The sequence below is a fragment of the Comamonas sp. genome (assembly GCF_009360615.1).
In the GTDB taxonomy this organism is placed as follows: domain Bacteria; phylum Pseudomonadota; class Gammaproteobacteria; order Burkholderiales; family Burkholderiaceae_C; genus Comamonas.
The window spans coordinates 1-41,793 of the sequence record NZ_SPEY01000080.1; the positions used below are offsets into that span (position 1 = coordinate 1).

Annotated in this window: 30 protein-coding genes, 2 tRNA genes and 1 pseudogene; 12 read left to right on the forward strand and 21 right to left on the reverse strand. The window is 64.6% G+C overall.

Annotation, left to right across the window (positions count from 1 at the left end; genetic code table 11):
- Positions 1-2,188: bifunctional salicylyl-CoA 5-hydroxylase/oxidoreductase (locus E2583_RS19290; protein ID WP_291597834.1), on the reverse strand; the 2,188-nt coding region annotated here is incomplete at its 3' end.
- 155 nt (positions 2,189-2,343) lie between these two features.
- On the opposite strand from E2583_RS19290, the gene E2583_RS19295 reads away from it, so the two are divergent.
- Both E2583_RS19295 and E2583_RS19300 read left to right on the forward strand, forming a co-directional pair.
- A complete protein-coding gene (locus E2583_RS19295; RefSeq protein ID WP_291597835.1) occupies positions 2,344-2,844 on the forward strand; it encodes a MarR family winged helix-turn-helix transcriptional regulator in 501 nt (166 codons plus the stop codon).
- A gap of 38 nt (positions 2,845-2,882) precedes the next feature.
- A complete protein-coding gene (locus E2583_RS19300; protein WP_291597837.1) occupies positions 2,883-3,362 on the forward strand; it encodes a hypothetical protein in 480 nt (159 codons plus the stop codon).
- A gap of 53 nt (positions 3,363-3,415) precedes the next feature.
- Here the strand turns inward: E2583_RS19300 and E2583_RS19305 are convergent, their stop codons facing one another.
- Entirely contained in the window at positions 3,416-3,889 is a 474-nt protein-coding gene (locus tag E2583_RS19305) for a universal stress protein (RefSeq protein WP_291597838.1), read from the reverse strand.
- 121 nt (positions 3,890-4,010) lie between these two features.
- Here E2583_RS19305 and tgt point away from each other — a divergent pair, with 121 nt between their 5' ends.
- A complete protein-coding gene (gene tgt / locus E2583_RS19310) occupies positions 4,011-5,183 on the forward strand; it encodes a tRNA guanosine(34) transglycosylase Tgt (protein ID WP_291597839.1) in 1,173 nt (390 codons plus the stop codon).
- Between the two features lie 266 nt (positions 5,184-5,449).
- Positions 5,450-6,871, forward strand: coding sequence for a diguanylate cyclase (locus E2583_RS19315; protein ID WP_291597840.1), 1,422 nt, complete (start codon positions 5,450-5,452; stop codon positions 6,869-6,871).
- Positions 6,872-6,919: 48 nt separating this feature from the next.
- Here E2583_RS19315 and E2583_RS19320 read toward each other — a convergent pair whose 3' ends face one another.
- The 3 genes from E2583_RS19320 to E2583_RS19330 all read right to left on the reverse strand — a co-directional run bounded on the left by E2583_RS19320 (position 6,920) and on the right by E2583_RS19330 (position 9,433).
- The gene (locus E2583_RS19320; RefSeq protein WP_291597841.1) at positions 6,920-8,020 is read right to left on the reverse strand and encodes a serine endopeptidase; all 1,101 of its coding nucleotides are present in this window, start codon (positions 8,018-8,020) and stop codon (positions 6,920-6,922) included.
- A 69-nt stretch (positions 8,021-8,089) separates the two neighbouring features.
- Complete coding sequence (locus tag E2583_RS19325) at positions 8,090-8,947, reverse strand: DUF2145 domain-containing protein (protein ID WP_291597842.1); 858 nt, start codon at positions 8,945-8,947, stop codon at positions 8,090-8,092.
- A gap of 21 nt (positions 8,948-8,968) precedes the next feature.
- Positions 8,969-9,433: a hypothetical protein gene (locus E2583_RS19330; RefSeq protein ID WP_019043359.1), complete on the reverse strand. Its 465-nt coding sequence runs from the start codon at positions 9,431-9,433 to the stop codon at positions 8,969-8,971.
- A 229-nt stretch (positions 9,434-9,662) separates the two neighbouring features.
- On the opposite strand from E2583_RS19330, the gene E2583_RS19335 reads away from it, so the two are divergent.
- Positions 9,663-10,436, forward strand: a complete 774-nt coding sequence (locus E2583_RS19335; RefSeq protein ID WP_291597844.1) for a DUF3047 domain-containing protein — start codon at positions 9,663-9,665, stop codon at positions 10,434-10,436.
- A 10-nt stretch (positions 10,437-10,446) separates the two neighbouring features.
- Here the strand turns inward: E2583_RS19335 and E2583_RS19340 are convergent, their stop codons facing one another.
- Together E2583_RS19340 and E2583_RS19345 are read right to left on the reverse strand one after the other, a co-directional pair.
- Positions 10,447-12,399 (reverse strand): MFS transporter, encoded by a 1,953-nt coding sequence (locus E2583_RS19340; protein ID WP_291597845.1) that lies wholly within the window; start codon positions 12,397-12,399, stop codon positions 10,447-10,449.
- Between the two features lie 105 nt (positions 12,400-12,504).
- Positions 12,505-13,305, reverse strand: a complete 801-nt coding sequence (locus E2583_RS19345) for a hypothetical protein (RefSeq protein ID WP_291597846.1) — start codon at positions 13,303-13,305, stop codon at positions 12,505-12,507.
- Between the two features lie 110 nt (positions 13,306-13,415).
- On the opposite strand from E2583_RS19345, the gene E2583_RS19350 reads away from it, so the two are divergent.
- The 5 genes from E2583_RS19350 to E2583_RS19370 all read left to right on the forward strand — a co-directional run bounded on the left by E2583_RS19350 (position 13,416) and on the right by E2583_RS19370 (position 18,814).
- Positions 13,416-14,147, forward strand: coding sequence for a helix-turn-helix transcriptional regulator (locus tag E2583_RS19350; protein WP_291597847.1), 732 nt, complete (start codon positions 13,416-13,418; stop codon positions 14,145-14,147).
- A gap of 200 nt (positions 14,148-14,347) precedes the next feature.
- Positions 14,348-14,752, forward strand: coding sequence for a YXWGXW repeat-containing protein (locus tag E2583_RS19355; protein WP_291597848.1), 405 nt, complete (start codon positions 14,348-14,350; stop codon positions 14,750-14,752).
- A 210-nt stretch (positions 14,753-14,962) separates the two neighbouring features.
- Positions 14,963-15,970 carry a tripartite tricarboxylate transporter substrate binding protein gene (locus E2583_RS19360; protein ID WP_291597850.1) on the forward strand — a complete coding sequence of 336 codons (1,008 nt, stop codon included), beginning with the start codon at positions 14,963-14,965 and terminating at the stop codon, positions 15,968-15,970.
- A 210-nt stretch (positions 15,971-16,180) separates the two neighbouring features.
- Positions 16,181-17,644, forward strand: a complete 1,464-nt coding sequence (locus E2583_RS19365; RefSeq protein WP_291597851.1) for an NAD(P)/FAD-dependent oxidoreductase — start codon at positions 16,181-16,183, stop codon at positions 17,642-17,644.
- Positions 17,645-17,659: 15 nt separating this feature from the next.
- Positions 17,660-18,814 (forward strand): peroxidase-related enzyme, encoded by a 1,155-nt coding sequence (locus tag E2583_RS19370; protein ID WP_291597852.1) that lies wholly within the window; start codon positions 17,660-17,662, stop codon positions 18,812-18,814.
- A 258-nt stretch (positions 18,815-19,072) separates the two neighbouring features.
- Here the strand turns inward: E2583_RS19370 and E2583_RS19375 are convergent, their stop codons facing one another.
- From E2583_RS19375 to E2583_RS19390, 4 genes are all read right to left on the reverse strand, one after another.
- Positions 19,073-20,323, reverse strand: a complete 1,251-nt coding sequence (locus E2583_RS19375) for an FIST N-terminal domain-containing protein (protein ID WP_291597853.1) — start codon at positions 20,321-20,323, stop codon at positions 19,073-19,075.
- Between the two features lie 72 nt (positions 20,324-20,395).
- Entirely contained in the window at positions 20,396-21,283 is an 888-nt protein-coding gene (locus tag E2583_RS19380) for a PhaM family polyhydroxyalkanoate granule multifunctional regulatory protein (RefSeq protein WP_291597854.1), read from the reverse strand.
- Positions 21,284-21,410: 127 nt separating this feature from the next.
- Complete coding sequence (locus E2583_RS19385) at positions 21,411-21,926, reverse strand: copper chaperone PCu(A)C (protein ID WP_291597855.1); 516 nt, start codon at positions 21,924-21,926, stop codon at positions 21,411-21,413.
- 140 nt (positions 21,927-22,066) lie between these two features.
- Positions 22,067-22,423: a hypothetical protein gene (locus tag E2583_RS19390; protein ID WP_291597857.1), complete on the reverse strand. Its 357-nt coding sequence runs from the start codon at positions 22,421-22,423 to the stop codon at positions 22,067-22,069.
- Positions 22,424-22,657: 234 nt separating this feature from the next.
- Between E2583_RS19390 and E2583_RS19395 the strand changes: the two genes are divergently transcribed.
- Both E2583_RS19395 and E2583_RS19400 read left to right on the forward strand, forming a co-directional pair.
- Positions 22,658-23,317: a glutathione S-transferase gene (locus E2583_RS19395; protein WP_291597858.1), complete on the forward strand. Its 660-nt coding sequence runs from the start codon at positions 22,658-22,660 to the stop codon at positions 23,315-23,317.
- A 57-nt stretch (positions 23,318-23,374) separates the two neighbouring features.
- Positions 23,375-23,788: a VOC family protein gene (locus E2583_RS19400; protein ID WP_291597859.1), complete on the forward strand. Its 414-nt coding sequence runs from the start codon at positions 23,375-23,377 to the stop codon at positions 23,786-23,788.
- Positions 23,789-23,961: 173 nt separating this feature from the next.
- Here E2583_RS19400 and recD read toward each other — a convergent pair whose 3' ends face one another.
- From recD to E2583_RS19450, 10 genes and pseudogenes are all read right to left on the reverse strand, one after another.
- Positions 23,962-26,076 carry an exodeoxyribonuclease V subunit alpha gene (gene recD / locus E2583_RS19405; RefSeq protein WP_291597860.1) on the reverse strand — a complete coding sequence of 705 codons (2,115 nt, stop codon included), beginning with the start codon at positions 26,074-26,076 and terminating at the stop codon, positions 23,962-23,964.
- A complete protein-coding gene (recB, locus tag E2583_RS19410; RefSeq protein ID WP_291597861.1) occupies positions 26,073-29,876 on the reverse strand; it encodes an exodeoxyribonuclease V subunit beta in 3,804 nt (1,267 codons plus the stop codon). The genes recD and recB overlap by 4 nt, the downstream gene beginning before the upstream one ends.
- Positions 29,873-33,454: an exodeoxyribonuclease V subunit gamma gene (gene recC / locus E2583_RS19415; protein ID WP_291597862.1), complete on the reverse strand. Its 3,582-nt coding sequence runs from the start codon at positions 33,452-33,454 to the stop codon at positions 29,873-29,875. The genes recB and recC overlap by 4 nt, the downstream gene beginning before the upstream one ends.
- 269 nt (positions 33,455-33,723) lie before the next feature.
- Positions 33,724-33,799: transfer RNA gene (locus E2583_RS19420), tRNA-Phe, on the reverse strand.
- A 163-nt stretch (positions 33,800-33,962) separates the two neighbouring features.
- Positions 33,963-34,038: transfer RNA gene (locus E2583_RS19425), tRNA-Phe, on the reverse strand.
- A gap of 89 nt (positions 34,039-34,127) precedes the next feature.
- Positions 34,128-34,793, reverse strand: coding sequence for a response regulator (locus tag E2583_RS19430; protein ID WP_291597863.1), 666 nt, complete (start codon positions 34,791-34,793; stop codon positions 34,128-34,130).
- Positions 34,794-34,832: 39 nt separating this feature from the next.
- On the reverse strand, positions 34,833-37,154 hold the full coding sequence (locus tag E2583_RS19435; protein ID WP_291597864.1) for an ATP-binding protein: 2,322 nt from the start codon (positions 37,152-37,154) through the stop codon (positions 34,833-34,835).
- Positions 37,154-37,723 carry a DUF4390 domain-containing protein gene (locus E2583_RS19440; RefSeq protein WP_291597866.1) on the reverse strand — a complete coding sequence of 190 codons (570 nt, stop codon included), beginning with the start codon at positions 37,721-37,723 and terminating at the stop codon, positions 37,154-37,156. Before E2583_RS19440 ends, E2583_RS19435 begins: the two co-directional genes overlap by 1 nt.
- Positions 37,724-37,766: 43 nt before the next feature.
- Positions 37,767-39,149, reverse strand: coding sequence for a 16S rRNA (cytosine(967)-C(5))-methyltransferase RsmB (gene rsmB, locus E2583_RS19445; RefSeq protein ID WP_291597865.1), 1,383 nt, complete (start codon positions 39,147-39,149; stop codon positions 37,767-37,769).
- Between the two features lie 206 nt (positions 39,150-39,355).
- Positions 39,356-41,793, reverse strand: a pseudogene (locus E2583_RS19450) (DNA-directed RNA polymerase subunit beta'); the annotation flags it as partial.

The window sequence follows — 41,793 nt, forward strand, 5'->3', positions numbered from 1 at the left end:
TGGCCAGATGCGGTCTGGCAATCGCGCACAGATCGGCACGTCCTGCGGCAATGATGCTGTTGGCATGGTCGGCCTCGCTGATCGCGCCCACGGCCATGGTCGCAATGCCGGCCTCCTGGCGAATGCGGTCGGCAAACGGGGTCTGAAACATGCGCCCGAACACCGGCTTTTCTGCCTTGCTGACCTGACCGGAGGAGCAGTCGATCAGGTCCGCACCCGCGGCCTTGAACGCCTTGGCGATCTCCACGGCGTCTTCGGGGGTGATGCCGCCAGGCACCCAGTCATGGGCCGAGATGCGCACGGACATGGGGCGGTCCTGCGGCCAGACGGCGCGCATGGCCTTGAAGACTTGCAGCGGGTAGCGCAGGCGGTTTTCCAGGCTGCCGCCATATTCGTCGCTGCGGTGATTGGTCAGCGGCGAGATAAAGCCGGAGAGCAGATAGCCGTGGGCGCAGTGCAGCTCCAGCCAGTCCACGCCGATGTCGGCCGCCATCTGCGCGGCATGGACGAACTGCTGCAGCACCTCGTCCATGTCGGCGCGTGTCATCGCCTTGGAAGTCTGGCTCACGCCCTGCAGATACTGCTGCTCCGACGCAGCCATGATGGGCCAGTTGCCTTGCTCCAGCGGCAGATCCGTTCCTTCCCAGGCCAGCCGCGTCGAGGCCTTCGCGCCCGCATGGCCGATCTGCATGGCGAACTTGGCGTCGGTATGGGCATGAATCCAGTCGGCAATGCGCTTCCATGCCTGCTTCTGCTGCTCCGAATAAGTCCCGGGGCAGCCGGGCGTGATGCGCCCCTCGGGGCTGATGCAGGCCATCTCGGCAAACACCAGCCCCGCCCCGCCCATGGCACGCGCGCCCAGATGCACGAGGTGATAGTCTCCTGGCACACCGTCCACGGCCGAGTACTGGGCCATGGGCGACACCACGATGCGGTTCTTGAGCGTGAGTCCGCGCAGCCTGTAGGGCAGGAACATGGGGGGGGGAGCCTTGCCATCCGTGGCCACGCCATTTTTCTCGGCCAGCCAGCGCTCATAGCCGTCCAGCCAGGCGGCATCGCGCAGGCGCAGATTTTCATGGCTGATACGCTGGCTGCGCGTCAGCATGGAGTACATGAACTGCTCGGGCTCCAGCTGGTCGCAGTAGCGCTGACCGCAGACCTCGAACCACTCCATTGCATTCCAGGCCGCGTTCTGCAGGCGCAGCGTCTCCACGCGACGTGCCTCCTGGTAGGCGGTCAGCACCTCGGGAATATGCGCGGCGTCATCGCCGGACTTCTTGAACTGGCGCGCCAGCTCGATGGCATCTTCAATCGCCAGCTTGGTCCCCGAACCGATCGCGAAATGCGCCGTATGCACGGCATCGCCCATCAGCACCACATGGCTGCCCTTGGCATTGCGCAACCACCATTGATCACAGACCACGCGCTGAAAATTGATCCAGGCCGAACCCCGCAGATGACGGGCATTGGTCATCAGTCTCTCGCCCTGCAGATTGTCCGCAAACAGTTTTTCACAGAAGGCAATGGACTGCTCCTGGTCGGCGCCATCGAGGCCGCTGGCCTTCCAGCATTCCTCCGTGGTCTCGACGATGAAAGTCGAAGTCTGGTCGTCGAACTTGTAGATATGCGCCTGGAACCAGCCATGCTCGGTGCGCACGAAATCAAAGGTGAAGGCCTCGTAGACCTTGTTCGTGCCCAGCCAGATGTAGCGATTGGGACGGGTGACGATATCGGGCTTGAAAGTGTTCTCGTACTTGCTGCGGATGCGGGAGTTCACGCCGTCGCTGGCAATGATGAGGTCGGCATCCGGATACTCCTCGTCGCTCTGCACATCGGTCTCGAACACCAGACTGACTCCCAGTTGCTCGCAGCGCGCCTGCAGGATGTTGAGCAGATGCTTGCGGCCAATCCCCACGAAGCCATGTCCGCCGGAACGAATTCTGCGCCCCTTGAACAGCAGCTCGATATCGTCCCAATGATTGAAGGCCTGCTCGATCTGCGCGGCCGTCACCGGATCCCAGACCCGCATGTTGTCCATGGTGGCGTCGGAGAACACCACGCCCCAACCGAAGGTGTCATAGGGCAGGTTGCGCTCCACCACCGTCACCTCGTGCGCAGGGTTCATCTGCTTCATCAGCAGCGCGAAATACAGGCCGGCGGGCCCCCCACCTATGCAGACGATCTTCATGACAGCAATCCCTTCCTGGCGCGTTGAGAGATGACGCACTGAAAATTACTTTATATATAAATTATTAATGCATGAACTTTTCACTAGAATAAGGCCAAACCCTGAAGCCAATCCCAGGCGCTTGAAACACTATGTAGACCATGGACAATCACCCTATGGACGCTTCCATCGATACGCCGGACACCCCTGGCCGCGAGGCTGGGCTGTCCGACTCCGACCACCAGGCCGTGCGCCTGTGGCTTCGTCTGCTCACCTGCAGCACACAGATCGAGCAAGTCATACGCAGCCAGCTGCGCACGGAGTTCAGCACCACCCTGCCGCGCTTTGACTATCTGGCCCAGCTCAGCCGCTTTCCCCAAGGGCTGCGCATGAAGACCTTGTCGGAATATCTGATGGTGACCGGGGGCAATGTGACGGGACTGACCGATCAGCTGGTCGCCGAAGGCTGGGTGGAGCGTGTGGCCGACGAAGAAGATCGGCGCGCCATGATCGTGCGGCTGACGCGCACCGGCAGAAAGCAGTTCAAGGCCATGGCCGCCGCCCATGAGCAATGGCTTGAACAATTGCTGGCGCCGCTGGACAGCGAAAGCGCCAGCCATCTGTACGAACAGCTGGGCAGGCTCAGGCAGGTGCTGAGCCTGTCAGAAGCAGCCTGAGCCTGAAAAACCACCGTTCAGTGACAATTTCATGGAAAATGCCCTGCACGCAGTCCTGCGTGACACAGGCTTTGGGGGCATGGTTCATGGATTTACTGCATCTGCGATATCGGCTCAGGTCCGGGTATTACTACCTCTACGACATGCGTGATGCGCTCAATGCCATCACGGGAGAGCGCCCTTATCGCCTCAAGACCGAACTGGTCGCCATCGCGTTCGATCGCATCACCGGCCGCGTGCACCAGCATGGTCACCCCACCCGCATCCACTCCTGGGCCATGGGCGCGCAACGCCGGCTGCGCATCGCGGGAGACTGGGAAGGCGCGGACCGCCTCATCGTCGTCTCCGGGCCGTTGCCCGAAGAGGAAATCAACAAATGCCTGAGCGTGCAGGGTTACTGCCGCTGGATGCTGATGCGTCTGGCCAGCATGCCGCATGGCAAGCTTTCCGCCCATCGCGCAGGCAGCCGCAGCAGCTGGCAAAGACGCGAATCCGGCCAGCAGCGCCGCGCGGCCTGATATTCCGCAAGACGCCCCCGCTGCGTAAGGCTCAGGCGCGAACGCCCGTCCGGTCAGGACTCTGCATCCTCAGCGGAGCCGTCATCCGCCTCCAAGACTTCCGGCATTTTCACAATCGTCACCGGCAGACGGCTGTGCCGTGCCACCTCGCGTGACACCGAGCCGATCAGAATGCTGCCCAGTCCGCTCTGGCCCGTCGCGCCGATGATGATCTGATCGCATTCGTTGCTCTCGGCAATATCGATCAGGGTGTTCGCCTCTTCGCCCAGGCTGATCTCCACCTCGTAGGAGGCCCCGGCTTCCTTGAGCAGATCCTGCGCCGGAGCCACCAGGTCCATGCCGGCTTCGATGCTGGCGTTGGCGATCAGATCGGAATCTGTGGTTGCAAGCTCCAGCAGCGATGCCTCCTTCTGCACATGGGCTATTACAAAGTGAGCATCCAGTCCGCTCTGCAAAAGCTTGATGCCGTGGCGTACGGCCTCAAGCGCGACATCCGAACCATCCACCGCAAGCATGATCTTGAGCATGACAACCTCCTGTTCTTACTACACACCAGTGTAGGGGCATGCAGCAAAGACGGGTTGCGAATCTGGGCCAAGCCTCGGCTATTGCAGCAGTGCTTGCAAGCATCTGGGAAAATAGTGGGCTATGCTGCAGTTTGACCTTCTCAAGACCGACCCGAACAGCCACGCGCGCCGTGGCACCTTGACGCTTAACCACGGCAAGGTCCAGACCCCCATCTTCATGCCCGTGGGCACCTATGGCACCGTCAAGGGTGTGATGCCGCGCAGCCTCGAAGAGATGGGCGCGCAGATCATCCTGGGCAATACCTTCCACCTGTGGATGCGCCCCGGCCTGGACATCATGAAGTCCTTCGGCGGCCTGCATGACTTCGAGAAGTGGGACAAGCCCATACTGACCGACTCGGGCGGCTTCCAGGTCTGGTCGCTGGGCGCCATGCGCAAGATTACCGAAGAAGGCGTGCATTTCCAGAGTCCCGTGAACGGCGACAAGCTGTTCATGTCGCCCGAGGTCAGCATGCAGATCCAGACGATCCTGAATTCGGACATCGTCATGCAGCTCGACGAGTGCACTCCCTACGAGACCCACGGCAAGAAGACCACCGAGGCCGAGGCGCGCAAGTCCATGGAGATGAGCCGTCGCTGGGCCAAGCGCTCCAAGGAGGAATTCCAGCGCCTGGAGAACCCCAATGCGCTGTTCGGCATCGTGCAGGGCGGCATGTACACCAATCTGCGCGAGGAATCGCTGCAGGGTCTGCTGGAGATCGACTTTCCCGGCTATGCCGTGGGCGGCGTCTCCGTGGGAGAGCCCAAGGACGAGATGCTGGAGATCATGGCCCACACGCCGCATCTGCTGCCAGCCGACAAGCCGCGCTACCTGATGGGCGTGGGAACACCCGAAGACCTGGTGCAAGGTGTGGCCGACGGCGTGGACATGTTCGACTGCGTGATGCCGACGCGCAATGCCCGCAACGGCACCATCTTCACGCGCTACGGCGATCTGAAGATCCGCAACGCTCGCCACAAGGTGGATCACCAGCCCATAGACACCACCTGCACCTGCCACGCCTGTGCGGGCAAGAGCGGCGTGAGCTGGGACGAGGGCGGGCGCGACGGTTTCAGCCGCGCCTATCTGCACCATCTGGACCGCTGCGGCGAAATGCTGGGCCCCATGCTGACTACCATCCACAATCTGCACTATTACCTGAACCTGATGCAGGAAATCCGCAACGCACTGGACACGGGCAGCTTTGCCCAGTTTCGTGCCCAGTTCAAGGCCGATCGCGCCCGCGGGGTCTGAGCCACCGACACCACCTGCTGCAGCAGGGCACCCAGAAGCCAGAGCCCGTCTCTGGCTTTTTTGCGCCCAGATTTCACCATTGAAACCTTCAATTGAAAAAATTCGTCAATTGCACGCTGCAATGCTTCGCCAGGGACCGATTTTCTGTCTGTTTTTGTTAAAACATCAGCATATTTAACGGCAACCACCGGCATCTTTGGCGATTGGCATCGAAATCAGCCAAGGGTCACTGAAAAAACAGCCCGAAACGCTCGCGGCCTCTCTCCATGTCCGAAGCATCTCCGCCCAAGCAAACGCCTTTGCTGCAGACCGCCGCGCCCCACGCATGGGTGGCCGCGCTCGCCCTGGGAGGCATGGTGTTCCTGTCGGCCTTGCTGGGGATCCTGGGGCGCCCCCTGGGGTTCCTCTCGGCGATCTGGCCGGCCAATGCGCTGTTGCTGGGCCTGCTTCTGCACAAACCTGGCTGGCTGCGTCCGAGCTCGGTCCTGGCGGTCTCGGCTGGTTATATCGCGGCGGATCTGCTGACTGGCAGCCGGCTGGATGTCGCAGTCCTGCTGAGCATGGCCAATATGGCGGGTGTGGTTACGGCCTGGGCATTGATGCACCGGCAAAGCCGCGCAGCCTTGTTCATGCAGCGCCAGTCTTCCGCCTTGCTGCTCTTCGTGGGCAGTGGCATGGGCGCACTGGCCGCCGCAATACTGGGCGGTCCGGTGGTGACGGCCGTGTTCGGAACACCGCACTGGCAGGCTTTCTCCATGTGGTTGAGCAGCGAGTGGCTGAACTACATGACATTCTTGCCCATTGTTCTGGCCTGGCCGACGCGCAAACAGCCTGTGCCGAACTGGACCGAGCCCTCCCCCTTGCGCCGTGTACTGCCCTTGCTGTCCGTCATTGCGCTGGAAGCGATCAGCCACTGGATCAAAGGTCCCGGCTCGCTGGCATTCTCGCTGCCGGCTCTCATATGGTGCGCACTGAGCTATCGCATCTTCAGTCTGACGATGATCACGGCGACACTTTGCCTGAGCCGCATCCTTTTCGCTACGCTGGGGACGCTGGAATTCACCCCCGATCACTTTCTGGAGTCTCTGTCATTTCGCATCGGGCTCTGCATGCTGGTGCTGGGCCCGCTTGCGGTGGCGGGATCGCATATGGCGCGCAACGAGCTGATGCAAAAGCTCAGCCATGCCGTCAATCACGACTTCCTGACCGACGTGCTGGCACGCGGGGCCTTCATGAAACAGGGGCAGAGAATACTGGAGCGCTGCCGGCAGGACGAGCAGCCCTTTGCCATTCTCATGCTGGATCTGGACCACTTCAAACAGATCAATGACAGCTTCGGCCATGCCGGAGGCGATCAGTTGCTGCGCAGCTTCTGCCAGACGCTGACCCAGGTGCTGCGGGCTCAGGACATCGTGGGCCGCATGGGAGGCGAGGAATTCGCCGTGGCTCTGCCCAGGGTGGATGCCTCCGCAGCGCAGGAGATTGCCAGGCGCATCAATCGCGCCATCCGGGAGCTGCGCGTGCCCATGGATGACCAATTGATGAGCGCTACGGTCAGCATAGGCCTGATCCATGTCGCTCGGCTCCAGACACACCACAACCTCGACCTGCTGCTGCAGGAGGCCGACCAGGTTCTGTATGACGCAAAGGCTGCCGGGCGCGATCGCGTCAGATCCCGGCTGTGCTGAGTGCGATTCGCAGCGCGGCACCCCGCCGACGTCTCGCGCGGCCCGGGTTCATCTCAAGGCGTTCGCGCCGGATGCCGGCTGAGCCCCTGGCGCCGCATCCTGGCGCGGCAGAACCTTGCCCGCCGCAGCACCACAGCTGTGGCAAAAGCGCGAGAATGCGCTCTTGCGGGTGTCGCAGCTGCCGCAATGATCGAAGAGGCCGATACCGCAATGGGGGCAGAAGTCGATCTCGGTGTTCTTGAGGTCTACCGGTCGCTCGCAGCCCGGGCACACGTTCTTGGACAGCCGCTCCAGCGCCACGTCATAGCTCAGCTCTTCACGGCGCTGCTCTTCGGGCAGAGACTCCTGCAGCTTCTGCTTTTCCAGATAGCGGTTTAGCGCAAGAATGGCATAGCGACCCAGCAGCACCGTCACCACGATGCCCACGATATAGCGCACATAGCCACCATAGTCAGGCAGATAGGGCACCAGCTCGACAAAGAAGGCAAACAGCGCGAAAAAGATGAAACCCCAGACAAAAGGCCACCAGGTGCTCTTGCGTTTCCTCGCGAACAGCCAGCCCGCTACGCCCAGCAGAGGCAAGGTGATGGCCAGACGGAACAGAAACACGCGCAATTCGCTGGCGCGCATGGCGGCTTCATACTGGGGATAGGCCTGCTCGCGCAGGCTGTGCATCTCGGCCTCGGCGTTGGAGACCGCCTGATTGGCCTCGAGATGCGTCTGAGCCTCTTTCTCGCGCTCCTGGCGGGCCTGGTCTTCGCCCTGCTTCAGCGCGTCCAGCGCCTTGCTGCGCGCCACCAGCTCCGCATCCTGCTCGGGGCGCTCCGTCGCACGGCGGGTCGCAACCCAGTTGTCGAAGGTGTCGCGCGCCGACTGATAGCGCGCACGTTCGGCATCGAACTTGAGCTGCGCCCGTTCCAGCGCCTTCTGGGTCACGCCGGCAATCTTCCGGGCCTGGTCGATCTCGGCCTGCACACGCTGTGCATCGGCCTCGGGAATGAAGGACTCGACCTCCAGCGAGCGATCGGGCTGCGGCAGATTCCCCACCACCAGCCCGCCCAGTCCGATCAGGAAAAAGGCAAATGCCAGCGCCACCAGCCAGAGGCCGCGGCGAAACCATTTCTCGGGCAAACGCAGAGACTTGCTCATTTCAACTACTCCAGAAACATAGCACCTTGCGCCTTCTCGGCAAGGCTTTGAAGCCGACCCAGCTTGAACTCACTGTACGGTGCGCACGGCCGATGCCAGTTGCGTGCGCTGCAGCCACTGGGTCACGGAGTCCACGGTCACCGTCTCGATGCGGCTGGCAAAGCGCTTTTCGTTGGGGTGATCGTCAAACGCGATGTTGGCCGCCGTCATGCGCCCCCCCAGCCGCGAGAACGCGCGAATGATGAGCGCACTGGGCTCGTAGCCTCTGGCCTGCAGCCAGGCCTGGGCCTGCGCGCGGTTCTGAATCGCCGCCGGATCCAGGGCTGCGGCCAGCGTCTCGGTCGCCCATTGGTTCGATTGCTGGTACTTGCTGCCCCAGACGTAGCTGACCATGCTGTAGGGCTCGTTCTGCAGGCGCAGCACCGTGGGAGCACTCAGGAACTTGAGCAGGGCCTGCTGCACCGCCGGTGTCGGGATCTGAATGGCGGCTTCGTAACGCCACATATCGTCGAGAAAGAACTCGCCCAGCCCCTGGCGGTAGACATGGCCGGATGCGGTGCCGCACTCATTGAGCTTGTGGGCCACGCGCCAGGGACCGGCAGGCGTTCTGTAGGCCCAGCCGTAGTGCGAGTATTTGAGATCGTATTTGCTCAAGTCCTGCCCTTGCCGCGCCAGCAGCACGACCTGGGTGCCATTCTTCTGGAACTCGGCATCCAGTGCCTTGGCGGTACGCGCAGCCAGATTCAGCCCCTTGGCCATGACATCGGCAGTCAGCGGACGCTCCTCACAGCTGCGGCCTGCCTGGGCCGATCCTGCACAGGCAATCAGCGCAGCGCCCAGCGCCAACACCACAGGGCCGGGAATGGGCATGCCGCCCCGTTGAGCGGGTGCCATGGCGTGTACAACGTTTGTCGGTTCCTTGATCATGCGAGCCTCCAGCTTCTTGAGTTACAGGCGCTCGTTGTGCATCAACGCCTTGCCGATTTCATTGGGGATGAAGGCCAGCACCTTGCCTGCCGTGGACAGAATCACGCCGGCCGCCGTGGCGCTGGTCTGCACCACCGTGCCCACGCCGACCGACAGCGCGCCTGCGGCCTGGCCGGAGACCTTGACCACGGCCGAGGTGCCGTCGGCCACATTCTTGAGCACATAGGTCACACCGGTGGCACTGCTCTCCACGGCCTCAACGATCACGGATGCACCAGCGGCCGACAGGAACAGGGGAATTGCCACGACTTCCTCCGAAGCGCCACCCGATACCGCTGCGACCACCGATGCCACAGGCAGGGCCGACAGCACCAGAGAGGCTTCGCTCTGGGCGTGGACCGCACTGCCGCCCAGCAAGGCAAAGGCCGCGCCCAGAGCGCAAAGGCTGTTGCGAAGAGGACGGATAAAGGTCAAGACGTTGATCACAAATGGCTCCCGATGGCTGTTGAAATGAACCGCGATTTCCGTGCGGCGACGAGCGAATCATCCACGCACCCGAAACTTCGGCCCTGTGTTTTGTCAAAATCAGCAGTTGGCGGATCTTTCAGTATCTCAACCCGATACTTTCAGTCCGCCGCAGCTCCCGAACCGGTGGCAGTGTATGCATGCTGTCCGATTTCCGCGCCCACAACTTTTAAAAATCATCAGGCAATCCATGCGGCTTCACACCCAGACCTTTGCCCTGCGCCAACCTTCACCTTCGCGGCACTGGCTTGCGGCAGCGCTCGCCATCGTCATGTCCGCCCTGGCTGCCCCTGGACTGGCGCAGGGCAGCGGCATTCCTGCCTTTTCTCAGATGCCGCCGGGCCCGCTGGGCGGACCTTGGCACTTTGCCACCCTGCCCAACAAGAACCCGACGGCCTTCAATGTGGTGGATCAGGAGGGCGTTCATGTGCTGCGCGTGAGCACACATGACGCTTACGGCAATATGGTGTACAGCCTGCACCAGGCTGCCGCGCCCGATCTGCAGCTTCAGTGGCGCTGGCGAGTGGACCAGCTGATCGACAAGGCCGATATCAAAACCAGGGCTGGCGACGATGCGGCGCTCAAGCTCTGCGTCTCCTTCGATTTTGACAAATCGCAGCTGAGCTTTGGCGAACGGGCCAAGCTGCGCCTGGGCAGAATCAGCACCGGCGAGGACATCCCGGCCGAGACGCTGTGCTATGTCTGGGACAACAAGCAGCCCGTGGGCACGGTCATGCACAACGCGTTCACACATCGCATGCGTTACATCGTGCTGCAAAGCGGTGACGCACACAAAGGCCAGTGGGTGACGGAGCAGCGCCATCTCTCCGCCGACTACCAGCAGGCCTTTGGCGATGAGTCCCAGGCCATGCCCACCATCATCGGCGTCACCGTCTCGGCGGACTCGGACAACACCCATGGCGAAGGACTGGCCTACCTGGGTGATATCCGGCTCGCGCCCTGATCATTCAGTCTCAACGCCGGAGCAATTCCGCCACGTTCTGCTGCAGCAGGGCCGGCGTGACCGCGGCTGCCGCCACGGGCTCGCCCACCTCCAGTCCCACACGGTTGAACAGGCCGCGGCGCAGCGGCTTGACCATGGCCACATTCCTGCCGCCGCGCATCTCGATGCGGCTGAAGTAGGAACCCCAGAGATGGGTCAGCGCCATGGGGATGACGGGGACCTGCAGACCGTCATCCCGCGCATGGTCGAGAATCTTCATGATGCCGCCCTTGAAGGGCTGCAGCTGACCGTCAGAGGTGATGCCGCCCTCGGGGAAGATGGCCAGCAGATCGCCCTCGCGCAGCACCTCTGCCGCGCGCGCGAATGCGGCTTCATAGGTCGCAGGGTCCTCCTTGTGGGGCGCGATCGGAATCGCCTTGGCCAGCTTGAACAGCCAGCCCAGCACCGGTGCCTGGAAGATGCGGTGATCCATCACGAAGTGAATGGGGCGCGGGCTGGCCGCCATGAGCAGGATGGCATCGACAAAGCTCACATGGTTGCAGACCAGCACGGCCGCACCTTCGCGCGGAATATGCTCGTCGCCCCGCACCTTGAAGCGGTAGACAAAGTGGGTGATGACCCAGGCCACAAACCGCAGAAGATATTCGGGCACCAGCAGGAACACATAGAGCGCCACGATGGCGTTGGCAATGCCGGTGATCAGAAACACCTGGGGAATGCTGCAACCTGCGGCCAGCAGGGCACCGGCCAGCACGGCAGAGGCAATCATGAACAGCGCGTTCAGGATGTTGTTGGCCGCGATGATGCGCGCGCGGTGCGTGGGCTGGCTGCGCATCTGGATCAGCGCATACATGGGCACGCTGTAGATGCCCGCCGACAGCGCCAGCAGGCCCAGGTCCAGCATCACGCGCCAGTGTCTGCTCTGTCCGAAAAAGGCGCTCACGCCCATCAGCTCGGAGGGCGGCAGCGCGCGGGTTGCGAAGAACAGATCCACCGCAAACACGCTCATGCCGATCGCGCCCAGCGGCACCAGGCCGATCTCCACCTGGCGGCGGCTGAACACTTCGCACAGCAGCGAGCCAATGCCGATGCCCACCGAGAAGATCACCAGCAGCAGCGATGCCACATGCTCGTCGCCATGCAGCACCTCCTTGGCAAAGCTGGGAAACTGCGAGAGAAACACCGCGCCGAAGAACCACATCCAGCTGATGCCGAGCAACGAGCGAAACACCACGGGCTGCTGGCGCGCCAGCTGCAGGTTGCGCCAGGTTTCAGTGAACGGGTTCCAGTTGATGACCAGGCCCGGGTCGGTGGCCGGCGCGTGAGGAATGAACTGCGCGCAGATGCGGCCCACGACCGCGACGGCCACGCAGGCCATGGCGACCTGCATATGGCCGACCTGCGGCACGGCGATCAGCAGGCCGCCAGCGACCTGACCCAGCAGGATGGCGACAAAAGTGCCCATTTCCACCATGCCATTGCCGCCCGTGAGTTCACGGTCGTTGAGCACCTGGGGCAGATAGGCGAACTTGACGGGACCGAACAGCGTGGAGTGCAGTCCCATGAGGAACACGCACAGCAACAGCACCGGCACATTGGCCTGGATAAAGCCCCAGGCCGCGATCAGCATGATGACGATTTCGAGGTTCTTGACCAGGCGGAACATGCGGGTCTTGTCCCACTTGTCGGTCAGCTGGCCCGAAGTGGCCGAGAACAGCAGATAAGGCAGGGTGAACAGCGCACCGATCACCAGGCCCGCCATGGAGGGCGGCAGCCAGGACACGCTGAGCTGATAGGTGACCATCACCGTGAAGGCGAACTTGAAGAGATTGTCATTGCCCGCACCGGCAAACTGCGTCCAGAAAAACGGCGCGAAGCGGCGCTGGCCCAGCAGGGCGAACTGGTTGGGGTGGGACGGCTGCGGTGCAGCGGCGGCCGTCTGCACGGTCGGCGTGGAATTCATGGATCTCTCCCTGTGGCGCTGCCGGCATTGTGCCAACTTGCCCGGATCTATTGCTCGGTTTTAAGCCACTGGCGCCTGATGAACATGCGCCTGCCGCTATGAATATTACGACTCGCGCCATGGTTTCAGGGCACGCAGCACGGGCCAGGCGGCGGCGGCGGCCACCCAGTGCTTGAGGCTGTGGCCGGACACTGCGTGCGCGGTCACATCGAACACATCGCCGTCCGACAGCTCCAGCAGCTTGGCCACGAGGTACAGGCCGATCACCCAGCCCAGCTCCACGGGCAGCGCGTGACGTCGCGGCGCCACAAAGGCCAGCCAGAGGAGAATGAGCATGCCCCCACCCTGCACCAGCACCCAGGGCAGCACGTTGCCGGTCTGCGCCCAGACTGCCACGCTGACGGGCGCCGCCACCAGCAGCATCCCGGCCGTGACGAGGGCGCTGACGTCGTCAATGCGCGTCTGCACCGCCAGCCCCAGCAGGCCGGCAAAAGCCAGGCTCATGCCCAGCCGATCCCAGACCAGGCTCGAATCCTGCGGCGACCAGTGATAGCAGGCCGAGCCCGCTCCCGCGCACAGCAGGCCCGCAAAGAACAAGGCACACAGGGCACGCGCCGTGCCGTTGAGCTTTTGATAGTCGGCACGCCACAGCGCAAAACCGCCCGCCAATCCGGCCAGCACAAACCCCAGATTGCTCAGCACGTCGGCCGCGTGGGGCAGGCCCAGCCAGCCACGCTGGTCGGCAAAGGCGTGATAGTGCTCGGGCTGGGCCATGCCGGGCATCAGCAGCGCCAGCGTGAACAGCAAGCCCATGCCCCCGAACAAGGCAAAGCGCTGCTCCAGCGTACCCGAGGTCTCGGGGCTCGTCATTTCCACGGTCGTGATCGATGAGGGATGTAATTGCATGGCGCGTCCTTGAGTGATTGCCGCGCAGTATGGAAATCTGCCAATGCCGTGGCATCAATCTTCTAAACTCGCGCCATATCGCTGCACTGCCAGTACTACCAACCGATACCATGAGCACGACTGCCGATCTCGTCACCGCCATCAAGAAAGAACTCAAGGCCGCACAGATGACCTATGCCGCCCTGGCCCAGGCCATCGGCATGGCCGAATCCAGCGTCAAGCGCATGCTGGCCAAGGGCGACATGCCGCTGTCGCGCATCGACGAGATCTGCCGCGCCCTGCATCTGGACTTTGCCGATCTGGCGCGCAATGTGGCCGACAGCCGGCCGCTGCTGCAGCAGATCACGCGCGAGCAGGAGATTGCGGTGGTTGCCGACCGCAAGCTGCTGCTCACGGCCATCTGCGTGCTCAGCCAGTGGACGCTGGAGCAGATCGTCGCCACCTACCGCATCAGCGAGCCCGAGGGCATCGGCTATCTGGCACAGCTGGACCGCATCGGCATCATCGAACTGCGTCCCGGCAACCGCTACAAGCTGCGCCTGGCCAAGACCTTCCGCTGGCAGACCAACGGCCCGGTGATGGACTTCTTTCGCGAGAACGCCGTGCTGGACTACTTCGGCGGCACTTTTGCCGGCGAGGACGAGACCATGCTGCTGGTGCATGGCTCCATCGCCCCCAGCCTGGCACCCAGCTTCGTGGAGCGCATCCAGCGCATCGGTCAGGACTTCTCGCAGCAGCATCTTCAGGATCAGCGCCTGGGCCCCGACAAGATCGAGGGCTACACCCTGGTGCTGGGCATGCGCAAATGGGAACTGCCTGCCTTTGCGGCCTTGCGCCGATAGGCTATCGCTCCCAAATATGTAGCCAAATGCGCTTTCCGAATCTGCGTCAGACGCCTGTTTCATACAATCTTCACCCAGCAGACACACAAGATTGCAAGACTTCGCACAGCGGCAACCCACGGTTGACGCTGGCCTTCCAGCATGGAGCCCAAGGGATGCCTGAACCTACAGACAGCCCGCTACCCATGAAGGAGGCGTATATGCTGACAATCCGCAACACCATCCACACCGTCGCTGCCGCAGGCGCACTCGCCCTGATGGGCTTTGCCGGTAGCGCACAGGCCCAAAGCGCTTACTGGGCGGGTGCCAGCCAGGGGGCCTATGTGAGCGTGCAGTTCAATGCACCGCCCCCGGTCCGCTATGAAGCCGTCCCCGCACCACGCCGTGGTTATGTCTGGGCTCCCGGTTACTGGGAGCCACGCGGCCACCGCCACGTCTGGCGTGCCGGCCACTGGGTGCAGAACCGCCCCGGCTATGTGTATCGCCAGCCCGTCTGGGTAAAGCACGGCAACCGCTGGGACTACCGCGCCAGCCGCTGGGACAGGGATGGTGACGGCGTGCCCGACCGCCATGACCGCAACCCCCACAACCCCTATCGCCGCTAAAAGCCTGTCGACGCTTTAAGCCTGGATCGCTCCCTCCGCTGGCCCAGCGAGTCGTCATGTTCCAGCGGATTTCAGCCCATGTCTTGCAAGAGATCTGGGCTTTTTTTGCATTAACCCCACAAGCTTAATGCTGCATAAGCATATAGAAGCAAATCATTAAATTACGGACACAATTCAGAGCATTCAAGGTTCCCCTGGACAAGTCCCATCATGCGTTTGCTGCCCCGTTTCATTTCCGGTCTTGTTGCCACCGCGGCCGCCGCCGCGTTTCCCCTGGCCAGCCAGGCAGCCGATCCCGGCGCCGCCAGCTACCCGCACCAGCCCATCACCATGATCATGGGCTTCAACGCGGGCTCGGGCGTGGACGTGATCGGCCGCGTGGCGCAGGAACCGCTGGGCAAGATCCTGGGCCAGCCCGTCATCATTGACTACAAGAGCGGTGCCGCCGGCAATATCGGTAGCGAGTACGTGGCCCGTGCCAAGCCCGATGGCTACACCATCTACTTCGGCACTGCCGCCACCCATGGCAGCAATGCTGCGCTGTACAAGAAGCTGCCCTTCGATGTGGAAGCCGACTTTGTGCCTGTTGCACCGCTGGTGGACGTGGCCAATGTGCTGACCATCAACCCCAACGTGATCAACGTCAAGAACCTCAAGGAGTTCGTGGACGAAGTCAAGGCCCATCCCGGCAAGTACAACTACGCCTCCACGGGCAATGGCGCCGGCACCCATATGGCGTTTGCCGAGTTCAATGCGCGCCTGGGCCTGGACATGGTCCATGTGCCCTACAAGGGGGGCCCCGAAGCCATCACCTCGGTGCTGCGCGGCGAGACCTGCTGCATCATGAACCAGGTGCAGACCGTGCTGACCCATTACAAGGCCGCCAAGGTGCGTCTGCTGGGCGTGACCACGGCCAAGCCTGTCGAGGCCGTCAAGGAAGTGCCCACCATTGCCGCCAGCGGCCTGCCGGGAACCAAGGGTTTCAACAGCTCCATCTGGTTCGGCATCTTCGCGCCCAAGGGCACGGACCCGGTGATCATCAAGAAGCTCAACCTGGCCGTCAACGAGGTGCTCAAGCAGCCCGAGGTGCGCGAGCGCTTTGTCTCCCAGGGCAACACCATCCGCGAAGAGACTCCCGAGCAGTTCAAGAAAACCGTGCATGACGATCGCCTCAAATGGGCCAAGGTGGTCAAGGATGCCAAGATCAGTATTGACTAACACCCCCTGAGCGGCCCTGCCGCTTGCCTCTCTCTGGGCGCTGCGCGCCAAGGGAGAGGAACGACACCCACGGTGCAGGGCGGCGGGGCCGCCCAGGTCCTTCCCCGGTGTCTCTCACCTGGTCCTGCTTCGCGTTCAAGCGGTGTTAAGTTATCGGTGTTTGTTTGATGCGTCTGCGGCTCAGGCCTCAGACGCTTTTGGGTTTTAGCTATGTCAATTTCACCTTCTACGACAGCCGCCACATCGGGGCTGGCAGCGCTGGAAGAACGCCTGCGTGACGACTTCGTCACTCTGGGCTGGCCTGCCAAGGCCTGGATTCCCCCCTCCACGCGCAAGGGGCTACCGGTGCATGACGTGCTCGTCATCGGTGCCGGCCAGGCCGGTCTCGCGCTGAGCATGGCGCTGCAGCAGGTCGGCATCAAGCCCGTGCTGCTGGACAGGTCCGCGCCCGACTTCGAAGGCCCATGGGCCACCACGGCGCGCATGGAAACCCTGCGCTCGCCCAAGGAGCTGACCGGCCCCGCCATGGGCGTTGCCGCCCTGTCCTTTCGCGCCTGGTTCATCGCCCAGTTCGGTCTGGATGCCTGGACGGCGCTGGACAAGATCCCGCGCCTGCAGTGGATGGACTATCTGCGCTGGTACCGCCGCGTGACCAACGCCGATGTGCGCAACGGCCATGAGGTCGTAGCCGTGCGCCCGCAGGCCGATGGCGTGGTGGAAGTCGATGTCAGGGCCAATGGCGTGACGGCCACCTGGCAAACCCGCCGCCTGGTGCTGGCCACGGGCCGCGACGGTCTGGGCGGTGCCACGGTGCCCGCCTTCATGCGGGGCGTGGACAGGAAGTTCTGGGCCCACTCCTCCGACGCCATGGACTACGCCACGCTGGCGGGCAAGCATGTGGGCGTGGTCGGTGCCGGGGCTTCGGCCATGGACAGCGCCGCGACGGCGCTCGAAAACGGTGCGGCCAGCGTGGACATGCTGATCCGCCGCCGGCAGTTGCCGCTGATCAACAAGTCCAAGGGTTCGGGCGTGCCCGGCCTGACCCACGGCCAGTATCTGCTGCCCGATGCCTGGAAATGGCGAATCCGCCACTACATCAACGCCCAGCAGGTGCCGCCGCCGCACGGCAGCACGCTGCGCGTCTCGCGCCATGACAACGCCTTTTTCAACCTGGGCTGTGCCGTCCAGGGGGTGGAGAAGGTGGGGGACAAGCTGCAGGTGCAGACTTCGGTCGGCGTATTCCTGCTGGACTTTCTCATTGTCTCCACGGGCTTTGCCATCGACTGGAGCCTGCGTCCGGAGTTTGCCGATATCGCGCCGCATGTGAAGCTGTGGAGCAGCCGCTTCACGCCCGAGGCCGGCGACGAAGATGCCGAGCTGTCGGCATCGCCCGATCTGGGGCCGCTGTTCGAGTTCCAGGGTGATCGCCCCGGTCTCGACCGGATTCACTGCTTCTGCTACCCCGCTGCGCTCTCGCACGGCACGGTGTCGGGCGATATTCCCGCCATCAGCGAAGGAGCGCGCAAACTCGCACAAGGTCTGGCCTCGCTGTTCTACCTGAATGATATCGAGCAGCACTTCGCCAATCTCAAGGCCTATGCCGAGCCCGAACTGGACGGCACGGAATGGACCGCCGCCGACAGCGCTGCGCGCATCCGGCAGTTGCAACCCTAATTCAAGAGACTTCGCATGACTGACACCATCGACCGACTGGCCGGCCTTGCTCAGGGCAGCCCCACCTTCACCACCCGGCACGAGCGCGAAAAAGTCGCGCTGGCCACCCAGGCCTGCGAAGACCTGCTGCTGGGCAATCAACTGGACAGCGACCTGACCCAGGCCGAACGCCTGGTGCTGGCTGCCGAACAGGCCCGCGTCAGCGGCGTGAGTGCTCTGGAAGCCGAATACCGCAGCCGCACCCAGGCTCTGGGCGACGCCATCCCCCCAGAGCTGCGCGCCATCCTCGATCAGCCTGGCGCCCAGACCGGGCAGGCGCGCCTGGATGCCATGCTGCACTTCGTGCGCACGCTGGCTCTGAACCCGGCCCAGAGCGATCGGGCTGCGCTGCTGGCCATACCGGCCGCCGGCCTGTCGCTCAACGACACCGTGCTGCTGGCCCAGCTGATCGGCTTTGTCGCCTATCAGGCCCGTCTGCTGGCGGGGGTGAAGGCCATGGGCGAGCTGGGCGGCGTGAGCGAAGCGCCTGCCGCCCAGCCTGCCGATGCTGCCCCCTTTGTCCACCCTGCCAATCTGCCGCCGCCCGGAGAGCCACTGCGCCGCAACGGCTTTACCAGCGAAACCCTGGACTGGAAGGCCTGGCTGCAGGTGCTGGACCCCGACACCGCCACGCCCGAGCAGCAGCAGGTTCTGGAAGTCAGCCACCCCAAGGCCAAGACCATGGATTTCTATCTGCTGCTGGCACGCCAGCCCCAGGTACTGATGGAGCGCTCCCAGGCGTTCAACGCCATCATGTACGCACCCGGCGGCCTGTCCCGCGCAGAGCGCGAAGTGGCGGCCACGGCCGTCTCGCGCTCCAATGGCTGCGTGTACTGCGCCTCGGTGCACGCCCAGCGCTTCGAGCAGCTGGCCAAGCGCAACGATGTGATGGCCCAGCTGTTCGACGAACCCGAGACTGCCGGCACCAATGCCCGCGAGCGCGCCATCATCCAGGCTTCGCTGGCGCTGACGCGCACGCCGGGCAGCTTTGGCAAGCAGCACCTTCAGCCGCTGCGCGATGCCGGTCTGTCCGATCTGGAAATGCTGGACATGGTCCACTCGGCGGCCCTGTTTGGCTGGGCGAACCGCCTGATGCTGAATCTGGGTGTGGAGATTTACGCCGCCGCCTGAGGCGCTGTGCCCAGGCAAGCCCGCGCCGCCCTCCGCGCCGGGCGTCCTCTCCCGTTTCGCGGGAGGGGGGCGATGGCATCGCCTGAGCGCCCCCGCCGCGAGACGGCTCTTGCCCGGCGTCTCTGATTTCAGGCCGCACCAGTACCTGGGGCGGCTTACCTTTTCTGATAGCAGCTTGCGCAGATCTCTCAACCACTTGAGGTCGAATCCACCTTGAAGCCTATTGAAATCAGGCGCTAGCTGCTATCCACCTCAAGGCTATCTCCCGGTAAAAACCGTCAGCACGCCAGCCAGCTGATGCACATGCGCATCCATCAGCTGGGCCTCGGCCACCAGACCGATCAGGGGCACCGGCCCCAGCGCATGGCGCAGCAGTTTCAGCTCGGCATCGACGCCGCCGAACAGCTCGCTGCCCCGCCCCTTGCTGCTCACATAGATGGCACCGCGTACATGCTGCGGCACGGCCGACTCGGCCATGGTTTCGGGGCCGGCATCGGCAAAGTCGGGCTGCAGCGTATCTTTCAGGGCCGCGCCCATCTGCATCAGTTCATGGCGGGCCGCACTGCTCTGGCGCTGGCAGAAGATCACCGTGTGCTCGGCCTCCACGGGCGACGACAGCGCAATGCCCTGGCGCACCGGGTCCAGCCCCACGATATGCAGCACCTGGGCCTCGTCGGTCAGCGCGCCGCGCTCCAGACCCCGGCCCAGCGGCGCAATCGCCGCCTGGGTCTTGCGCAGTTGGGACAGCGCAGCCTGCCAGCCGCCGCCGGCGCTGGGGCTGGCTTCCACATCCAGCATCTGCAGCAGTCGAGGCAAGGCGGGCTCGCCTTCGAGCTCCAGCACCACCGGGCCCCTGGCCTCGGTAATCTCCAATCCCGCACCCAAGGGCGCACACCCCTGAGCCAGCCTGGAGATGCAGGCCACGTCGGCATCGAAGGCCACCCCCGAAAAGCCGGCATGAAAGATGCCGACGCTGGCCTGGGCACGCAAGCGGGGCAGGTCTTCGGCGCGGCAGGCAAACTGCATGCCCTGCTCGTTGCTGAGCGCCCCAAACAGGTTTCCCGAGCTGATGCGCTCGGACAGCTCCAGCAACAGCTCTGCCAGGTCGGGCTGGTCGATGCTGGAGTGCACCAGGGCCGAATGGGCTTCGAATCCGGCCTCGGCACCGCATTGCGCCAGCGGCGCCACGCCGGAGTAGACGCGGTAATGGGCCGCTGGCAGGTCCAGCAACATGACCGCCAGCGAGGAGCTTTCGGAATACTCATGGTCCATGGCCAAAACGGCATGGCCGGAACTGCCCACCCAGTCGGTCACCTGGGGCAACTCGCGCGCCAGCAGCGCCAGCAGTGGCTGCGCATGGGGCACCAGACCCTGGGCGATATAGATCAGCCCCAGACGGTGCGGCTGCAAGGACTGACGCAGCAATTGTTCGCGCAGCTGCAGCACGACTTGCTCTGCCGCAGCGCGCCAGTCTTCATGGGCGGCATGAGCGACGGGAAACAGTGACATGAGTCCTCCTGTTCTTGCTGGGGAGAGGGTGCCTTGCACACACGATTTTCCACCTTGGCAGCGGTGGCTGGCTCAGGGCTTGCGCGAATTGGGAGAAGCTTTACCTGCCGTCTTCCTGGCCGGTGGCTGTTTGGCCGCCGTTTTTTTGGCGGCTGCTGTCTTGCTGGCTGGCGCTTTGGACTGGCTGCTCTTGGCCGCAGCCTTGCGTGCAGGCTTGGGTTCGGCGGTCGCAGCACTCTTTGCCGCACCTGTCGCCGCAGTTTTCGCCGCAGCTGCAGTGCCAAAGCCGCCAGCCTGCGCCATCACCTTTTCCAGGGTGGATTTGGCAAAGCCGCTGGCCATCTCGGTTGCGCGCTGGGCTGCGGCCAGGGTCTCGGGAGGAACGGGCTCGGCCATGGCCTTGGCGGCAATCTGCTGGAACTGCTGGGTCAGCGCACCCCACCATTGCATGGCCTGGCTCAAGCCGGGCTGAGAAGGCGGCTCGGCCTGGGCCTGGGCCTTGGCATCCGCCTCGGTAGTTGCGGGCTCTGCCTCGGGCTCCGGCACTGGCGCCGCTGATGGATCTGCGGCTGCCGTCCTGGCCGAGGCGCTGCCCATGGGCCAGCCGGCATTGCCGGTCGCAGCGGGCTCGGCCGGCGCTGCACCGGGGAAAGGAAAGGACTTGGCCAGCTCGCTCATGCTGACATTCATGTCCTTGAGCGTGGACAGCGTCATGCGCTGCACTTCCAGTGCCTGGATGGTGGCAGCCAGGGCGCGGCTGTTTTGCTCCAGCCAGAACTGCACGGCCTTGAGCTCGGCAATGCGCTTGTCCACCTCCTCCACGCTCACCGTGGGGGCCACCCATTGGGGCACGCGGCCCATGGGATTGGCCGCAGCGCCAGCGCTCTGCGCCAGCCCCTGCAAAAAGTCAAAGCCGGGAATGAACTTGCCGAAACCAAATGCCGATGCGTCACCGCTCATAGTGCTCTCCGCTGCAGGGATGGATACCAGAATCCGCATCCGGACAGGGCCGGACGCGGAACTAGCTTACTGCACTTGCGATGCTTGCTGCAAACAAGGGAGCAGGCTGCAGGCCTGGCTCATGGCCTCAATGCTGATGCCCGCCATGGCCCATGTGCTGATTCCCCGCTCCAGCAGCCGCTGGGGCCGTCGCGCGCACCGGCAGCTGCAGGCTCAGGCGCGAGAGGGCGCCCTTGGCATCCTTGAACACCAGGGTCACAGGCACCTGGCTGTCCTTGACCAGCGGAGCCTTGAGCTGCTGCAGCATCAGGTGATAGCCGCCGGGCTTGAGTTCCACCGCCACGCCCTGGGGCAGATCCAGGGCCTCGATGGCGCGCATGCGCATCACATCGCCCTCCATCTTCATCTCGTGCACCTCGGCCACGGCAGCGGCCGTGGTTTCCACGCCCACGAGCTTGAGCGGCTCCTGGGCCGTCAGGCGCATAAAGGCCCCCGAGGCCTGCTGACCCGCCACGCTGGCGCGAGCCCAGGCGTTCTCTACCTTGACATGGGCGGCATCGGCATGGGCCCAGGCCGCCCCCGAAACCAGCAGCGAGGCGACCAGCGAACCCAGGGCCATCACGGTAAAACGACGCGTATTCATGAAACCATCTCCATTCAAATTCAGTCTGGACTTACGCAAACAAGGATGCATCAAGCATGCTCTGCTTGAAACCAGGCCCTTGCCTGGGCCTGACTTGCGCAAGTCGTGTCAATCTCAAATCGCACTGAAGCGCTTGACCATCAAGCGCCTTCAGCTATGTTTTTCAAGGTGTCAAAAGGCGGCGCACGTACGGGCGGCAGGGTAGAGACAAAAGCTCTGTGTGCGACCTCGGCCCAGGGCCGGGCATCGAGAACGGCGCGATGACTGCCCGAGCCTGGCTGCTGCGCGGGCGGCGGCGCCAGCAGCGGCAGGCACAGTGCGCAATCCAGTCCATGCGGGGTGGCAGCATCGTCGCTGGCGGGGCTGGGCACCCAGTGGGTGCTGCCGCTGGCCGTGCACACCGCCTCCCAGCCGGCAGGCGGCGTGGCGCGCGCCCAGGGCGTGAGCATGCTGACCAGCAAAACGCAAAACCACGCACCCAGCGCCCAGCGCGCCATAAGGGCTGCCGGTTGCTGCCGAGGAGGGTGTGCGCGCCAATGCATGGGGCGATTGTAGGAGCGGGACCGCTATCCGGTTGGCGACGCAGGGCTTGCACCACTTGCCTCTACGATAGCGTGGTCACGGAGACCTATCCCGATGGGACTTCCGCAAACAGGGATGCAGCATCGAACTGCCTGCACCGGTTCTGCGGAAGTCGTGACCCATTCACAGCAACCGTTCAGGAGACAAGCATGCTGACTTTGTGCGGATTTTCAGCCAGCAATTACTACAACAAGGTCAAGCTGGCCTTGATGGAAAAGCAGATTCCCTTCGCCGAGGAACTGGCCTGGCTGGGCAGCACCAATCCCGAGGAATCACCGCTGGGCAAGGTCCCATATCTGCGCACTCAGCATGGCGCCATCAGCGAGTCCGACGCCATCATCGAATATGTGGAAGCGCTGTCCAGCAAGGTGCCGCTGCTGCCGACAGACCCTTTTGCGGCGGCCAAGGTGCGCGAACTCTGCGTCTATCTGAACCTGCACCTGGAGCTGGTGGCGCGCAACCTCTATCCCCAGGCCTTCTTCGGCGGCAAGATCAGCGACTCCACGCGCGACAAGACCCTGGAGCAGCTGAAAAAGAACATTGCGGCCTTTGCCAAGCTGGCCCGCTTCGACACCCCGTTCATCGCGGGCGACAGCTTCACGCTGGCCGACTGCAGCGCCATCGTGCATCTGCCCCTGGTCAGCAGCGCCAGCAAGATCCTGGGCGGCAGCGATCTGCTGGCCGAGCTGCCGGTGCGCGACTATCTGGCGCGCATGAGCGAGCGTCCCACGGTGCAGAAGGTCAACACCGATCGCAAGAGCAATACCGAAGAGCTGATGGCACGCATGCAGGCCAAGGCTGCGCGCTGATGCGGCAGGGCCTGGTCTAGCCTGTCCGGGCCCGCTGATGCTACGCTTGAGACCATCATGCAAAGCGCTTTTCATCTCGCCTATCACGTGACCGATCTCGACCAGGCCCGCCGTTTCTACGGCGGCGTGCTGGGCTGCCGCGAGGGTCGCAGCACCGACACCTGGGTCGATTTCGACTTCTTCGGCCACCAGATCTCCCTGCACCTGGGTACGCCCTTTGCCGTGAGCAACACCGGCAAGGTCGGCAACCATATGGTGCCCATGCCCCACCTGGGCGTGATCCTGCTCAAGCCCGACTGGCTGGCCCTGGCCGAACGCCTCAAGGCCGCCGGCACGGCCTTCATCCTGGAGCCACAGGTGCGCTTCGAGGGTGAGCCCGGCGAGCAGTGGACGATGTTCTTCACCGACCCCTGCGGCAACCCGATCGAGGTCAAGGGGTTCGCCAGCTGGGAAGCTGTGTACCAACACTGATCCCCCGGGCAGCGTCCCGCCCTGCCCCGCAGGGACGCGGCCCTTGCTGGCCGTCTCGCGGCTGGACTGTGCCAGCATCACAGGCGCATCACTGCGAGCCCGGCCCAGTGGGAGACCTGAGTAGCTTGAGCGAAATCAGTCTCCAGGGCCTGCCTGGATTGCGATATCAGCTATCAAAACAGCGTCCCTCCCCTCAACGACGGAGCCCCTTCCAGGAATCCCAGCAGACCGCTGCTGCGCTGGGTGGGGCTGCCCATCGCCGACACCAGCAAGCCGGGCACTTCGGCCCACAGCGAAAACGCCTTGCGCGCCCGCGTGATGCCGGTGTAGACCAGCTCGCGGCTGAGCACGCTGCCGCCCTGTGCGGCCAGCACCAGCGCCGTGTGCTCGAACTCCGAGCCCTGGCTCTTGTGAACCGTCATGGCAAATGCGGTCTCCACGTGGGCCAGGCGCGCGGTGCTGACATGGTGCAGATGCTCGCCCTGCAGGAAATACACGCGCAGGCGCGCCGGGTCGGCGAAGCCGGGCAGCGCCATCCCGATGTCGCCATTGAACACGCCCAGCTGGGCATCGTTGCGGGTGACCATCACCGGACGGCCCCCATACCACTCGCCCTCCTTGCGTATGGCGCCCATGGCCTGCAAGGCCTGCTCCACCGCGCGGTTCAGGCCCGCCACGCCCCAGTTGCCATCGCGCACGGCGCACAGCAGGCGATAGCGGTCGAAGGCGGCCAGCACCGCCCTCACCCAGTGCTCGTGCTCGTCCTCGGTGGCAAAGCCGCCCCCCTTGCCCCATGCATGTCTTTGAAGCACCTCGGCATAGGCGACATAGCCGGCCATGCCGCCGCGGCCTTGTACGGCGCTGCGTACCACGGCATCGACGTCGCCGCCTTCCCGCGCCCAGAGTTCGGCATGCGGGCCGGCCTGGGTCTGGCTGCGCAGCAGCGCCATGGCAGCAGGTGCATCGCCAGCATTCACCGCCTGTGCCAGCTGACCGATGGGGCCGCCAAAGCGGCGGCTCTCGCGCAGCATGACGGTGTGCTGGGCCAGCGGCAAGGCCCTGGCCGGTGCCAGATACTGCGCGGGCATCGGCTGGCCCGTCACGCGCTCGGCATAGGCTGCAGTGTCCGGTGCGTAATGGCCCCGCTGCGCATCGCGGCACAGATCGCCCAGCACGGCACCGGCCTCCACCGAGGCGAGCTGATCCTTGTCGCCCAACAGAATCAGGCGCGCCGTGGGCGGCAGGGCCTGCAGCAGCGCGGCCATCATTTCGAGGTGGATCATGGAGGCCTCATCGACAATGAGCACATCCACATCCAGCGGGTTGCCTGCGTGGTGGGCAAAGCGCCGCGTATCGGGCCTGGCGCCCAGCAACGAATGCAGGGTGCGTGCCGCGCCCATGCGCTTGACCAGCGCCTCCAGGTCCAGCTCGCCGCCCACGGCCTCCTTCAGCTCCAGCAACGAGCTGTCGATGGACTGCTTGAGCCGTGCCGCCGCCTTGCCGGTCGGCGCAGCCAGCGCGACGCGCAGCTGGGCGGCATCCGGTGCCGTGACAAACAGCAGCGCCAGCAGCCGGGCCGCCGTGTAGGTCTTGCCGGTACCTGGCCCGCCGGTGATGACGGACAGCCGCCCGCGCAGCGCCAGTGCGCAAGCCAGCTTTTGCCAGTCCACCGCATTCGCGGCAGCAGCGGGCGCATTGAAAAGCCGTCCCAGCCATTCGCGCACCCTGGGCTCGTCGAGCACCGCCGCATCGGTCGCCGTGCGCTGGGCGATGTGCGCGGCCACGCTGCGCTCGTAGTCCCAGTAGCGGCGCAGATACAGCAAGGGCGCAGCGCCATCCAGCAGCACCAGCGGCTGGCCCCGGTCTGCGGCTGCCGCGCCCGGCTGCACGACGCGCACCACGGGGCTGCGGCGCAGCGCCCGGAGCCAGTCGGCCAGCCGGCCGGGCAATTGCTCCCAAAGCGACCGCTGCAGCCGCTCGGCCTCCTTGGGCCAGGCGAGAATCTGGTTGGGATCGCCTGCCAGCGCCCGCAAGGGCAGACAGCTGTGACCGCGCCCCTCCATCTGCGCCAGCACGGCCGTGGCCACCAGCAGTGCAGGCCCGGCCTCGGCGTCCTGTTCAGCCACAAAGGCCGCCAGGGCGCTGTCCAGGCGGCGCAGCAGGCCCGCATCGGCCAGACGCTCCAGCGCGGCAAGCCAGTCCGTGACGCTCGGCGCCATCGTGTCGCCATTTCCAGGGTCTGCAAACAGGTCCAGCGTCTGCAGATCGGCTTTGCGGCGGCCCTTCATGGCTGCACCTCCTTCGAGACGTTCTCGCTGCCGCCAAGCAGCGCCTGCAGCGCTTGCAGCAGCGCCAGCGGCGGCTTCAGCACATGCATGCCGGCAGCCTCTCCATCGAGGCCGCGCAGGAAGAAATAGAGCGCGCCACCCAGTTGTTCCCGGGGGTCGTAGGCCGCGCCCAGCCGGCTTTGCAGCAAACGGTGCAAAGCCAGCAGATACAGCGCTGCCTGCACGTCATAGCGGTGCTGGAGCATGGCCTGCTCCAGCGACTGGGGTGCGTAGGCCGCGCCGTCCAGGCCCAGGTGGTTCGTCTTGTAGTCCAGCACCCAGTAACGGCCGTCATGGTGAAACACCAGGTCGGCAAAGCCCATCAGCATGCCGTGCAGCTCGCGCTCGGGAAGCACCGGGCGCGGCTGGCCTGGCAAGATGTGCCGGCGGCACAGTGCGTCGATGTGCGGAGCCGACAAACGCCGCGCCGGCAGCCAGAACTCCATCTCGGGCAGCAGCGCATCGCCGTCTCCCAGCTGTGACAGCGAGACACCGAGCGGTGCCAGGGGCTGGTGCACCACGGCGCGCAGCCACTGCAGCACATCGGCCGCCTGCTCCTTGCGGCCCGCGCGCTCGCAGCGGCGCAGCAGGCGGGCCGCCAGCGGCTCGCTGTTGTCGGGATCATCCCGGGACTGCAGCGCAAAGCCCTCTGCGGCCAGCCATTCCAGCTGGTCGTGCAGGAAATTGCCCACCACCGGGCCGCGCATGAAGCGATGCCAGACCGCAGCGTCGCTGCGCGCTCCGGCGGCGGCCCCGCTCAAGGCGGGCAGGGCGATCATCACGTCATCGATGACATCCAGGTCCGGCAGGGCCTCCCTGGCCTGCAGCGCACGCTCGTCCTCGGCGGGACTTTGCGGGGCCACCGGCAGGACCGGCAGGCTGGGTGCGGCCATGGCGCGCGTCAGCGATGAAAAGCTGCCGATGCCCCAGCGGCGGTCGAACTGCGCCGCATACACGGGCGCGGCGGCCAGTGCGGGCAAGGCCTGGGAGGGAACATAGCGCGAGGGCAGGGGCAGCTCGGCCGGCAAATCCACGACGGCGATGTGCGTGCAGCGCTCGCCCAGCGCCTGGATGCTGGCGCGCCAGCCGGCAGCGGACTGCGAGACAGCTCCGGCCAGCAGATAGCCCGCAGCCCCCTGTTCGTTCGCACAGTTTTTGCCATGACCACGCTTCATGGGGGCCAGCCCCATCCACAGCGCATGGCGCGGGCGGGTCAGCGCCACATAGAGCAGGCGCAGATCCTCGCGCAGGCGCTCCTTGTCGGCCTGCGCCAGCTGCGCATCGTCGTAGTCCAGCACCAGCTCGCGCGCGGGGGCACCATCGGTCTGCACCGGCAACGACAGATAGGCAGCCTTGCCATCCACGGGCCGGAAGCTGCCGCCGAACGGCAGGCAGACCAGCGGATACTCCAGCCCCTTGCTCTTGTGCACGGTGACGACCTTGACCAGATCGGCATCCGATTCCAGCCGCACGATCTGCGCATCGCCGGCCGCACCCGGGTTCTCGATCTGGGTGGCCAGCCAGCGGATCAGCGCCTGCTCGCCCTCCAACTCGGCACTCGCTGCTTGCAGCAGCTCGGCCAGATGCAGATAGTTGGTCAGGCGGCGCTCGCCGCCCGCGTCCTGCAGCCAGCGTGCCGGCAATTCAAAGCGGTACAGGGTCTGGCGCAGCATGGCCAGCACGCCCAGGCGCAGCCAGAGGCTGTGCAGCTCCTTGAGCAGTTCGCTGCGCGCGTCGAAGGCCTCGTCATCGCTGGCCAGCCAGGCCAGCTCGTCAAACGACAGCCCCATCATGGGCGTGGCCAGGCCGGCGCGCACGGCCAGTCCGTCCAGGGGGGCGGCCACGGCACGCAGCCACAGCAGCAGATCCTGTGCCTCGCCGCTGGCGAAGACCGAGTCCTGATCGGAGAGATAGACCGAGGCCACATCGCGCCGCGCCAGCGCGCGGCGCACGGCCGTGGCCTCCTTGCCGGTGCGCACCAGCACCGCGATGTCGGCCGGGCGCAGGCGCTGCAGCGGCTGATCGCACTGGACAAAGCCCGTGCCGCCGTCCGTCAGCCATTGCACGATCTGGCTGGCACAGAACTCCGCCCCACGGCGGCGGATGTCGTCATTGCTCAGCGGCGCATCGCTGCTGCCATCCCAGGCAATGGTCAGCGCGGCCATGCGCTGGCGGCCCTGCATCAGCAGCTCCTTGCGGCCATTCGCCCGGACGCTCTCGAACGGCAGCGGATTGCTCTGCCCGGCACGGAACATGAAGGCGCCCTCGCCTTCGCGCACTTCGGCCTGCACAAACCATTGGTTGACTGCATCGACCAGCGCCTGGGTGGATCGGAAATTGGTGTCCAGCACATAGTGGCGGCCCTCGGTCGCCTGTCTGGCCTGCAGATAGCTGTAGATGTCCGCGCCACGAAAGCCGTAGATGGACTGCTTGGGGTCGCCGATGAGCAGCAGCGCGCTGTCCGCGCGGTTGTCGGCCGTGCGATAGATCTGGTCGAACAGCCGGTATTGCAGTGGCGAGGTGTCCTGAAACTCGTCGATCAGCGCCACCGGATACTGGGCCAGAATGCCTGCCTGCAGTGCAGGGCCGTTGTCGCCGGCCAGGGCAGCATCCAGGCGCTGCAGCATATCGGCAAAACCGAAGGTGCCGGCCTGGCGCTTGAGCCACAGCAGGCGCTGCCGCACATGGACGGCCGCATGCAGGCGCAGCGCCACATGCAGGGACGGCAGTTGCGCCAGGGCCTGCAGCAGTTGCTCCAGCTCGGCAAACTCGACAGGCAGCAGCAAGTCCATGGTCGAGCCCTTGAAGGCCTCGGCCATGCCTTCGGGGCACAGACGCTTGCGGGCGGAGTCGCTGAGTTCCAGAGGCTGGTTCAGTGGGTCTTGCGCCCAAACGGTCAGCGCCGCAAACCAGCCTGTGTAGTAGCGAGCCTGCAGCTTTCGCTTGTCCCACAGCGCGGCGCGGCCGTCTAGTTCACCCTCAATCCAGCGCAACATGCGCTCGGCCTTGGCTTCCCAGCCATCGGCAAGCACTTGCAGTCGCTGCGCACGCTCTGCACGTGTCTGCGTAATGCATTCGCCCAACGACCCGACACCTGCCACAGCGGGCACGTTTTCGCGCAGCAGCGATTGCATGTCTTTGACCAGCGCATGCACATCGGGCCAGACCTGCAGCGCCACCTCCAGCTCGTCGCCCGACAGCGGGTAGCACTGCTGGCGCCAGTAATCCTGGGCCGCCTCGGTCTGGCGCCGGCCTTCATCGGCCTCCAGCGTTTCATCAAACAGATTGCCGCTGTCGAAGGCATGCTCGCGCAGCATGCGCTGGCACCAGGCGTCGATGGTGTGAATGGCGGCATCGTCCATGCACTGCGCCGCCATGTCCAGCCGCCAGGCTGCTGCGTCGCGCTCCGCGCCTTCGGCATAGGCATCGCGCAGATCGCGCAGGAAGCTGTCGTGGGCAGCCGGTTCGGCCTCGCCGCGAAAGCACTGCACGGCCTCGATCAGTCGGGCACGGATGCGGTCCGACAGCTCGCGCGTGGCCGCGCGCGTGAAGGTCATGACCAGGATATCGGGCGGCATCAAGGCCCGGGCAAAGCCCTTGTCTGCGCCATGGCCCAGCACCAGCCGCAGATACAGCGCGGCAATGGTCCAGGTCTTGCCAGTGCCCGCGCTGGCTTCGATCAGCCGCGAGCCCCAGAGCGGGAAATGCAGGGGCTGCAGGGGCTGGCTGCCGGCCAGCATCGGGTGGGCGGGCGTGCTCATGCCGGCTCTCCTTGTGGTGTTGCTTCGCCCGGCATCCCTGGCAGACCTTCGGTCTGCACCTGCGCGGCCAGCCAGTCATGCAGCGGGCCATAGACCTCCTTGGCCAGCGCGTGAAAGCGCAGATCGGCTGTCAGCGCCTCCCAGTCGGGGTAGCAGCGCGCCCAGCTGGGGTCTTCGCATTCGCCGCCCCGCAGGTAGCCGCCCTCGTAGGCCTGGGCGGCAGCGCTCAGATCGTCACGACCCGCTGCGATGGCGCTCTGAAGAGGCAGCGGCAAGGGCTCGTTCTGGCCCGCCAGCCACAGCTGCATCAAGGCCTGCAAGCGCTGCGTGGCCACCTCGGGTGCCAGCGGCTGCACCCAGACCTGGGTGTCGCGTGCGATCACGCCCATCCACGTGTCGGTGCCCGTGCTCGAAAGCGCCAGACTGCGCACATAGGCAGGCAGCAGCTTGTGGGCCTGCAACTCGCCTTTTGGGCTCAGCAGCGTGCGTGGCTCCAGCGCGAGCCAGCAGCGGCCGCCGCGCGCATCCGACAGCAGCTCTTGGCGCTCCTGCAAGCCATCCATCCAATCGTCCAGCGTGACCGCACCGGCGTGCAGCAACAGCCGCTCACGCGGCGCCGCATGGGGCCATCGCCGCATCTGTTGCTGCCAGGCCAGCAGCGACGGCGTGGCCTGGGCCTGCAAGGCCTCGACCTCGCGCCTGCCAAGACCTGCCAGCGGCAGCACACCGGCACGTGCAAGCCGCTGCACCTGGCGCCGTACCTGCAGTCCCACGTCCAGCGCCACATCGTGCGCCAGTTGCGTGCGCACGCCCTGCTGCAGCTGCTGGATCAGGCCGTATGCGGTCAGGCCATCGACGCTGAAAAGCTCATCGTCCTCCAGCAGTTCCTCGTGCTGCTCAAAGCGAACCTGCAGGCGGTTGCGCAGAAAGCTGCGAGCCGGATGGCGCAGAAAGTCCGTCAGGCGCGCCAGCGTCAGCGGCACCTCGGGGTCAGGCTCGAAGGCGGCCACGCACGGCAAGGCCTGCGCTGCCTGCGGCTCATGCGCGCCATACCATTCGCGTGCGAAGGTCGAAAGCCCCGAATCCCGTTCGAAATAGCGGCGGCTGAAGGGCTGCAAAGGATGCTGGCAGGTGCGCTGGGCCAGCAGCAGATGACCTCGCTCGCTGGCGGAAAGGCCTGCGCTGCCCTCGCCCTGCCAGCCCTGGCGCAGATAGTCGCGCAACTGGGAGACCAGCACCGATGGGGGTTGCTCGCTGTTGTCGCGCACATGGCGACCGGCCCAGCTGATATAGAGCTTGCTGCGGGCCGACAGCAAGGCGTCCAGCATCAGCTGACGGTCATCGTCGCGACGTGCGCGGTCGCCCGGGCGCTGCTGGCCGGGCACGGCCATCAGATCGAAGTCCACGCGCATGGCGCGGCGGGGGTAATCGCCATCGTTCATGCCCAGCAGGCACACCACTTCGAAGGGAATTGCACGCATGGGCATCAGCGTGCAGAAAGTCACGCCGCCGGCGCGGAAACGCTGGTTGAGCGCGGGTTCGGACAGGGCCTGCAACCAGGCTTCCTGCGCCACTTCCAGCGGGATCATCGCCTCGAACCCTGCTTGCTCGCAGGCAGCCTGCCAGCCCACCAGCGCCGTATCGAGTGCGGCGCACAAGGCCTGATCTTCATCGCCCTGCGCAACAAAGAAGTCGTCCATCAAGCGGCGAAAACGCTGGGCCCAGACCTCGGGGGCCGCCGCTTCGCGCGCCGTTTGCCACCACTGCAGCATGCGGCCCAGCAGGCTGGCCAGTGATCCGGCCAGCTCGGCCGTCAGGCCACCCACTTCGTCATAGGGCTCCAGGTCGGCAAAGGTCTGCGCCGGCTCTGCGGCCGCCTCCGGCGCCGGCCCGCAGGCATAGCCCAGCAGCATGCGGCGCAGCCCGAACCAGGCGCTGTTGGGGTCACCGCACGCGGCCAGACCCAGCTGGGCCCGCTGCGCATGGTTGAGCCCCCAGCGAATGCCCGCACCGGCCATCCAGCGCGTGAGCTGGGGCAGATCGTCGGTCGCCAGTCCCACGCGCGCCGCCACCGCGGGGACATCGAGCAGATCGCACAGTTCGCTCAGACGGCAGCGTTGCTGCGGCAGCCTGAGCAGCCATTGCAGCGCCGTCACCAGCGGACTGCTGGCGCGCGCTCCCACGTCGGCAATATCGAACGGAATATGGCGCGCATCGTGGCGACCGTACTGACCGAACACGGCGCGGATGGCGGGAGCCGCCTCTTCGATCGACGGAAGCATGACGACCACCTCGCGGGGCGCCAGTGCTGCGCGGCCCTCGGCGGCAGGCTCGGCAAGCCATTTCAGCAGTTGGTCATGCAGCACTTCGAGCTCGCGCACCAGGCCATGGGCCTTGTGAAAGACGATGGACTGGTCGGCCGCCGCGATCTCGACCGGCGGGTGTTCCGACATGGGCACCAGATCGCGAATGCGCTGCTGCACCTGGACCAGCAACGGTGCATCGATCAACTCGCCTGCGTCGTCCTCGTCATACACATCCACACGCGGCCAGCCCCATTGCACGGCGGTGTCGCCCGTGGTATCGAAGGCATCGAGCTGGCGCACATAGTCCCGGCTCTGCCGCCCCCAGGCCGCCAGCAGCGGATGGGCATGGGCGTGCATGGCGGCCAAAGAAATCTGTGCCAGGTCCTTGCCGCCCCGGTCGGCATGGCGGCGGCGCTGCTGGCGCAGCAGCTCGCGCCCGTCGATGGCATCGGCCCAGTGAAAGCGGCAGGGGTTGGGCACGGCAATCAGCACCTGGCTGTGCTGGGCTATGCCGCTCAGGAACTGCATCAGAGACAGCGGCATCTGGCTCATGCCGAACACCACCACGCGGCGCGCCAGCGGCGTGACCGGCGGCTGGCCGCTGTGCAGCGCATCCAGAATCCGCGCCAGCAAGGCCGGACGGGTTGCGGCACGTTCCTGTTCATCGAGCTCGGCCAGCACCTTGCGCCACAGCCGGGGCTGCCAGCACTGCCCTTCGGGCACGGGCGCGTCGGGGCGCCCTTCCGTGCGCAGCACATCCTCGCCCCGCTCCCAGGCCGCCAGCCAGTCAGCGCGGTAGATCTGATACTGATCGAACAGGTCGGCCAGCTTTTCGGCCAGTTGCAGCAGGCGCTGCGGCTCGCCAGGGCGCAGAAAGTTGGCAATGGGCGCAAACCCAGGTTCGTCCAGGCACTGTGGCAGCACACGCATCAGGCGCCAGATCATCGGCGTCTTGTCCAGCGGCGATTCGCGCGGCACCTCGTGCCGGCCCAGCATCTGACGATAGCTGCGCCAGACAAAGCGCGCCGGCAACTCGACCTGCACGGCGGCACACACGCCCTGCTGCTCGGCCATGCGCATCTTGAACCACTCGGCCATGCCGTTGCTTTGCACCAGCACGATCTCGGGCTCCAGCGCCTGCAAGGGATGCGCCGCCAGCCAGGCCAGCACGGTATCGGCCAGCGCCTCGGTCTGGTTGCCGTGAATGGCGATCAGGCCCGGCTGCCAGTTCGCTGCCGGTTGCGACGCCCTTGGTTGCTGATCTGCTGTCACACACGCTCCTGTGCCTGTCCGTGCACGATGAAAGCTGCAAGCTTAACGGCAGCGGCTGACGGCAGCCGGCATGCAAGCCGTATCGACGCAAAAGGCGGTGGCGCAACCCGCAAAGCAAACGGGATGGAAACAATGCGAAATCTGGCCAAGACAGCCGCCAGCCACTCTGCTTTTGTTGCCAACGGACAAGACTGCCCGCTGCGGACAGGAAGACCTAGGCAGCGGCCAGAAAAAAGCCCTGGATCATTGCTGATCCAGGGCTTGATGTCTGGTGGCCTGGGACGGAATCGAACCGCCGACACAAGGATTTTCAATCCTCTGCTCTACCGACTGAGCTACCGGGCCTTTGCTGTTCGGCAGCTTTAATTTGCCGAAGCAGCGATTATAGGCCTATTTTTCAGTGCCCTGCTGCGTCCGAAGGATTCAGCCCGTCTGCAATGCAGACAGGAAGGCATCAGGCCCAGAAGCAGAAAAACCCTGCATCATTGCTGACACAGGGTTTCAAAACTGGTGGCCTGGGACGGAATCGAACCGCCGACACAAGGATTTTCAATCCTCTGCTCTACCGACTGAGCTACCGGGCCTTTCTTTTCATCAGCGCCCTTGGGTGCCGAAGCCACGATTATAGGCATACTTTCAGAGCCCAAATCGGAAAATGCGAATTTTTCGGGAATTATCCGCGGCGATTGCGTCCGAGGTCCACGCCCAGTTGGCGTAGCTTGCGATAGAGATGGGTGCGCTCAAGGCCGGTCTTCTCGGCCACGCGCGTCATGGAGCCGCCTTCGCGGGCCAGGTGGAATTCGAAATAGGCTTTTTCAAAACCGTCACGCGCCTCGCGCAAAGGGCGGTCGAGATCGAAGCCCTGGTGCGAATTGGGCAGGTTGTCTTCGGCCGCCTGGGCCGTGATGCTGACCACGGCCGATGGTGCCGCGCCGTTGCCTGCATGCGCAGCGGCCTCCGGGCCCTGGCTGGCCGTGCTGCGAGCCAGCCCCTGCTCCACCGCCTTGAGCAGCTTCTGCATGGTGATGGGCTTTTCGAGGAAGGACAGCGCACCGATGCGCGTGGCCTCGACGGCCGTCTCGATGGTCGCATGACCGCTCATCATGATGACGGGCATGGTGAGCTGACCGGCCGAGGCCCATTCCTTGAGCAAGGTGACACCATCGGTGTCCGGCATCCAGATGTCCAGCAAAACCAGATCGTAGTTGCTGGTGGCCCTGGATACACGAGCCTGCGTCGCGTTCTCGGCCACGTCCACACTATGACCTTCGTCGTTGAGGATTTCCGACAACAAATCCCGGATCCCCAGTTCGTCGTCGACCACTAGTATGTTTGCCATGTGTCTAAAGCCTGTTGCTATGCCTTGTGCTGAACGGGATCAAGCCGTCCCTGCACGGTCGTTAGGTACAAATGATAGCGACACTCGCGCGCCTTGAACTACCCCGTCTTCCTCTCGATTACCCAGGTCCACTCTTGCGCCATGTTCGTCGGCGATTTTCTTGACCACCGCCAGGCCCAGGCCGGTGCCGCGGGACTTGGTGGTCACATAGGGCTCGAAAGCTCTTTGCAGAATATTGGGAGCAAAACCTGTGCCACTGTCGCTGATGCTCAGGCGCACACGCTGGGCCGTGTCCATCCAGCGGGTCTCGATGGTGACGGAGCCTGGAGTCTGCCCTGTTTCCTGCGCTCTTTGCGCCGTGGAATCTTGCGCATTTTGCAAAAGATTGTGGATGACCTGGCGCAATTGCTGGCTATCGCCCTGAATCAGCGGGCAGGCGTCGTCGAGCGATGCCTCCACCCGCACCGTCGCATTCTCTTCGCCATAGAGCTGCAGCACCTCGGCGACCAGTGCATTCAGATCCAGTGGCTGCAGATTGGCCGCAGGCAAGCGCGCATACTCCCGGAACTCATCGACGAGCCGCTTCATCGCAGCCACCTGATCGACAATGGTCTTCACCGACTTGGCCAGCAGCGCCTGCTCGGCAGGCTGCAGCTTGTCGGTCAGTTTCATGGCCAGACGCTCGGCGGACAGCTGAATCGGCGTCAGCGGATTCTTGATTTCATGCGCGACGCGGCGCGCCACCTCGCCCCAGGCCTGTGCACGCTGGGCAGAGACGATCTCCGAAATATCATCGAACACCAGCAGACGCTGGTCGTCGGGCAACTCCGCACCACGCATGACCAGGCTGGTGGTGTTGTGGACCACATCGCCGTTGCCATTGCCGGCATCCAGCTCATAGACCTGCTGCCAGCGGTCCCGCCCCTGCTGGGCTGACGCATCGCCCAGGAAGATCTCGAACTGCTCCTGCACTACGCGGGCGAAGTCCTGCAGGCCCGAGACATCGCGCAGGCGCTTGCCCTGGAACACGGCCATGGGCGCACGCAGAATGCGTGTCGCGCCGGGGTTGCTGAGCACGATGCGGCCGGCACGATCGAGCACGATGACGCCCGATGTGAGATTGTCCAGAATGGTCTGCAGATTGCTGCGCGCTGCATCGAGCTGCAGCAGATTGCGATTGGCATCGGAGCGCGCATCGGCCAGTTGCTGAGTCATGACGGCAAAGGAGCGCGTCAGCCCACCGATCTCGTCCTTGCTCTGCAGCGCGGGCTTGGGGCGCAGATCGCCGCGCGCCACATCACGCATGCCCTGGGCCAGCAGCAGCAGCGGCTTGGCCAGCTGATTGCCCAGCACCACCGCCAGCACCACGGCGCCAAACACGGCTAGAAACAGCGCCAGCGTCAGCGTGCCGATATACATGCGCTGCAAACCGCCGCGAGCAAGCGCCCGCTCCTGGTACTCGCGATTGGCTTCCTGCACCGCAAGCGCATTGATAACCAGGGCCTGCGGCAGGGCAATCGTGGCCTGCAGATAACGTGCTTCTTCGAGCAGATTCACGGCCGAGCTGGGCACCAGCGCCAGCGTGCGCACCTTGGCGTTGGCGGCGGCCTGATCGGCAGGCACATCGCCGGCATCATCCAGACCCTCGATGCTGGCCACGGCACGCTGACCGCCCTGCTCTTTCAGGCTGCGCAGCAGCTGGATGTTGGGACGCTCAGGCGCGAGGCTGAACTGAGACTGGCCGGCGCTGGCGATGGCCTTGCCAGAGGCATTCCAGAGCACCACGTCGGTGGCCCCGATCTGATCGCGGATGCGCTCCAGCATCAGGGCAGCTCCGGCATCCGAGGTCTGGGACAGCTGCAGGCCCGCCGTGCGCGTGTTGTTGGCCATGTCATTGGCCACGGTATCCAGCGTGGCACTGGCCAGGCTCACGCCGGCGGACAAGGCCCCTTCAACCTTGACGTCAAACCAGCTCTCGATGGAGCGCGAAACAAACTGGTAAGACACCACATAGATCAGCAAGCCCGGCAGCAAGCCCACCAGGGTGAAGATGCCGGCCAGCTTGAGCAGCAGCTTGCTGCCGAAACGCCCGCGCCGGAGCCTCAACGCCAGACGCACCCCGCCCCAGAACAGTACCAGCAGCAACAGTCCCGCCACCACCACATTGGCGGCAAACAGCCAGTTGTAGTTGCGCTCGTAGGCCAGCCGGTTGTTGGTGGCCAGGGTCAGCAGGAACAGCAGCAGAACCCCCACCACCACCATCAGCACCACGCCCGTGCCCACGGCCCAGCGCGTGGCTCGCGACCAGCGCGTGGCAGCGGCACCGCCGGCTTCGACGTCCGGGAGCTTGATGTCGGCCATCAGGGAGCCGCCTCCAGCGTCTGCGTGCGCGAGAGCTGCAGATTCCAGCCCGAGCGCCCCAGCGCACCGATCTGCAAAGGCCTGGGCAACGACGAAAGGTCCACGCGAAAACGCAGCTGCACCGATACACCCGAGGCCGAACCCAGTTGGGCAGGCTCCAGAATCTTCCAGCGGTAAATGCGCTGGATGGCGGCAATGGCATCTTCGAGCTGCTCGTAGGTCTGACCCAGTGCCAGCCCGGTGCCGCTGCCGCCCGTGAAGGCGGAGTTGGAGATATGAAGACGCCAGCGCTTGGTGAGCGGCTGGTGCGTGATGCGGTAATAGCGGGTGGCAATACCCAGCTGCTGATCCGACCAGTACCAGCGTTCGCGCTGCACCTGGGCTTCGGCAATGAAATACATGGGAATGCCCTGGCGCAGGGCATCTTCCACCTGCCCGGGCAGCTCGAACTGCAGATTGGCCGACAGAAACACGCCTTCATCGCTGCGCGTGAGCTGCATGGAGCTGATGTCGGGCGACACGGTATCGGCCCGGGCGAGCAAGAAAACCCAGCTCAGCGCCAGCAGCAGCGAACCCGCTCGGGCCGCACGCCACAAGGCCCCCGCTACAGCGTTAGCGCAATTTTTCCAGCAGAGCGTAATAAAAGCCGTCGTGGTCACCCAGAGGATTGTCGGACACGGAATCGTGTTTGGCAGCTTTGCCGGGAATTAAATGGCCTGGAGCAGGCAAGCTGGCCGCCGTAGTGTTGCGCGCAAGAAACGCTTGCATCTGGGCATCGCCCTCGGCCTTGAAGACCGAGCAGGTGCAATAGACCATGCGGCCGCCGGGCTGTAGCAGCGGCCACAAGGTGTCCAGCAGCCGGGACTGGATGCCTGCCAGCTGGGCTACATCGCTTTCACGGCGCAGCCAGCGCACATCGGGCTGGCGACGCACAATGCCCGATGCCGTGCAGGGTGCATCGAGCAAGATGGCATCGAAGGGCTGGGCGCCGCATTGCGATTCAAACCATTCCTGGGGTGCGGATGCATCGGCCACCAGGACCTGGGCCTTCAAGCCCAGACGCGACAGGGTTTCACCAATGCGGCGGGCCCGCTCGGGATCGATCTCCAGGGCCGTGACTTCGATGCTGCCGGGTGCGGCTCGCTCCAGCAGGTGGGCGGTCTTGCCGCCAGGTGCGGCACAGGCATCGAGCACGCGCAACGGGCGCCCCTCGGGTTGCGGCAAGCCGGCCAACAGCAGCGGGGCGGCGGCCTGCGCGGCGGCATCCTGCACCGAAGCCCAGCCCTGGTCGAAATGCGGCAACTCCTGCACGGGCAGCGCCTGTTCCAGTTGCAGGCCGCATTCGGCGACGGCGGTGGCCTTGAGGTTCAAGGCTTGCAGTGCATGCCGATATTGGGCCGTCGTGCTTTTCTGTGCATTGACGCGCAGCGTCATGGGCGGCTGGGCATTGTTGGCAGCCAAGATGGCCTGCCAATCCTGGGGATGGTCTTTCCTGAGCCGGGCAATCCACCAGGCGGGGTGATTCCAGGCCGCCACGGGATCGTTGTCGGTGGCGCTCACCAGGGCATCGCGCTCGCGCAGAAATCGGCGCAGACAGGCATTGATGAAGCCCGACTGCGCACGTGCCGCACCGTTCTTGGCGGCTTCCACGGCCTGGTTGACCAGGGTGAAAGGCGGATAGGGAGCTTGCGCCTCATCCCAGGCCAGGGCGAGGGCCGTGCTCAGCAGGGCACTGACCTTGGGAGCCGGTGCACGCGGTGCCAGCTGCTTTTGCAGCGCCTGGGCACGACCCAGATTGCGCAATACCTGGAACAGCAAGGCCTGCACTCCCGGCCGCAAGCGCTGCGGCACCTGTGCCAGCACCGCCTTGCTGGACTGACCGCCCAGGATTCCGTGCAAGGCCCTGGCCACTGCATCCAGCTGTTGCCACAGAGCTGGAGCGTTGGGCACAGCGGCAGCCGCGGCATTCTTGGGTTGGGATGGCTTGGAAGTCATGAAGAGCAGACCTGAAAAACTTGTGGAACTGACGCAGACAGGAGGGCACAGCGGGCATGTCCATCGGCAAGCGCCATGCCTGATCGGAGCTTGCGCGAGCCGGGCTCCGATCCATGAAAAACGCTCCCGTCTGCACAAGGCAGAGCGGGAGCGCGGTGCATCAGCAGCGAACCGCAGCCGTTGCCAGCCGCAGTCCAGTGCCATGCTTAGTCGGCAGAGGCGTCGCCAGCGGGTGCTTCGACGTCATCAGCCAGCACACCGGCCAGCTCGGCTTCTTCGGCTTCGGCGATGGCGCGACGCTCGGCGTCGTCCATTTCGTCCTTGGCCTTGCGGGCCTGGTGATAGGCCAGACCGGTACCGGCAGGGATCAGACGACCCACGATCACGTTTTCCTTCAGACCACGCAGCTCGTCGCGCTTGCCCATGATGGCAGCTTCGGTCAGAACACGGGTGGTTTCCTGGAAGGAAGCCGCAGAGATGAACGAGTCGGTGGACAGCGAAGCCTTGGTGATACCCAGCAGCACGTTGGAATACGTGGCGGGCAGCTTGCCTTCCTTGAGCATCTGCTCGTTGGTGTTGAGCACCTCGGAGCGCTCGACCTGTTCACCCTGGATGTAGGTGGTATCGCCAGAGTTCTCGATGATCACGCGACGCAGCATCTGACGCACGATCACTTCGATGTGCTTGTCGTTGATCTTCACGCCCTGCAGACGGTAAACGTCCTGCACCTCGTCCACGATATAGCGCGACAGCTCTTCGATACCCAGCAGACGCAGGATGTCTTGAGGATCGGCAGGACCGTCAACGATGGACTCACCCTTGTTCACCACCTGGCCTTCGTGGACCAGAATGTTGCGCTCCTTGGGCACCAGCTCCTCCCAGACCTTGCCTTCCAGATCGGTGATCTGCAGGCGGATCTTGCCCTTGGTTTCCTTGCCGAAGGACACGGTACCGGTCATCTCGGCCAGAGTGCCCTTGTCCTTGGGCGTACGGGCTTCGAACAGTTCGGCCACACGGGGCAGACCACCGGTAATGTCGCGGGTCTTCTGGCCTTCGACAGGGATACGGGCCAGCACTTCGCCGGGACCCACGTCCTGGCCGTCGCGCACCTGGATCAGGGCGCCGACCTGGAAGCCGATCGTCACGGCGTGATCGGTACCAGGAATCTTGACTTCCTGGTTGTTGGCATCGATCAGCTTGACCTGGGGACGCACCACCTTGGCAGAGCCGCGACGCTTGGGGTCGATCACCACCAGAGTGGACAGACCGGTCACTTCGTCGACCTGCTTGGCCACCGTCAGACCCTCTTCCACATTCTCGAAGCGCACTTGACCGGCGTATTCGGTAATGATGGGTCGAGTCAGCGGATCCCAGTTCGCCAGGATCTTGCCGGCCTTTATGGCTTCGTCAGGCTTGACGGTCAGCACCGCGCCGTAAGGCACCTTGTGACGCTCGCGCTCACGGCCGTTTTCGCTGATCACGATCTCGCCGGAACGCGAAATCACCACCAGCTCGCCCTTGGTGTTGGACACATAGCGCATCGTGCTGTTGAAGCCGATGACACCATTGGACTTGGCTTCCACGCTCGAAGCGATGGCGGCACGCGAAGCGGCGCCACCGATGTGGAAGGTACGCATGGTCAGCTGCGTGCCGGGCTCACCGATGGACTGGGCAGCGATCACACCCACGGCTTCGCCGAGGTTGATCAGGCCGCCACGACCCAGGTCACGGCCGTAGCAGGTGGCGCACAGGCCGAAACGGGTTTCGCAGGTCAGCGCCGTACGAACCTTGATTTCGTCCACGCCCTGGGCTTCCAGCTCTTCGATGGTGTCTTCGTTGAGCAGGGTACCGGCAGGCACCAGCACCGCACGGGTTTCGGGGTGCAGCACTTCTTCGGCGGTCGAACGGCCCAGCACGCGGTCGCGCAGGGATTCGATCACTTCACCGCCTTCGACGATGGCGCGCATCAGATAGCCGTTGGAGGTGCCGCAATCCTGCTCGTTCACGACCAGATCCTGCGTCACGTCCACCAGACGACGAGTCAGGTAACCGGAGTTAGCTGTCTTCAGCGCCGTGTCGGCCAGACCCTTACGGGCACCGTGGGTCGAGATGAAGTACTGCAGCACGTTGAGGCCTTCGCGGAAGTTCGCGGTGATAGGCGTCTCGATGATGGAGCCGTCAGGCTTGGCCATCAGACCACGCATGCCGGCCAGCTGACGAATCTGCGCTGCCGAGCCACGGGCGCCGGAGTCGGCCATCATATAAATCGCGTTGAACGATTCCTGATCGACTTCGTTGCCATGGCGGTCGGTGGTCTTCTGGACCTTGAGCTGGTCCATCATCACCTTGGAGACGTCGTCACCGGCCTTGCCCCAGATGTCCACCACCTTGTTGTAGCGCTCGCCGGAGGTCACCAGACCCGAGACGTACTGCTGTTCGATTTCCTTCACTTCGGACTCTGCGCGGGCCAGGATGTCGGCCTTTTGCGGAGGCACCAGCATGTCGTCGATGGAGATCGAGATACCGGCATGAGTGGACAGACGGAAACCGTTTTGCAGCAGCTTGTCGGCAAACACGACCGTGGCCTTCAGACCGCACTTGCGGAAGGAGGCGTTGATCAGCTTGGAGATTTCCTTCTTCTTCA

Bases quoted from the DNA above. Each gene is read 5' to 3' on its own strand.
- E2583_RS19295 (WP_291597835.1), top strand. From the start codon at position 2,344: ATGGACGCTTCCATCGATACGCCGGACACCCCTGGCCGCGAGGCTGGG.
- E2583_RS19300 (WP_291597837.1), top strand. From the start codon at position 2,883: ATGCCCTGCACGCAGTCCTGCGTGACACAGGCTTTGGGGGCATGGTTC.
- E2583_RS19305 (WP_291597838.1), bottom strand. From the start codon at position 3,889: ATGCTCAAGATCATGCTTGCGGTGGATGGTTCGGATGTCGCGCTTGAG.
- tgt (WP_291597839.1), top strand. From the start codon at position 4,011: ATGCTGCAGTTTGACCTTCTCAAGACCGACCCGAACAGCCACGCGCGC.
- E2583_RS19315 (WP_291597840.1), top strand. From the start codon at position 5,450: ATGTCCGAAGCATCTCCGCCCAAGCAAACGCCTTTGCTGCAGACCGCC.
- E2583_RS19320 (WP_291597841.1), bottom strand. From the start codon at position 8,020: ATGAGCAAGTCTCTGCGTTTGCCCGAGAAATGGTTTCGCCGCGGCCTC.
- E2583_RS19325 (WP_291597842.1), bottom strand. From the start codon at position 8,947: ATGATCAAGGAACCGACAAACGTTGTACACGCCATGGCACCCGCTCAA.
- E2583_RS19335 (WP_291597844.1), top strand. From the start codon at position 9,663: ATGCGGCTTCACACCCAGACCTTTGCCCTGCGCCAACCTTCACCTTCG.
- E2583_RS19340 (WP_291597845.1), bottom strand. From the start codon at position 12,399: ATGAATTCCACGCCGACCGTGCAGACGGCCGCCGCTGCACCGCAGCCG.
- E2583_RS19345 (WP_291597846.1), bottom strand. From the start codon at position 13,305: ATGCAATTACATCCCTCATCGATCACGACCGTGGAAATGACGAGCCCC.
- E2583_RS19350 (WP_291597847.1), top strand. From the start codon at position 13,416: ATGAGCACGACTGCCGATCTCGTCACCGCCATCAAGAAAGAACTCAAG.
- E2583_RS19355 (WP_291597848.1), top strand. From the start codon at position 14,348: ATGCTGACAATCCGCAACACCATCCACACCGTCGCTGCCGCAGGCGCA.
- E2583_RS19360 (WP_291597850.1), top strand. From the start codon at position 14,963: ATGCGTTTGCTGCCCCGTTTCATTTCCGGTCTTGTTGCCACCGCGGCC.
- E2583_RS19365 (WP_291597851.1), top strand. From the start codon at position 16,181: ATGTCAATTTCACCTTCTACGACAGCCGCCACATCGGGGCTGGCAGCG.
- E2583_RS19370 (WP_291597852.1), top strand. From the start codon at position 17,660: ATGACTGACACCATCGACCGACTGGCCGGCCTTGCTCAGGGCAGCCCC.
- E2583_RS19375 (WP_291597853.1), bottom strand. From the start codon at position 20,323: ATGTCACTGTTTCCCGTCGCTCATGCCGCCCATGAAGACTGGCGCGCT.
- E2583_RS19380 (WP_291597854.1), bottom strand. From the start codon at position 21,283: ATGAGCGGTGACGCATCGGCATTTGGTTTCGGCAAGTTCATTCCCGGC.
- E2583_RS19385 (WP_291597855.1), bottom strand. From the start codon at position 21,926: ATGAATACGCGTCGTTTTACCGTGATGGCCCTGGGTTCGCTGGTCGCC.
- E2583_RS19390 (WP_291597857.1), bottom strand. From the start codon at position 22,423: ATGGCGCGCTGGGCGCTGGGTGCGTGGTTTTGCGTTTTGCTGGTCAGC.
- E2583_RS19395 (WP_291597858.1), top strand. From the start codon at position 22,658: ATGCTGACTTTGTGCGGATTTTCAGCCAGCAATTACTACAACAAGGTC.
- E2583_RS19400 (WP_291597859.1), top strand. From the start codon at position 23,375: ATGCAAAGCGCTTTTCATCTCGCCTATCACGTGACCGATCTCGACCAG.
- recD (WP_291597860.1), bottom strand. From the start codon at position 26,076: ATGAAGGGCCGCCGCAAAGCCGATCTGCAGACGCTGGACCTGTTTGCA.
- recB (WP_291597861.1), bottom strand. From the start codon at position 29,876: ATGAGCACGCCCGCCCACCCGATGCTGGCCGGCAGCCAGCCCCTGCAG.
- E2583_RS19430 (WP_291597863.1), bottom strand. From the start codon at position 34,793: ATGGCAAACATACTAGTGGTCGACGACGAACTGGGGATCCGGGATTTG.
- E2583_RS19435 (WP_291597864.1), bottom strand. From the start codon at position 37,154: ATGGCCGACATCAAGCTCCCGGACGTCGAAGCCGGCGGTGCCGCTGCC.
- rsmB (WP_291597865.1), bottom strand. From the start codon at position 39,149: ATGACTTCCAAGCCATCCCAACCCAAGAATGCCGCGGCTGCCGCTGTG.